Source organism: Rhodococcus sp. Leaf278 (assembly GCF_001426085.1).
Lineage (GTDB): Bacteria > Actinomycetota > Actinomycetes > Mycobacteriales > Mycobacteriaceae > Rhodococcoides.
The window spans coordinates 56,594-114,264 of sequence record NZ_LMRR01000005.1 but is presented as its reverse complement, the minus strand read 5'-3'; the positions used below and the strand labels follow the sequence as shown (position 1 = coordinate 114,264).

The following is a 57,671-nucleotide window of genomic DNA, read 5'->3' as shown; positions in this document are numbered from 1 at the left end:
CAGGTAGTGACGCTCGACGGGACCAGCACGGTCGGTGCGATCTGGGTCAACTGCTCATATGATTGCTGCGCCAGAACAGCTGCGAAGCCTTGCCCTCCACCGATGATGAGATCGGGCGCGGCCTGTGCGATGGCTTCGAGGTCGAGCTGATCTCCGGCCGGCAACTCCAGAGTGCCTTGTGCCTGCGCCTTCTCGGCCCACTGCGGCGGAAAACCGCCGTCGAGATTGGTCACTCCGAGCAGCCGAGTGTCGGCGATGGTGACGGGAGCATCGAGAGTGAACAGGTAGCCCGCCAGGCCCGCGGACAGCACGGCAATGCGCTGCGGGTCCGCCGGAACGATCACCTCGCCCTGGTCGGTCGAGATCACCCGGGTGTCACTCGCAGATGTTCCCACTCCCTCGTTCGATGCGGGCTCGGAGCTGCAGGCGGCCGAGCCGAGGGCGACGAGTGCCGCCGAGGCGAGAGCAACGACGCGATGGGCCCGTCGCTCGGTATGTGTACGGCGACGGCCTGCTTCGGGCTGCTTCCAACTCGGCACTGATGGATCCTTTCGAGATCTTCACTCGAACCCGAAGGTCCGTTTTGCCGAGTGTAAACCAAGGCTTACCTACTATGTGCCGGCGGTATCGCCGATCGTCGTCGTTCTCACCCGAGGAACCACCCGAGGAATCACCAGCGGCGTATGCGATTCCGGATCGTCGATGATGCGGCACGGCAGACCGAACACCGACTCGACCAACTCGGCGGTGACGATCTCGGCCGGCGGACCTTCGGTGACCACGGCACCGTCCTTCATCGCGATGATGTGATCGGCGTACCGGCAGGCGTGGTTGAGGTCGTGCAGCACCGCGACCAGAGTGTTGCCGTTCTCGCGGGGCAGTGTGGCCAACAAGTCGAGAAGCTCGATCTGGTGGGCGATGTCGAGAAACGTCGTCGGCTCGTCCAGAAGCAACAGCGGTGTCTGTTGCGCGAGAACCATTGCCACCCATACTCGTTGCTGCTGTCCACCGGACAGTTCGTCGACCTGCCGGGCCGACAGCGCCGTCACGCCGGTGGCGTCCATGGCCTGGACCACGGCAGCCTCGTCAGCCGTCGACCACTGCCGGATCAACTTCTGATGCGGATATCGTCCTCGCGCAACGAGATCGGCCACCGAGATACCGTCAGGGGCGATCGAGGTCTGGGGTAACAGGCCGAGGCGTCGAGCCACTTCCTTCGCCGGATACGACGCAATCTCGTTGCCGTCCAGCAGAACGGCCCCTCGCGAAGGTTTCAGCAGCCGCGACAGCGCCCGCAGCAGCGTCGATTTGCCGCAGGCGTTGGGCCCGACGATGACGGTGAACTTGCCGTCGGGAATCGCGACGGTCAAGTTCTCGATGATCACGCTCTTGTCGTATCCGACCGTGATGTCGTCGGTGTGCAATCGAGGCTTTGTCACTGCATCCTGCCTTCCCGCGCCAACAACCACACGAAGTATGCGCCGCCGACCGATACGGTCACGACGCCGACCGGCAGCTGAGTCGGGGCAAAGGCGCGCTGTGCAACAACGTCACTGACCACGAGCAGCAGCGCCCCCATGCAGGCTGCGGGTACCATCGCCACTCCCGAGGTGCCGGTGAGCCTACGCGCGAGTTGCGGCGCAGCGAGCGCGACGAACGAGATGGGTCCCGCGGCCGCGGTGACCAATGCGATCAATGCGACGCCCAGAAAAACCAGCATCAGACGCGTCGGTTCTGCCCGCACCCCGAGCGCTCGTGCCGCGTCGTCCCCCATCTCCAGCATCGGCAGCCGACGCGACAACACTGCCAGGCACGGGGCGATGACGGCCGACACAGCCAGAGCGGGCCACACCTGGGCCCACCCCAACCCGTTGAGACTTCCCGCGCCCCAGATGGCGGCCGCGATCGCGTCGTCCAGATCGGCCTCGACGACCAACCAGGTGTTGATCGAGGCCAACATCGCGCTGACGGCGATCCCGACGATGATCAGCCGAAAGCCCTGCACGCCGCGCTTGTAGGCAAGCAGATACACCGCGGCGGCCGTGGCCAGTCCGCCCACGAGCGCGCCCGCTCCGGTCTGGTAGTAACCACCGCCGAGGGTGAGGATCACGACGAGCGCGCCTGTGTACGCGCCAGTTGCGAATCCGATGATGTCCGGGCTGCCCAACGGGTTTCGCGTCAATGATTGAAAAACCGCACCGGAAACGCCGAGGGCACCGCCGAACAGGAACGCCAGGACCACCCGAGGAAACCGCCACTCCATCACGATGATCTCGGTGATGCGTGACGCATCACCGAACACTGCGGCGAGTACTTCGTTGGGAGGAACGTAATAATCACCGGTGCCGATCGCGACGACGGCGATCACGGCAGTCACGAGCAGCAGTGCGGCACAGACCGCTACCGTCCGGATGTCGATTCGGCCGTCCACCCGATCCTTGACTCCGAAGATCCACAGCCGCCGTCCGAAGTCCACGGTGCCGCGCCGCCCCGGGGTCACAGGCCGCTCGCCTTCTTCCGGCGGACCAGCACGATCAGTACCGGAGCGCCGACGAATGCGGTCACTATCCCCACCTGCAGCTCACCCGGCCGAATCACGATGCGCCCCAGCACGTCGGCAAGCAGAAGTAGTCCCGGTGCCGCGAACACCGTGTAGATCAGAATCCAGCGCTGATCCGGCCCGACGAACCACCGCACCATGTGCGGGATCATCAGTCCGACGAACCCGATGGGCCCGGCCGCCGCCGTCGCAGCACCGGCGAGCAGAGTCACCGCAACGACACCGATGATGCGCGTCCGAATTACTCGTGCCCCCAAAGACTGCGCCAGATCGTCACCGAGTGCGATCGCGTTGAGCGGACGTGCGACGAGGGCAGCCAGCAGTAGCCCGGTGACGATGAACGGGCCGGTCGCCGTCACGATGTCCAGGCCGCGCCCGGCCAAGGATCCCGCGCTCCAGAACCGCATGCGGTCGAAGGCATCCGGGTCGAGCAGCAGCATGCCGGAGGTGATTCCGCCGAGTACCGCACCGAGCGCAATTCCGGACAGCGTCAGGCGAACCGGCGTCGCGCCCGCTCGCCCCATCGACCCCAGTGCGTACACCGCGACCGCGGCGAGCGCGGCACCGGCGAACGCGAACCAGATGTAGGAGTCGATGCTGGTGAAGCCCAGCACGCCGACGGCGATTGCGACAAAGAACGCCGCCCCGGCGTTGACACCCAGGATGCCCGGGTCGGCCAGAGGATTTCGCGTCATCGCCTGAATCAGTGCACCGGCAACCCCGAGCGCCGCCCCGACGAGAAGGCCGAGAACTGTTCTCGGCAGCCGTAGTTCGCGGATGATCACGGATTCGGTCGACCCGTCGGAGAAGAACAGGCCGTGCCACACCGAACCGAGGGGGATGTATTCGGTACCCACCGCGATACTCACCAGGCACAGCGCGGCGAGGATTCCGATGACGACGAACAGCCCTGCGGCCCGCCGTGCATCGGTGCGCGCGAGACCGACGACTTCGGCCGGAACATCTCGCTGTTCCGGCTCGTCGCCCACGCTCGTACGCACCCGATTCACACCACCGTTCGCACCCTCGTGCTCACGGCGGACTTCACGATCTCACCGCTACGAACAGCGATGTTGGACAGCAGCGACGACGTCAGACCGTGCGTGTGCTCGGTCCCGCCCTGCAGATAGATCGACCCCGCGCTCGGTTCACGCAGGACGAGCCGATAGTCCCGCGTCACGCGCGGACCGCGAGTGTCGAACTCGACGGCGTCGAACAGCGGACCGAGGATCTCGGGGAGATCGAGGGACGTGAAGCCGGTGGCATAGACGACAGCGTCGCACAGTACGTCCTCGGTCAGCCCGGTAGGGCCGTGCTCGACGGCAGCCCGGACGCCGGACTGGTCCTCGACGGCGTCGACCAATCGCGATGCTCCGTGCACGAACAGCCGGCGCTCTCCGCTGACTCGTTCGGCGTACTCACGCGCGTACAACTCTTCGATCAGCGGCAGATCGACCGCGGAATAGTTCGTGCCGCGGTGATAGTGCAGCAACTGATCACGCAGCGTGTGCGACGACGAATAGAAGTCGTCGACGGCCGTCGGATCGAAGATGCGATTGGCGTAGGGGCTGTCGTCGGCCGGGCTGTACCCGTACTTGCGGAGCACCGCGTGCACCGAGGAATCGCGGTAGGTCGAGTGCAGGTAGTCCACCACCTCGGCAGCGCTCTGCCCCGCACCGACGACGACGAACGTACGATGCGTTTGCGACGGCAGTCGGTCCAGGTGCCCGAGCAGGTCGTGATTGTGAAACTGCCGCGCCGACGCGGTCACCCCGTCGGGCAGGGTGGCCGTCAAACCACCGGCCAGCACGATGTTTCGACCGCGCACGGTGCCGCTTCGTCGGCCCTCGGTGCGGACGCCGAAACCGTCACCGGTGTCGACGACATCGACCGCTCGGGTGCCGTAGTGCACCGTCGCGTCGACCTTGCCTGCGGCCCACGACAGGTAGTCGTGGAACTCGAGCCGGCTCGGGAAGAACGTCTGCAGATTGATGAAGTGGTTGAGTCGGCCCTGTTCGGACAGATAGGCCAGAAATGTGTACTCGCTGCCGGCGTTGCGCTGGGTGGCCAAGTCCTTGAGGAACGAGATCTGCATCGTCGTCCCCGGCAACAGCATTCCGGGATGCCAGGCGAATTCGTCCTTGGACTCGATGAAGCACGAGGTCAGCCGCTCGGCCGGCGCGCACGTTCGGTTGTGTTCCTCGATCGCGATGGCCAGACCGAGATTGGACGGCCCGAATCCGACTCCGACGATGTCGTAGTTCTCGTGCGATGTCATCGAACGCTCGCCCCGGACAGCTGGTCCAGCGCGCCCGGAACCGGCTCGGACGGATCGACTCCGAGGGCCACTATCTCGTTGGCAGAGTCGACGTGCACCACCGAAGGACTGTGCGCCGACAGCTCCGAATCTTCCACCTGCCGGAACGACATGATGATCACCAGATCGCCCGGTGAGACCAGATGCGCTGCGGCACCGTTGATTCCGATGACTCCGGAACCGGGATGTCCTTCGATCACGTACGTCACCAGTCGCGCTCCGTTGGTGATGTCGACGACGTGGACCTGCTCACCCTCGATCAGATCGGCGGCGTGCATCAGCGTGGAGTCGATGGTGATCGAGCCGACGTAGTGCAGATCGGCATGAGTGACTGTGGCGCGGTGGATCTTTCCACCCAACATGGTGCGATGCATCAGGCGTCTTCCTCCTTCGTGCGGACGAGATATGGGGCAACGCTGGCGAGCTTCTCGCAGGTTTCGTCGAATTCGCGATCGGGTGTCGACTGGCCGACGATGCCGGCACCGGCGCGCAGCCATGCCGATCCGCGCTGTTCGTAGACGGCTCGAAGCACAAGGGCTGCTTCGAGTTCCCCCGTGGACGACGCCTTCACGACGGCACCCGAGTACAGGCCGCGAGGGTCGTCGAGCCTCCCGATGGCCTCGATGGCCTCCCGTTTGGGAATTCCCGACGCCGTGACGGCCGGGAACAGCGCCCCGAAGGCGTCCCAGCAGGACAGGTCCTCACGCAGGCGTGCCCGCACGGTCGATGCGAGGTGTTGGACGCTTCCACGCTCGCGCACGCTCATGAAATCCGAGACCGCGGTCGACCCAGGGCACGCGATGGATTCGAGCTCCTCGAACGAGGTACGGACGGACACAGCGTGTTCGGTGATCTCCTTGGGATCCTGTTCGAGATCGGTCTTCGCTGCGGAGTCGGCCTCGGAGCCGAGACCGAAGGCCCGCGTGCCTGCCAGCGGTTCGGTGGTGACCACACCGTGTGCGTCCACGGACGCAACCAGTTCCGGGCTGAAGCCTGCTGCACGCAGGTCGCCCAGGTGAAGCAGGAACGAGCGAGCCGGGGTGTTCGCCGCGCGTCCGGCTCGGTAGGTGCCCGGCATGTCCAGATCGAACGGAATGCGCACCGTGCGAGAGAGAATCACTTTGGCGTAGTCACCGCGGTGAATTTCCGTGACGGCCTGCTGTACCCGAGCGCGATAGTCGTCGAGATCTCCGCCGACATCGATCGAATGCACTGTAGGCGGCTCCTCGGCGGAGGCGTCCGCGAGTACGGCCAGCACCGCGTCGCGGTCCTCCTCGCTCCCGGTCACCTCGACGTCGTGGTGGTCGGCACAGAATCGGACCTCGACGCGGGGTACGACCAGATGACCGAGCACCTCGTCGGAGTCGCACGAGCCCGTCACACCGTGCAGATGGGCCGCGAACCCGAATCCGACGAACCCGTACGCATTCCAGGATTCTCGGGTCAGACCGTCGCAGGCCTCCCGCAGCGCCGTCGACGGACTACCCGACCACCGACGCACCGTCGGCTCGCCGCTCCCCCACGTGGTCGTGACGACATCCGGTTGCAGGACGATGCGAGCGACCACGCCGCCCGCGAACACCCAGCGTCCTCTGTCCTCGTACACGACGTACTCGTCGAACAAGCCGGATTCGGCCAGTGTGACCACCGTCTGCAATCCGTACTGCAGGGTGGTGGTCTCGGCCGTGCCCGACGCCGTCTCTTCGACAACGGTCATAGTGTGTGCACTCCTGACGGTGATTCGGTCCTGGACCGCGCATCGCGCGCAACCGACATGCTCGAGGCATTGCTGCGCGCCTTCGATAGGCAACGCTAACCTAACTACCCTTGGCGCACAACGGCTTCGGTCGCACGCTGCAGATCGAGGACCGCGATACCCCAGCCGACGAGACGAGACGCGGTCACCACCAGGCCTGCTGCGATTGCGACCGACTCGAACTCGGCTCTGGTTCGCACTCCACTGCCGTGCATACAGAGCATCAACAAATCGAACTCGGCCTGATCCTCGTTGATCACACCATCGTCCGACAGTCGTTCCACCACAATCAGTTTCCCGCTCTCGGACAGGCCTGCTGCCGCGCTCGCCAGCAGCAACGCCAGATCGTCGTCGCGGTAGTGGCCGGTGACCTCGAGCAACAGGTATGCGTCGAACCCACCCGCAGGGTTGTTGCGCGGTTCGGACACGACACTCTGAGCGCATTCGATCACGCGCCCGTGCAGTTCCGGCCACTTCTGCAGATCTCGTCGGACGAGGTCGAGCTCGCTCGGTAGTCCGAGAACGGTTGCCGACATCGCGTCGTGGCCCGTCAGGATCGAGCCGAGCACCACCCCGGATGCGGCACCGGTCACCGCCACCGTGAACAGGCCGTCGAACGAATAGTCCTGGACCAGAGCAGGACCCAGAAATGCTGCCTCGTCCGCAATGTGGTTGTGATGCAGTTCCGTCAGCCGAGGCGAGCCGGCGAGGTCCTCGCTCAACGTCTTGCCGGTCAGCAGGCTCGCACTGGCAGCGCCGGTGCGCAGGCTCTCGACGAGTCCGGTGATCGACAATTCCACTCGCGCCTCGATACCGTCGAAATCCAGCCAGTGCGAAATCCAGTCGTCACCGAGCATGGCTTCACCGATATCGGCGAGAATCACACCGCCGTCCGAATCCTCGGTGAGAACGTCGACAGACCGCAGGTAGCGGACGAATTTCGCCAAGGCCCGCGCATCGGTGCCGGTGGCCGTGGCCAGTTCGTCGACGGTGCGGATGCCGCGAGAAACATGCAGCGGGATACGCAACGTGTTGGCGGCCCTGATCGCGAAGGGGGAGAACATTTCCGCTCGTTCGGCGAGCCTGTCGAACGGCTCGGATTCGCGGGCGTTCAGATCGGGAACTTCCGGATCGTCCGCGCGGGTGAGAACCTCTGCGCGACGCCAGTAGCCGGTGACCTCGACCATCTCCGGCGGCATCGCGCGATCCTCGCGCAGGTATCGCCTGATGCCTTTGAGTGTTGTGGATTCGCCTGCTACCCAGGCAAACGCGGTTCCCTCCCACCAGGGCGCACTACGTACGGCTGTTTCCAGCAGATCTCCGGTGCCGGCAACCGCGCCGTCGCGGTGGACCCAGGTGATCTCGGCGTCGGCGGCCGTCGGCAGTGGTAGTTCTCGCTCGGCGTCGGCCACCTCGACGAACACCCGGATTCGCTCACCTGCTCCGGCTTCGTCGAGGTAACGAGCAACAGCAGGCAACGCGGTCTCGTCGCCGACGAGCAACACCCAATCCACCTCGGCGGGTGCGTGACCCGAGCGCACCGGGCCCAGCAGTGGGATGGAATCACCCACGGCGCAGCGACGCCCCCACGTCGACGCGATTCCAGTGTCGTGAGTGACGAAATCGAGCGTCACTTCGGCAGTCTCGGCATCGACGGTGCGCACGGTGTAGTTGCGGGTCAGTGGCCGCGGGTCCCGCGGCCACTCCACTGTGCGCTCGTGTTGCACCGGTAGAGCCATCGTGCCGTTGTCGTCGAGCGGGAAGAACAGGCGGACGAAGTCGTCGAATCCCTCGCTACGCAGCGCCGGAAAGTCGAAGCCGTCTCGCGAGAATTCCCGCAGCTGCGGCCCACCCAACACGATCCTGCGCATTCCCGAACTGAGTTGCTGCGTGTCGATCACGGTGGCCGTTCGGATGACTTCGGGAAAGACGACCTGAAGTCGATGAGACCTTGCCACTGTGAAACACGCTCCTTAGCGGGAATGCAGATGTGTGGTGCGTCGGGTGGGCCTGGGCTCGGATCAGCCCTGGACGTTCTCGGCGGCGGTGTTCAGCGCCGATGCCACGTCGTCGAGGATGTACGGAATGGTGAGCACCGTCAGGCCGCCGAACGCGAAGTTCTTGTCGACGCTGAGGCTTTCGGTGGATGCGGTACGACCCTGCGCCAGCACGGGCTGAGAGGCCACAGCCGGTTCGGCCAGGAAGCCGCCGAGCGATTCTTTGTCGTAGGCGACGACGAACAGCACATCAGACTTCAGCAGAGAGGCCTGCTCGAGGCTGAGCTCGAAGTACACGGCATCGGGATCCTTGGCCGGGTCGACCTCTTGGATGGTGGGCTCGTTCACAAGACCGAGCTGTTCGAGGAACTCGACACGGACGTCGTCGTCCTTGCTGACGGCGAACGTGCCGGGGGCATTGGGGAGTGCGATGGTGACCGTCTTGCCCTGCAGCGCCGGATACTTCGCGGCCGCGTCGGAGATGGAACCTTCGACTCCGGAGACCAGATCTGCGGCCTCCTTCTCCTTACCGAGGGCCTTGCCCGCGATGGTGAGCTGGTCTTCCCACGAGGTCGTCCACTGCTCGTCCGGGTACGCGACGACCGGTGCGATGTCGGAGAGCTTGTCGAACTCTTCCTGGGTCAATCCCGAGTACGGGGCGAAGATCAGATCCGGGGCGGCGGCGGCGAACTGCTCGACCGGGACCGCTCCGGTTCCGTCGCCGGTCAGCAGCGTCGGGGTCTCTCCGCCCAGGTCGGCGAGCGCTTTCGCGTCCCACGGCAAGATGCCGCGGTCGTCAGCTCCGTACTGTGCGCCGTCGAAGGTCGGCATGGCGACGGGCACGACTCCGAGGGCGAGAACGGCGTCCTGGTTGGACCAACCCCAGGTGGCGATGCGCGTCGGAGCCTCGGGGATCGTCGCGGATCCGAGTGCGGAATCGATGGTGACCGGGAATGCCGATTCCGCCGCAGCGGTAGTGGACTCGGTTGCCGGCGCTTCCTCGGTACTGCTGCAGCCGGCGGCGAGAGCGATGGTGAGCCCTCCGGCGAGCGCAATCGACGCGGCGCTCCTCGTCCACTTCGTACGAACCTTCATCGTTGCTCGGTACCTCTCGACTCGACCACGCGCTTCGGCGTCCCACACCCGACCGGGTGAGGCGACTGACAAGGTAACACTAATGAGGTAATGCTTGCCTCACTAGCTTGCCGCGGTGTCAAGGATTCGACACGTTGCAGACAACGCCTCGTGCCACAACGTCGCGAGTTTCTCGACGCCGTCGAGCACCTCCCCGGGCCAGGTCATCGTCACCCCCAGTACCGACGAGCCGTGCTCGTCGTGGATGTAACTGTCCACGATCAGCGCATAGCTGCACGGTGTCGCCACACCGGGGGTCGAGTCGAGACTGCTACGCAACCGGCTGGCACCGAACGGCCCGCCGGTTCCCGCGTCGAAACGACCGAGGTAGTTGAATTCGATTGCTGCAGCAGGAGTTCGGCGCAGCACCTCTTGGGCATCGCCGCCCATCCACCGCAGCATTCCGTACGTGGATCCATCCCCCGGTACGGACTCCCTCGACTGCCTGGCCGATTCCGCCAATTCGTACAGAACAGATTCTGCAGCAGCACAATTCGCCTCGGACGCGATCAGTGTGCGGTAATCCTCGCTCCGCGCGGTGATGCGCAGCGGGAACACTGCCGTGAGCCAGCCGACCACCGACGAACCATCCACCCGATCCGACGCGACCCCCGTCCGTCCGTGACCTTCGACGTCCACCAGGAACGACTGCGTGGTCGTGATCTCACTGTCGATCCACTCCGCCGTTGCAGCTGCAAAAGTGGCCAACAACAGGTGTTCGACGGAGACGCCGAGGCGAACTGTGGCGGCCGACAACAGGTGCGCGCTCTCGTCCTGCCGCAGCGCGAAGTCGACGGTGCGCACGCGGGCACCCGTATCGACCGCCGGGTCGAGCGGACGCGTCAGAGGGATCGACGTCGCGCCGTCGCCGACGCTCGCCCAGTAGTCGAGATCGGCGAAGACCCGAGGTGCGGTTGCGAGCGCGAGCACCTCGTGCGCCCACTGCCGCATCGACGGACCGATCGGGCTTCGCACGGTGGGTGTCTGCTTCCCCAGCGCTGTCCACAGCGCGACCAGATCGGGCAACAGGATCCGCCAGCTCACGCCGTCGACCACGAGGTGATGCAGCGTGATCAGCAGCTCTCCGGACGATTGTGGGTCGGTTCGGTGTCGCAGCCACACGATGTCGACCATCCTCGCGTCGCCTGGACTCAATCGGTTTCGCGCAGTTCGCGACTCGTCACCGACACGGGCGGCCAAATCGGACTCGCTCAATCCGTCGACATCGACGATGCGTATCCACCGACGCACGTCGGCAGTACCGTCGGGCAACACCGTGAAGATCGACTCGGAGCCGGGATTGCGCTCGAAGCACGAGTGCAGAATCGGATGCCTGGCCACCAGCAGGGCGATGAGCTCCGTCAACGAATCCTCGGTGAGCGACGCCGGGACCTCGAGCAACACCGCCTGCGAGATCTCGTCGATGGGCCCGTCGAGCGCGTCCATCCACTGCACTATGGGTGTCAACGGCACGGTTCCGTACGGATCGATCGCGACGACATCGGGCTGCGACCGTGTCGAAACAAGCTCTTCTGCAATACTTTCCGGTGTCCGAAGGAACACGATGTGCCGCGGCGACACCGCGAGGCCCGCCGACCGAAGCCTCGCGGCCAGCTCCATCGCCATGATGCTGTCTCCGCCCAGGTCGAAGAAGTCGTCGTCGGCGCCGACCTCGGTCACGTGCAGCACCGCGGCTGCGGCCGTGCAGATCTGCCGCTCCGCATCGGTATTCGGGGGACGGCCGGAGCGCGTCGCGAGCTCGGGTTCGGGCAGTGCAGAAGCATCGAGCTTGCCGTTCGGCAGGACCGGAAACGCGTCGAGCACGGTCAGCGACGCCGGCACCATGTACGACGGCAGCAGACCGCGCAGCCGGGCACGGACGACGTCGGTATCGAGCGAATGTCCCTGTTCTGCCACCACATAGCCGGCGAGTGCGGCATTGCCGTTCTCGGAACCTCGCACCACCACCCGCGCGTCGGCCACGGCGTCGAACTCGCGCAGCCGGACCTCGACCTCGCCCACTTCGACGCGGTGACCGCGAATTTTCACCTGATCGTCCGAGCGTCCCCCGTACCGCAGTGTGCCGTTCTCGGTCCACGCGACGAGGTCCCCGGTCCGGTAGAGCCGCGTGCCGTCTGCCGTGAAGGGATCGGCAACGAATCGGTGTGCCGTGCGCCCCGGCGCATTCCGGTATCCCCGCACGACGCCGGGCCCGGCGAGGTAGAGCTCGCCGAACACACCGGGCGGCACCAGTCGAAGACTTCTGTCCAGCACATAGGCCCGCATGTTGGTCACCGGCCGGCCTATCACCGGATCACAGGACAGTTCGGTGGACGTGTACACCGCATCGACCGTCGCTTCGGTCGGCCCGTAGAAGTTGTACGCCACCAGATTCTGCATGCTGCGCAACCGATTCCACAGCTCGGCAGACACTGCTTCTCCCCCGACCCCGACCGTCGAGAGTGTGTCGATCGAACCCGATCTCATCATCTGCTCGAGCAACGACGGCACGACCTCGATGAAGTCTGCCGACAGCGCGGTCAACCGAGCCGTCAGTTCCACTGGGTCGAGGACTGTCTCGGGATCGATCAAATGCACTGTGTGGCCGCCGAACAGCCACAGTTGCGGCTGCCAGGACGCGTCGAACGCCATCGACCACGCGTGCGCCACGTTCAGAGTCGACTTGCCCGCGCGTCGGGCAGCCGGTTCGTGCACGTTCTCGCGATGCGAGCGGTACAGGTTCGTCAGGCCACGGTGTGGAACCAGAACGCCCTTGGGCACACCTGTCGTGCCCGAGGTGTAGATCGAATACACAGGGTGGTCGGGATGCAACGGTGCCCGCCGTTCGGCATCGGTGATGCCGACCGAATCGGCGGGTGAAGTAGCAAGCGACGCAACGGAATCCGTGGTCACCGTGACCACCGGCTGTGCGTCGTCGAGAATCTGGCCGGTGCGCTCGGCCGGCCAGTTCGGATCGATGGGCAGATACGCGGCCCCGGACTTCATCACGCCGAGGATGGCCGCCATCGTGATCGCGGTGCGCGGGGCCATGACGGCCACGAGGTCCTCGGCACCCACACCTGCACCGATGAGCCACCGTGCGGTTCTGTTGGACACGCAGTCCAACTCGGCGAACGTCAGTGCCGTGGCGGCGTCCTGAACGGCGATCGCATCGGGCTGCAGCGCCACCTGTTCGGCAAAGAGTTCGACCAACGTCTCGGACGGATAGGTGCGCGCGATGCCGGCCTGTTCGTCGGTGAGCCGGTACGCCGTTGCCTCGTCCACGAGGGGCACCGACGCAATGGGTGGATCCCCCGCGTCGGCAAATATCCGAAGCACTGCCGTCACGGCCGACGCAACCGCCCGGGCCAGCTCGACCGATACTGCGTCGCTTCGGTATTCCACCACCAACCGCAGTTCCTTGCCCGGAAACACCGTCAAGGTCAACGGGTAGTGCGTCACCGTGTGGAACCCAGCGACCGAGACCGAGAAGTCCTCGGTATCGACACCGGAGGTATCCGCGGCAGCGAAGTTCTCGAACACCACGAGGGTGTCGAACAGCGTTCCCCCGCCGAGTGCCTTCTGAATGTCAGCGAGACCGACGTGATGGTGTGCTGCCACAGCGACGGAGAAATTGCGGAGGCCCGCGAGAACCGACGACACGGTGGCGTCGGGCCCGATGTCGACGCGCACCGGGATGGTGTTGATGAACAGACCGACCATGTCGCCGACACGGTCCAGGTCGGTCGGGCGTCCCGACACCGTGGATCCGAACATCACCGATCCGGAATCGGTGAACGCCGAGAGCACCACGGCCCATGCCGCATTGATCAATTCGCTCGCGGTCACCGATCGACGACGAGCGGAGGCGGCCAGGCGTGCAGTGTCCTGCGCATCCCACCGCATTTCGATCTCTCGAGCCTCGGATCGCTCCTCGGACGGCGAGGCGGTCGGTGCCAGGATTGTCGGCACCACGTCGCCGCCGAGCGCTCGACGCCACACATCGATGGACGAGCCGTCCCGCCGCGACAGCCAACGAAGGTAGTCGTCGAACGACGCCGGAGCCGCTGGATCTCGACCACGGTAGAGCATGAACAACTCGGTGCCGACGGTCCCCATCGACCAACCGTCGACGAGAAGGTGATGCACGGTCAGTACCACCCGATGCAGCTGTTCCCCGCAGCCCAGCAAGAGAACTCGCACCAGGGGGCCGTGCTCGATGTCGAAGGGGGCTCGATCCCCGTCGACCAGAGCGCGCGCCGAGGGTGATTCCGGATCGTCGACCACGTGCCTGCGCACGTGCACTCGTTCCGTGTCGCGGACCGCGACGGTGACCCCCGTACTCAGGGTGAGAAAGCGTGAGCGCAGAGCCGGGTGGCGCTCGGACAGTGCGTCGAGCGCGTCCTCGAGTTCTCCGACGTGTAGCTCGCCTCGTACCTCGAACTCGGTGGCGATGACGTAGATTTCCTCGAGTCCGTCCCCTGCAGCGACCGACTGGAATGCCAGACCTTGCTGCAGCGGAGTTGCCGGACGTGCGAGCTCGGGATCGATACGGAGTGCGCGCAACTCGGTCAGGTCCTGTGCGTCCAGAAGCGGCGCTTTGTTGTCGGGTTCTGCTGCAGCGCCGACGGTTTCGTTGCGTCCGGCTCGCTCGACCAGTCCAGCGACAGTGCGGCACTCGAAGACGTCCGCGGTCGTGATCACCAATCCGGCACCCCGCGCGTGATGGACCATGGTGATGGCGGTGATGCTGTCGCCGCCCAATGCGAAGAAATCGTCGTCGACCCCGATCGACTCGACACTCGCACGAGTCGCGTCGGCGAACAGCTCGACGAGGCAACGCTCGTCGTCGCTGGCAGCTGCTCGTGACCGGCTCGGTCCGGTCTCTGGGATACCGCGCTGCGTCAGCGCCACCAAGTCCGTCTTGCCGTTGGGAGTACTCGGCAGGCGGTCGATCGCTACCCAGAACGCCGGCACCAGATATTCGGGCACCCGACGCCGCAGGACGTCCCGTAGCGCGGCGGCATCGACATCGCCGGGGGTCACGTAGGCAACGAGCACAGTTGCTCCCGCGTGGTCGGTCACCGCGACCACAGCGCACGCATCCACGGATTCGATATCGGCAGTGAGGTTTTCGATCTCCCCCGGCTCGACGCGATGGCCCCGGACCTTGACCTGCCGGTCGGCACGTCCGAGGAATTCGAGCGAACCGTCGTCGAGAATGCGGGCGCGGTCACCCGTGCGGTACATCCGGCCGCCGTCCCCGCCCGGGTCTGCAACGAACCGTGCGGCGGTCTCTACCGGTTTACCGAAATATCCACGGGCGACCTGCACGCCCGAGACGTAGAGTTCACCGCCGATCCCTGTTCTCAGCGTACTCAGTCGGTCGTCGAGCACGCCGAGGACCGTGTTGTCCACCGCCGTTCCGATGACGGCCGGGTCGCTTGCGACCCTGTGCACGGCAACGTCGCCCGCCACCTCGGAGGAACCGTAGGAGTTGTGCACCGACGCATCGGGCGTGGCGCGTCCGATCGCATCGATCGTGTTGCTGGTCAACGGCTCTCCGCTGAGGATCCAACTGGTCAGCGAACCGCATTCCTGCGGCGACGTCGTCGCCAATGCCGCGGCGAGTGACCCCACGGCGGTGATCTGCTGGGCCCCGGATCGAGCGAGAAGCTCGACCAACGCCCTCGCATCGGCATACTCGTGATCCTGCGCCAACACCAGGCGTTGGCCCGCAAGAATTCCGGTCAGCAGTTCGGTTGCTCCGTCGATGAACGACAGTGAGCTCTTGGCGATCCGGCTCGTCGGACCGCCCCAGTGCAGCGTTGCCCAGTGCAGACGATTGGCCAGCGCGCTTCTGGTTCCCAGCACTCCCTTGGGCGTTCCGGTCGAACCCGAGGTGTACACCAGATAGGCCCCGCACTTGCCCGGGATGCTTCGAGCGAACGGTTCTTCCACCACCTCGATAGCCGAGCTGGAATCGATTCTCGTCGCGGTCTCGAGAGCGGTCAGCGCGGTGGGGGTGGCATCGTCGACCAACAGAATGTCGTAGCGAGAGTCTGCGAGCACGTAGTCGATGCGCTCGCGCGGGTAGCGAATGTCGATGGGTACGAACACCGCACCCACGTCGATGGTCGCGAGCAGTGCCGCCACCATGTCGATGCCCCTGCCGAGAGAAATCGCGACGCGGCTCTCGGTCCCGATACCCCGGCTGCGTAGCCGGGCCGACACCTCGGCCACCCGGGATCGGAGTTCGGTGTAGGTGATCGCGTCACCACCGACCGTCAACGCGATGTCCTCGCTCGACTGCGCGAACCTGTCGGCGAGGGCCACCTCCAGTGTCGACACTGCCCGTTCCGGGCCGACGCTGTATCCCTGACCATCAGGGGCCGAGAGGAGCTGCAGCATATCGACGTCCGAACCGCTCGTCATCCGGTCGAGCATCTCGACGAAGGTCTCGGCGCACAACGTGGCCGAACGATGATCGACGGCTGCGTCGTCGTGCAGCACGAAAGCCCACAGAGCAGGGTCGGGACCGACGATCAGAGCCATCGGAAAACTCATGTGAGCGCCCAGCACCGTGACCTCGTCGACGGCAGCGCTCGCATCGGAAGGTAGTGCCGGGTAGTTCTGATACACGACGATCGTATCGAAAAGCGCACCGCCACCCACGGTTCCAGCGATCTCGGACAGTCCCAGAAATCGGTGCTCTTCCAGGTCGAGGTGATCTGCCTGCAGGCGATCGACCACATCCGCGACGGACCCGCACGTACCGAATCGAATCCGAACGGGCACGGTGTTGAGCAACAGACCGACCATCGCGTCCGCACCGTCGAGATCGAACGGCCGCAGAGAGGCAGCCATTCCGAACGTCACGTCGTCTGCTCCGGTGCGAGCCGCGAGCGTCGACGCCCAGGCAACCTGCACCACCACGTTCGTCGTCACACCGCGGCTGCGCGCATAGTTCGCCACACGTCGGGCCAGCGCCTCGTCGATGTCGAGATCGATCCGCGAGCACGAATTCGATTGCGGTGCATCACCGGCAATCAACGTGGGGCGCTCGACGCCGTCGAGGTGATCCGCCCAGTGCGCCCTGGCCGCGTCGCGGTCCTGACCTGCCGTCCACGCAAGGTAATTGCGGTAGTCCGGCGCCGGCGGCAACGCAGCCGACTCTCCACCCTCGTAGAGAGCTACGAGCTCCCGAACGAAGATGGCCTCGGACCATCCGTCCATCAGGGCGTGATGGTAGGTGATCAGTACCCGCGGCGGCCGGGGGCCGACCGAATACGAGAACCGAATCAACGGCCCGTCGAAGAACGCAAAGGCGGCGGCCCTGTCGCGGTCGAGATGATCGTTCCAGTCATCTTCGACAGCTGTCAGTTCCGGTGTCGACGCGCGCGGAACCACCCACACCAGATCACCGTTGCGGCGCTGGCGCAGTAACGCTTTGATGTTCGGATGACGCTCGAGTAGGTGCTCGAGAGCTCGAGTGAGGCGGTCGACTCGAACCGGGGCGGTCAGGTTCAACACCGTCTGCGAGAGGTACGGATCCTGTTTCGCTGCAGCAAGACTCGACTGCAGATACATTCCGACCTGCAGCGCGGTGAGCGGCAGAACTGCAGCGATCTTGGATTGCGGAGTTGCCGCGGTCTCGGCCGTCGTGTTCGTCACTCACATGCTGCTTTCGAATTCGTCGAGCTCGTCCTGGGACAGATCCACGGTGGCCGCCTCGGCAGATACCGCGGGTCGGGCGGTGTCCTCGGTGACGAGCTCCGCCCCGAACATCCGCACCGTTCGCTTGCGCATCACCTCCCGCGGTGCCAGCGGGATGGACGCCGTGCGCGCCCGCGACGCCACAGCGAGTGAGGTGATGCTGTCACCGCCGAGGGCGAAGAAATCGTCGTCGATACCCACCCGGCCGACCCCGAGAACCGCCTCGACGATCTCGCACAACATCGTCTCCACCGGTGTTCGCGGCGGCACGAACGTGCCCCCGCCCGCGGCATCGACAGCGGGGAGAGCCCGCACATCGAGCTTGCCGTTGATGGTCATCGGAATACGCTCCAGCGCAGCGAACAACGTGGGAACCATGTACTCCGGCAAGACTGACGCCAGCTCGTCCCGAATCGATCCGAACAGCGCGGAACGGTCCTCGGACGCTACGCCGTCGGTGGGGACCACGTACGCCGCGAGCGCACGAGTGCCCGCGCCGATCTCCACCGCCCGAACCACCGCGCCGGCAACCGCATGGCAGTTCGCCACTGCCCGCTCGACTTCCGCGGTTTCCACGCGATAGCCGCGGATCTTGACCTGGTCGTCGGCACGGCCGAGATAGTCGAAGAGGCCGTCGGGCCTGATCCGAACCAGATCGCCGGTGCGATACATCCGCTCACCCGGCGACCAGGGATCTGCGACGAATCTGGTTGCGGTCTGGCCGTATCGGTGCAGGTAGCCGCGGGCCAGACCGACACCCGACAGGTGCAGCTCACCGACGGATCCCACCGGAACGGGTCGCAGCCACTGGTCCAGAACATAGGCGCGCGTACCGAGGATCGGCCCACCGATCGACGGGCCGTTGCTCTGCCGCGTGCCGCCACCGAGCGCGTTGATCGTGTACTCGGTGGGGCCGTACAGGTTGTATCCGACGTCTCCCAGTTGCTGCCACAACGAATCGGGAACCGGCTCCCCGCCGAGGAGGACCAGCGGAATCCGATGCCCGTCGTGCTCGTTCAGCAGTCCCAGATCCAGCAGGTGCCCGGCATACGTGGGCGTCACATTCACCACGTCGATCAGGTTCTGCTCGCAGTATCGCGCCAATGCCTCACCGTCGCGGCGCAATTCCTCGTCACAGACATGCACCTCGTGGCCTTCGACGAGCCACAACAGCTCTTCCCACGACATGTCGAAGGAGAACGACACGGTGTGCGCGATCCGCAGCGTCCGATCGCCGGCCGTGGCAATGGTGGGGCCGAAGATCTCGTCTCGGTGGTTGATCTGCATGTTCGTCAGGCCCCGGTACGGGGTGACGACGCCTTTGGGTGTGCCGGTCGAACCCGAGGTGTAGATGACGTAGGCCGGGTGCTCGAGGCGACCGGGTGTGCCGAGCGCGAATTCGCTCGAAACGGCCTCCGACGGGTCAACACGAGCCACCAATTCCTCGGCCACAGCGGGATCGTCGATGATCATCGGATCGGCACCGCTGGACAGTCCACGCGCCTGCGTTTCGGTGGTCGTCACCAGGATCGCCGGTTTTGCATCGGCCAACATGACGTCGAGTCGATCGTTGGGGTAGTCCAGTTCGAGGGGGAGGTAGGCCGACCCGGTGCGTAGTACCGCGAACAGCGCCACCACCATCACTACGGACCGCGGCAGCGCGAGGGCAACGATGCGCTCCGGCCCGGCTCCACGGCACAGCAGAGCACGCGCGAACGCATCGACCCGAGAGTCCAGTTCTCCGAACGTCACTCGTTCGTCTCCGAACACCAGCGCCGTCGTCTCGGGGATGGACGCTGCGCGGTCGGCGAGCAACTCGGCGATCGTGGAATCGCGCAGCCGATCGAGCCTGTCGTCGAAACCGTTGTCTGCGATGCTCGCCGATTCGTCGGCCGGTGCAGGCCACCGTGAGATCGGCAGATCGGACTGCTCGGCAACGGTATTCAAGACGTGCTCGAAAGAATCGAGCAGGTAGCTCGCCCTCTCGTCGTCCACCGACGTCGGCAGGTAGGTCACCGACAGGTTCAGTTCCGTTCCGGGATCGACGGCAATCGACACTGGAAACTCCGAGCCGTCGACGGTCGAGATGTGCCGCACCTGCCGCTTCGGCGCGCCGGCCGCATCGGCTGCGGGACCGGCTGCGTTGCGCAGCACCAGCAGGGTGTCGAACAGCGCACCCGCACCGATCGCCTTCTGGATACCGCCCAGGCCGAGCGTGTCGTGCGGCATCAGATCCAGTCGCTGATCCTGCACCCGCGCAGCGATGTTCGCGGCTGTATCCGACCCCTGGGCCGTGACTCTGATCGGCACGGTGCTGATGAAGGCCCCGATCGCGCGCTCGGATCCCGGCACCTCCATCGGTCGGCCCGCGACGGCGGTGCCGAATACCACGTCGGATCGACCGGATACACGCATCAGCACGCTTGCCCAGGCGGCAGCGAGCACCGTGAACAGTGTCGAGCCTGACTCGCGGGCGATGCTGTCGAGTCGGCCCGATGCCGCCGCCGAGAGCCGGCGTTCGATTTGCCGAGGAGGCTCGTCCTCACCATCGGCCGCGCCGGCCACGAGTGTAGGGGTGTCCACATCGGCGAACCAGCATTTCCATGCCTGCTCGGATTCGGAGCGGTCGCGAGAGATCAACCAGCGCAGGTACTCCCGGTAGCCGTGATCGACGTGCGTGTCTGCACCGTCGTGCAGCTCGAGAACACGAGAGACCAGCAACGCGGAGGAACCGCCGTCGAAACAGCCGAACCAGTAGGTCGTCAACAGACGGTCGACGCCGCCGGGAAGGTGCACGAGTGTCAGCCTGAACAGTGGGGGTGCGTCGATGTCGAATGCCCGGTCATGGTCGCCTGCGAGTACCCGGTTCCACGCCGCGTCCACCTCGTTCGCCGAACAGCCACCCAGGTCGATCACCGTCAGTGGTGCCTCGACGGACGACAAGACGACCTGGACCGGTGCTTCGCCCTCGAGGGTGACGAACGCAGTGCGCAGCGCCGCGGTGGTGTCGACCACCGATTGCAGGGCGTGCCTTACCCTGGCGCCGTCCAGAATTCGATCGACCTCGACGACGGTCCGAACGGTGTAGAGCCCGGCGGCGTGTGCGTCGACGCCGACCTGATAGACCAATCCGAGTTGCAGCGCAGACAGAGGCCACACATCGTCGATGGATCCGAATCGTGCTTTCAGCGCGTCGTATTCGGGCGATTCGAGACTCGCGAGAGGACCGCGCTCGACCTCGACGGTGCCACCGCCCCTGGCGCGCCGCAGCCGATCCTGCAGCAGTCGACGCTTGACGTCGTCCAGATCCACCGGGCTCATCGAGTCGCCTCCCGCTCGGCGCACTGCCTGACGAGCAATGCCTTGTCCACTTTGCCGATTGCCGTAACGGGCAGCGACGTTCGTGCCACCACCCGGTCGGGTAGCTTGAACCCTGCGCAGCCTGCGTCGGTCAGGAACGCCCGCACCTCGGCAACGCTGGGGACACTGTCGTTCGGAGCACTGTCGTTCGGACCACCGCCGTTCGGCACGATCACCGCGCAGATGCTCTCGCCCACAGCAGGATCGGGTACGCCGATCACCGCTACTCGGCCCACTCCGCGGTGAGTGAGCAGCAGATCCTCCAGCTCGTCCGCCGCGACGTTCTCACCGTTTCGCGTGATGACGTCCTTGATCCGGCCGGTGACGATCAGGTGACCGGAGGCCAACTGTCGAACCTGGTCTCCGCTGCGATAGAAGCCGTCGGGGGTGATGGCCGTCGTATTGTGCTCTGTTGCAGCGTAGTAACCGTTGATGGTGTACGGACCACGGGTGAGCAGCTCGCCCACCTCGCCTACCGGGACGTCGTTCCCGTCGGCGTCGACGATTCTGATCTCGTCGTGCTCGGACAGGGGACGCCCCTGGGTGCCGATCACCACGTCTGGTTCGTCGCCTGCCCGCGTGTAGTTCAACAGGCCCTCGGCCATCCCGAACACCTGCTGCAACCGGCACCCGAGCGCTGGTTCGACGAGCTTGGCGATCTCGGGCGTCAATTTTGCGCCACCGACCTGCAACAACCGCAGACTGGACAGGTCCGCCTCCTCCCAATCGGTGGCCTCGACCCACAGCTGCGTCAACGTCGGCACGAGGGCGGTCACCGTGACCCGACGGCTCTCGATCAGCGCGAACACCTGGTCCGGACTGGGGGTACGGGAGAAGACCACCGTCGCTCCGACCCCGAGCGCACCGAGCACACCAGGACACGCCAGCGGAAAGTTGTGGGCAGCGGGGAGAACGGCGAGATAGACATCGTCGGCCGTCAACTCACAGACGTCGGCGCTCGCCCGTGCGTTGAACTCGTAGTCGTTGTGGGAACGCGGAATCAACTTCGGCAGACCCGTCGTTCCGCCGGATACCAACAGCACGGCGACATCCGCGGCGGACCCACGTGGAAACTCCCGTGGCGCACCGACGACGCCGGACAATGGACTGTGCGAGCCGCACGAACCATCGACTACAACGTTCCGAATGCTCGGCACCGATGCCACTACCTCGTCGGCGAGCTCTCGGTAGTCGAAGTGTCCCTCCCGCTCCGCGACCACGTACGCCACGGCTTTCGATGTGGCTGCCAAATGGACGATTTCGCGTCGACGATGCGCGGGGAGAGTGAGCACGGGAACCGCGCCGCACTCGAGCAACGCGAACAGCACAACCGCGAACGACACCGAATTGGGCAGTTGCACCACCACCCGATCACCGGGCTCGATCCCGCGGTCGGCAAACCCTGCTGCGGTCGCACGTACACGCGAATACAGCTCGTCGTACGTCAGCTCCTCGGCTTCGTCGACGACCGCGCGACGAGAGCCGAACCGGTGTACCCACGACGTGAACACGTCGGGAAGTGTTGTCTCGCGCCAGAGTCCGGCGTCGAGGTACGTCCGGGCTCGGCTCTCGTCGAACGGTACGAAGTCGGCTGGGTTCTCGATATCTGGGTGCTCGATGACTGGGTGCACTGTGGATTCCCGATCGTGGAAGGTGTGAGTGATGTCGAGTCAGGGCGTGTGCTGCTGATCGAGGGCCGCCAGCAGTTGGTCCTCGGACATGGATTCGATCGACACGTAGATCTCTGCCGTCGCCTCGAGCAGCTCGGTATCGCCTGCCGCGACGATCATCGACTCCGCCAAACCCGAAACCGTAGGGGCAGCGAACAGCATCCTCACCGTGACGTACGTGATGTCGAAGGCAGCACGAGTTCGGGCGACGATGGTGGTCGCGAGGACGGAGTCGCCGCCCAGCGAGAACAGGGTGTCGGTGACGCCTATCTCGTCGACGCCGAGCACCGTCTGCCAGATCGAGGCGAGTGCGCGCTCGAGGTGGGTTCTGGGAGCCACTCGCGCCTGCACTCGCTCGGTATTGCCTGCTGCGCGGCATAATTCGACGATGGCCGCGGAATCGATCTTGCCGTTCACGGTGAGCGGCAAGGCTCGCAGTGCCACCGTCCGTTCCGGCACCATGTGTGCAGGCAGACGCTCGGCAGCCCTGGCGATGATGCCCGCAACGGTCTCATCCGGGTCCGCGTCGCGATCGGTGAGCACCACTGCTGCCATCACCGTGGCAGAGCCCGAGCGATCGACAACTGCTGCGGCGGCAACGACCTCGGGATCGCTACCGAGGACGGAGTCGATCTCGCCGAGCTCGATGCGGAATCCATTGATCTTGATCTGATTGTCCACGCGGCCAACGAATTCGACCATCGAGCCCGTGCCGTAGCGAACCAGATCGCCGGTGCGGTACCAGCGGTATCCATCGGCGTCGACGAAGCGCTCGTTCGTACGCTCGGGATCGCCCAGGTAGCCGTCGGCGAGACCGACGCCCGCCACCCACAGCTCGCCGGGCACCCAGTCCGGCACCTGGTGCCCACGCGCATCGACGACCCGAAGCGCCATGGACCGCAGCGGCACACCGAACGGGACTGTGCGCCAGTTCGGATCGACGTCCACGACCTCACAGATGCTGTTGTGGATCGCGGTTTCCGTTGCGCCACCGAGCCCGGCGAACCGGCACCCAGGAACCGCAGCCGTCAAGCGGCGGTAGAGATCGATACCCACCTTGTCACCGCCGAGCATGACTACCTCGAGCGAATCGCCGAGATCTTCACCGGTGGACAGGATCATGTCCAGCAGCGGCGGTACGCAGCTGATCACCGTGACTCGATGGGCACGGATCAGAGCGGCCCAGCGTTGCGGATCCCTGCGCTCGTGTTCCTCGATGAGCACGGCCGTACCGCCCGCCGCGAACACCGAGAACAGGTCGAAGGTGCACAGGTCGAAGTCCAACTCGGACAGGCACAACGGACGGTAGAGCTCGTCCAGCTCGAATCGTCTTATCAGGTCGCTGATCGTGTTCATCGCGGCACGATGTGAGACCACGACACCCTTCGGTTCGCCCGTCGAACCGGACGTGAAGATCATGTACGCGGGAGCGGTGTCGGGTCCGAGATGGGGTGCGGTCACAGGATCAGCGAGGACCGCGTCGGAAATGGTCATTCCGCAGGCTCCACTCTCGGACACATCGAGGCCGTCGTCACCCGATCCCCCGATCGTCACCGTGAAGCCGGCTTTTTCAGCGATCAGCGCAGCCCGAGTCGCCGGTTGGTCGACGCCGATCGGCACGTACACCCCACCCGCGGCGAGCACACCGAGAACTGCGGTGACTTGGTCGGGCCCCTTCGGCAGCGTCACCCCTACGGTGTCGCCCACCGCAACCCCACGATCTGTCAGCGCCGCAGCCACTCTCAGAGCCCGGTCGCACAGTTCGCCGTAGGTCATCGACTCGTCGTCGCCCCACTCGAGAGCGATCGCGTCCGGTGTTCCGGCCGCCCGGTCGAAGAAGGCGCGGTGCAGAGTCTCGGTCCCGACCGTCGGCGACGCATCCGTGCGCGGTACATCGGCGGTCGGGGTCCGCGAGAGAAGTTGACGCGACGGAGCCAGCCGGCCTACCGGCTTCGTCCAGACGGCATCCTCGTCGACGAGGCCTCGAACGAGCGACTCGAAGGCGTCGAACATCGCCTCGGGAACCCCTGGGAGGAACTCGTTCTCGCGAATGTCCCAATTGACCAGCACGCCGCCGTCGAGCTCGGTGATCTGTGCGTCCAGAACCACCTGCGGTCCCTGCGACATGATCCAGACCGGGTCCCCGAACACCTCCCGCGCACGGCCGTCGAACAGCTCGCCCAATCCGAGCGCACTGGTGAAGACGACGGGCGCGAGTACCGGTTCCCCTCTGCGACGACCGAGCTCGCGAAGTACCTCCACTCCGGAATAGTCGACGTGCGAGGCGTCCTCGTGCAGGCGTGCCCGCAGATGCCGGGACCGCTCCGCGAACGACAGGTTCTCGCTCAGATCGACATCCAACATGACCGAGGACGAGAAGTCGCCGATCAGTTCGCCGACGGCCGGGTGCGTCGGGGCACGGTCGAACATCGGAACGTTGAGGATGAATCGTTGCTCACGCGACCACGCCCCGACCACCTCGGCGAAGGCCGCTGCCACCGCGGCCGCCGGAGTGACGCCGTGCGCACGAGCCTGCGATTGCAGTTGCGAATACGCATGCGAGTCGAGATGAAACGCCCGCCGCGTTGCCACGGGTGTGCCTGAATCACGTTCGAGCAGAGGCAGAGTGGGCGCTCCGGGCAGAGAATCGAGTCGGTCGGACCAGTACCGTTCGGCCTGCGCACGTGCGTTGCGGCGATCGTCCGGCCGGTCGGCAAGGTAACGCTCGTAGCTGTAGTCGATGGTGGGGAGTGCCCGACCGTCGTATGCCTGCGCCAGGTCTGCGACCAGAATGCGAAAGCTGACGGCGTCGCCTGCGATCATGTCCATATCGAGATGCAACCGAGTTCGACCGTCCGGCAGCATCGACAGATCTGCCGAGAACACCTCTCCCGCTTCGATATCGAGGATCTGATGGGTCAGACGTTGCCGAGTTCGCTCCAGTAAGGCTGCTGCATCGTCCGCCCTCCGCAGATCGTGCACGGTCAACCCGCGCCACCCCGGGGCCGACTCGATCACTTGTTGTCCGTTGTCGGTGATCCGAGCCCGCAGCATGTCGTGCCTACGAGCAACGGCGTCGAACGCGTTGCGCAGTCGATCGGGATCGACTCCTCGGCCGTCGAACTCGGTGTACAGATGCGGAGCGACACCGCCGAACCGCTGCTCCGCGCTGCGGCCGATCCAGTAGGCGTGCTGCAGCACCGCGAGGTCGAAGCTGCCGGTGTTCACCGCGTTCGACTTGGTGGCAGTGGACACTGGTGCCGGTTCGACCGCGACACCGACCAGTTCGGACCAGGCCGAGATCGTGGGCCGCGCTGCAAGATCTGCGAATGTCACCGCCGAACCTTGCTTGCGGAACCTGCCGACCAACCGCATCAGCACGATCGATTCCAGTCCCAACTCGAAAAGATTCGCATCGAGCGAGACGGAATCGGGTTCGACGCCGATCAGTTCTGCGACCTGCGCCCGCAGTTTTTCGGTCCCGATTCCGTGCGGATCCATCCGGCGTGTCCCCTTCGATCGGCTGCACTCTGCGTCGTACTGGGTGTGACCAGGAGTTTCGCCACTGACGTCCATAAGGAAAGGCTACCCTCGCTTAGTCGACCCTGAGGAGGCTAACATCTGTCGGCACCGAGAAGTGGACGGCACCTGCACCACCGCACCCGGCTTCTGGCCGACAAACCAAGACGAAAGCGACACATGATCTCTCATCGAATACGCAGCACCGGCCGGTTCGGGTCCCGTCCACGTGTCTTGACCGGGAGCATTGCGGTCCTCGTCTTCTTCACTGCGGCCGCATGCAGCAGCGAACAGGAAAGCCGCGGCGCACAGATCGTCGACCTGAACGCGAACCCCGCCGCGTGCGGCGAGAACGACCGCGTCGACGCAGTCGACCGAGCGTCGGGACCGTTCATGTTTACCGACGGCCGCGGACGGACCATTTCGCTCGATTCCCAACCGACCAGAATCATCGCCGACGAAGAATCGGCCGCGGCGCTGCTGTCGTACGGAATCAAGCCCATCGCTATCTGGTCGACGACTCCGCTGGGCACCAGCCCCATTCTGAGTTGCTCCGACCTCACCGGCATCGAATCGGTCGGCGAGAGCTGGCGCGCATTCGATTTCGAGAAAGCCGCCGCCCTCGAACCGGATCTTGTCATCGGCGAGTTCAACCCACGATTCGGCCAATTCGGCAAGCTGACCACCACGGCCCACGCGTCCAAGGCCGACACCATCGATCAGCTCGCTCCCACCCTGGGCGTCACCTTGGATACGACATCGACCGCACAGACCATCGAGAACTACGCCGGACTCGCGTCCTCACTCGGAGTCGATCTCGACACCCCGAAACTGGCAGACATCAAGGCCGAGTACGACGCTGCCGTCGACAACTTCGAGAAGGTTGCCTCCGAACGGCATGACCTCACGGGAGTCGGAGTCTGGCCCCTCGACGTCGCCTACGTACTCGACCCGTCCGCGGACCCGGACTTCAGCGACTACCGAAGTTGGGGCCTGAAGATGTACACCCCCGACGGCACCGATGACGGGTACTGGAAGAAGGTGTCCTGGGAGAACGTGTCGACCGTCGATGCCGATGTCGCATTCGTCTACCACGACGTCGCCAACGCAGCTGACGTGAAGCTTGCCGACATCCCCAGCCGCTACCCCGGATTCGACACCATCGCGGCCGTCGACACGCAACAGATGGTGCTCTGGGACTACGGTGCCAACAAGAGCTACAGCCGCTACACCAACACGATCAACGTCTACGCGGACGCACTGTCCAAGGCCCAGAAGGTCACTGACGAGTAATCGCGGCAGCAATCTCCGCAGCTCGTCGGTCCAGTTCGGATCGCTGCGGCGACGACGGTCGAGCACGGAGGCCGAAGCCGTCGCCGATCATCCGTGGGATCACATGCAGATGCACATGGAAGATCTCTTGGCCCGCGACCGTCCCGTCGGCGAGAAACAGGTTGACGCCGGCGACACGTGGATTACTTTCGCGCACAGCGGCAGCCACCTTCTGACCGACGACGAACAGGTGGGCGCCGACTTCCGGTGGCAACTCCGCCAGCGTTCGGAATTGCTCCCTGGGCACCACCAGCACGTGTCCGCTGGTGAGCGGTCGAATGTCCATGAACGCGACCATTGTCTCGTCCTCGTACACACGGGAGGACTCGGCCGTCCCGGCAATGATCTCGGCGAAGATTGTGTATGGATTCACAATCCCTGAGCGTAGGCGCTGGTCTGCTGACGCTGCGGTGACCGGACCCGGAGACTACTGTTTGCCGATGGGTATCGGCGGGGTTCTTTTCGACATCGACGGTGTCCTGGTGACGTCGTGGCAGGCGGTGCCCGGAGCCGCGGAAACGCTGAAGTTTCTGGACAGCAAGGACATTGCCCGCGCGTTTCTGACCAACACGACGTCCAAGACGCGTGAGCAGATCGCCGTTGCGTTGCGCGATGTCGGCCTCGACGTCCATTCCGACGAGATCGTCACCGCCGCGTCGCTCACCGCAGATCATCTACGCGAGAACTATCCGGACTCGCGGGTGGTGCTGATAAACAACGGCGAGATCGCAAGCGACATGCCGGGCATCGAGTTCGTCGACGAGACGTCCGAGGATCCCGACGTCGTGGTGGTCGGCGGTGCCGGTCCCGAGTTCACCCACGAACGTCTCAGTCGCGTCTACGACTGGTTGTGCCGCGGCATACCCGTCGTCGCGATGCACAGGTCGTTGATGTGGAGCACGGGAGCCGGTCTGCGCATCGACACCGGCATGTATCTGGCCGGAATGGAACAGGCGTCGGGCCATACCGCGAAGGCCATCGGGAAGCCGGCTCCGCTGGGCTTCAGGACGGCATCCGAGCGGATGGGCGTCGACCCGGACGATGTCGTGATGGTCGGCGACGACCTGGACAACGACGTTCTCGCCGCCCAGGTCGTCGGCATGACGGGGGTGCTGGTGCGCACCGGGAAGTTCCAGCAGGACGCGTTGGATCGACGCATCACGGACGAATTCGCGATGGAGCCCAACCACGTGATCGACTCCGTCGCGGACCTCCCCGAGGTCCTGAACCGACTGGTCCTGGCCTGACTACAGAATCGGCGACGGGCTGTAGGACGCTCCGCCGGGGAACTTCGCGATCAATCGCTCCACGGCCGAGACGACAGCACTGACCTGGGCGTCGGCTGCACCGATGAAGGCCGTCTTGTCGGCCAGTGCCGCATCGAGGGCAGCGCGGTCGAGTGGGAGTCGATCGTCTGCGGCGAGGCGGTCGAGCAGGTCGGGTTCTTGTCCCTGCTCACGCATCGCCAGTGCAACGGCGACGGCGTGCTCCTTGATCGCCTCGTGCGCGGTCTCGCGGCCGACGCCCGCGCGCACGGCGGCCATGAGCACCTTCGTCGTCGCGAGGAACGGCAGGTAGCGATCGAGTTCCTTCGCGATGACGGCCGGGTAGGCACCGAATTCGTCGAGCACGGTCAGGAAGGTCTCGATGAGACCGTCGATGGCGAAGAAGGCGTCGGGCAGCGCGACGCGGCGCACGACGGAACAGAAGACGTCGCCCTCGTTCCACTGGGCTCCGGCGAGCTCGGCGGCCATCGATCCGTAGCCGCGCAGCACCACCTGCAGGCCGTTCACACGCTCGCACGAACGGGTGTTCATCTTGTGCGGCATCGCAGAGGAGCCGACCTGGCCTGCCTGGAAGCCTTCGGTGACGAGCTCGTGCCCGGCCATCAGGCGGACGGTATGCGCGAACGAGGACGGTCCGGCACCGATCTGAACCAGCGCGGAGACGACCTCGTGATCGAGCGAACGCGGATACACCTGGCCGACGCTGGTGAGCGTGTGCCGGAAACCGAGGTGATCGGCGACGATGCGCTCGAGCGCGACGAGCTTGGCGGAGTCACCGCCGAAAAGATCGAGCATGTCCTGCGAGGTACCCATCGGACCCTTGATTCCGCGCAGCGGGTAACGGGCGATCAGTTCCTGGACCCGGGCCAGTGCCAGCAGCAGCTCGTCGGCGGCGGACGCGAAGCGCTTGCCCAGCGTCGTCGCCTGAGCTGCAACGTTGTGGCTGCGGCCGGCCATGACGAGCGAGGAGTACTCGGCGGCGCGTTCGGCCAGCCGCTTCGCAACGGCGACGCCATGCGCGTGCACGTGTTCGAGCGAGCGCAGGATCTGCAGCTGCTCGACATTCTCGGTGAGGTCGCGGCTGGTGAGTCCCTTGTGGATGTGCTCGTGGCCGGCGAGGGCGTTGAACTCCTCGATTCGAGCCTTGACGTCGTGTCGGGTGACCCGTTCGCGCTCGGCGATCGACGCAAGATCGACCTGGTCGACAACGGCCTCGTAGTCGTCGATCGCGGCGTTGGGGACGTCCACTCCGAGTGAGGATTGTGCACGCAGCACGGCGATCCACAACTGGCGTTCCAGGGCGATCTTGTGCTCCGGCGACCACAGCGCCACCAGTTCGGGACTCGCGTAACGGGTGGCCAGGACATTCGGGATGCTCACGAGCGTCCAGCTTACGTGGCGCAGTTGTCGGTCTCGGCAGACGACTGCACTGTTTCCTCTCGCCTGCCGCTGGAATACCCGCAGCTCATTCCGATGTTGCATGCGTGGTGAGCCGAACAGTGAAGGTCGATATCTGGTCCGACATAGCGTGCCCGTGGTGCTTCGTCGGCAAACGGCGTTTCGAGGCAGCCGCCGCGGAGTTCACCGCCGGTGGCGGAACGCTCGAGGTGGAGTTCCACTCGTTCGAGCTGGCACCCGACACACCGGTCGACTTCGACGGCAGCGAGGTCGACTTCCTCGTCTCTCACAAAGGCATGCCGGCCGCCCAGGTCACGCAGATGTTGGGCCAGATGACCGAGCTGGCTGCGGGCGAGGGGCTCACGTACGACTTCGACGCCCTGCAGCACACCAACACCGTCAAGGCGCACGAGCTCCTGCACTTCGCCAAATCCAAGGGCAAGCAGGTCGAGATGAAGGAACGGCTCCTGGCGGCCTACTTCGAGGAGGGCCGCCATGTCGGCCGCATCGATGACCTCGCCGACCTGGCCGTAGAGATCGGCCTGGACCGTGACGAGGTGCTCGAGGCGCTGAAGTCCGAGGAGTTCCTGCCGGCAGTGCGCGCGGACAAGGAGCAGGCCATCGCCTACGGGATCAGTGGAGTGCCGTTCTTCGTGGTCGACGGACGGCTCGGTGTCTCCGGTGCGCAGGACCCGTCGGTGTTCGCAGATGTCCTGCAGAAAGCCGCGGGCGACTCATGACCGGTCCTCTGGAGATGGTCGGCGACGAACACGGCCTCGTCTGCGCGGACGGCGTGTGCGAGGTGCCACCCACCCGCGACACGGACTCCGGCGAGACCGAATAGTCACTCGGCCGGTACCTGTTCCGCTGGAGCGACCACGTCGATGACGGCCAAGAGCATGCTTCGGGCCATGTCACGAGGGTCTGGGTCCACTTCGCTGAGCGCACCCACCACTGCTCCGTCGACCACCGCGACGAGTCGTCGTAGCTGCTCTTCCTGCACGGTTCGGCCCGATCGACGCAGCACGTCGGTGAGGAGGTCGTCGATCTGGGCGCGTAGCCGCAGTTGCACTTCTCGCAGTTCGGGATGCCGGGCCGACGCGATGAAGCGTTCGTATCGCGCGATCAGTTGCTCGTGTCCGACCTGTGGCCCGATGAGCAGGTCGACGATGAGGTCGACCGTCGATTCCATCTTGTTCGAGCACGTGCCCTCGTCCTCGATACGACCGCGCATGACGTCGATCTCACGGGTTCCGACGACGTCGACGGCCGCCGCCACCAGGTCTCCGAGGGACTCGAAGTAGTACGTGGTCGACGCCAGCGGCAACCCGGCTCGCGAGGCCACGGATCGGTGCCGAACCGCGTCGAAGCCACCCTCGACGAGGAGGTCCGCAGCGGCCGACGCCAATGCCTGCCGGCGGCGCACCCCCTTCGGAGTCGCACCCGACACCTTGTGATGCGACTCGGTCGGACCTGCGGACATTCAAGTCATCGTGCCAGCTCGAGGGCGTTCGTCGGACTGCTTTCGAGCTATGGAATTGTCGTTACCCGTGGCACACAGAACGATCGACCTCCGCTCCGACACCATCACCCGACCGGATTCGGTCATGCGAAAAGCCATGGCCGACGCCGAAGTGGGCGACGACGTCCTCGATCACGACCCCACGATGGCGGCACTGGAAGAGGCAGTCGCAGGCATGCTCGGATTCGAGTCGGCACTGTGGGTCCCGTCGGGATCGATGGGCAACATCATCGCGCTGATGCTGCATCTGCAGCGCGGCGATCGGTTCCTGGCCCCCGAGCACGCGCACGTGCTGGGATCCGAGCTCGGCACCGCGGCGTGGTTGGCAGGCGGGATGCCCGACGCACTGCCCCACGACGCAGGCCCTGGCCGTCCCCTCGCGTCGACCGTGCGCGCCAAGGCCGGCGGCGCAGGGCCGTACTTCGCGCTGCGGACCACGCTGCTCTCGCTCGAGAACACCCACAACTTCGCCGGCGGTACTGTCTTCGGACCGGACGAGTGGGCGGGACTCGTTGCTGCCGGGCGTGACTCGGGTCTGAAGATTCACCTCGATGGTGCGCGACTGTGGAATGCCGCTGTGGCCCAGAATGTTCCGATCGCGTCGTTGACTGCGGGCGCCGATACGGTGCAGGTGTGCCTGAGCAAGGGCCTCGGAGCGCCCGTCGGCTCGATGTTGGTCTCCGACGCCGCGAGAATCCACGAGGCCCGACGCGTCCGAAAGATGTTGGGCGGCGGGGTTCGTCAGGGTGGCATTCTGGCTGCGGCGGGGCTCGTCGCGCTGGATCGAATCGGTGATCTGGCCGAGGACCATGCCAACGCGGCAACCCTCGCTTCCGGGCTGCGGGAGCGGGGCTGGGACGTGCCGAACCCCGAAACCAACATAGTGCTGGCCACTGTGGAAGACCCAGCGCACACGGTGAGGGAGCTGGCCGAGTTGGGCATCGCCGCGGTCACCGTTGCGGGCAAGGTGCGCTTCGTGACGCATCGCGACGTCTCCGGCGTCGACATTTCCGAGGTGCTGGAGCGGCTGCGCCGCATGTGAACGCAGCGCCTTCCTGTCGTTCCGCAGGCTCCACTCCTGCCTCGTAGCCTGCTGCGAGGAAACACTCACATGCGACGAAGTCGCTCCAACGCTTCTTCGACGTCGGCTGTGGTGCCTGCGAACGAGAATCGCACTGTGTGGTTGCCTCGCACGGTGTCGAAATCCACGCCCGGTGCCAGTGCAACCCCGGTCTCGGAAAGCACTCGGGCACACCAGCTCCGCGAGTCGTCTGTGAGGTGCGCGATGTCGGCGTACACGTAGAACGCACCGTCGGCCGGTGCGACATCGGTGATGCCCATTGCCGGCAGACCGTCGAGCAGAATTCGGCGATTGACGGCGTAGCGCTCGACATGCGAATCCAGCTCTCGGCGGGACTCCTCGGTGAACGCGGCGATGGCCGCAACCTGTGAGATCGCCGGGGGGCACACCGTCATGTTCGACGCCAATCGTTCGACGGCTCTGCGCAATCGGGCCGGCAGCAGCATCCAGCCCAACCGCCAACCGGTCATCGAGAAGTACTTCGACACCGATCCGATCGCGACGGATTCTTTCGATGTCTCCCACGCGCTGGACGTGTGCGCATTGCCGTAGGAGATGCCGTGGTAGATCTCGTCCGAGATCAACAGCGTTTCGTGCTCGTCGCACCAGCGCGCGATGGCGGCCAGCTCATCGGCGTCGATGATCGTGCCGGTGGGATTGGCCGGGCTCGCGATGATCAGCCCGGCCGGCGGCTCAGGCAGTTCCTCGAGCATCGCGACGGTGGGCTGGAATCGAGTCTCTTCCACGCAGTCCAGTTCGACGACCCGACAGCCCAACGCCGCCAACGTGTTTCGATAGGCCGGATAACCGGGCCTGGCCATGACGACGGTATCTCCCGCGTCGAATGCCGCGAGGAACAGCAGGGTGAATGCGCCCGACGACCCGGTGGTGATCACCACGTCGTCGGCGTCGACGGTGATGCCGTACCGCGCGCTGTGATATTCGGCGACTGCCTGACGCAGCGGCAGAATCCCGAGCGTCTCGGTGTACCCGAGCAGGTTCGCGTCCAGGGCCTCACGGGTGGCACGCAACACGGGCCCGGGTGCCCGAGTGGACGGCTGACCTGCGGCCAGCGAAAGTACATCGCCGTGAGTGCGTGATCGCTCGGCCGCTGCCGCGAACACATCCATCACATGAAACGGCTCGACCTTCGATCGCTGCGATTCACTGTGCATATTTCGACACTACTGACGTCGCTTCGCCCGGCGCAGGCGCACTGAGTGTCCACTATTTCGAGGCAGCCACGGGATCCCGTCTGACAGCATAAATTGTGGACACTCACGTCAGTGCCTTCCGGCGACGTCGTACGGTGTCGACGATCTGCCGCACCACATAATCCAGGTCGGTCAGCACCATCGCCGCCGAATAACGCAACACCAGCCAGCCGTCGAGTTGCAGAGCATTCTGGCGCACGCGGTCGTTGGTGAACACACCCGGTGCGCTGTGGAATTCACGTCCATCGATTTCGACGATCACCCGAGCGCGACGGTCCATCAGATCCGCGTAGTAGGGCCCCACCTCCGCGTTGATCTCGAGGAAGTAGCCCGCCGCCGTGAGTGCCCGAGCCACCAAGCGTTCGGGTTCGGACAGAGTCCGCGGGCAACACAGTCGCAGCTGCCTTCTCACCTCGGTGATGCCGGCCATCCCGGCCGACTTCTCGCATTGCCTCGCGACCCCGCGCCAGCTCACCGCGCGGCTCAGCGCAGAGTCGAAGAACTGCTCCAATTCGGGCCGGGTCAGCGACACAGCGACGTCGACGATGGACTGCTCGATGGTCACCACCGGCAGACCGTCCGCGAAGCTCGACTCGGTGAGACTGCGTCGGTACGCCCGCAGCCACTTCGGACCGCGAGTTCTCGACGTGCGAGGAACTGTGATGTCCACGTGATCGGGTTCGTGCTCGAGCAAATTCCACCACCACGCCGCAGCGAGATGGCTCAGCACTGCGTGAGGTTGCCAGATCGTAGCGGCGACGCACCGGTCCCGGTACGTCGGTTCGCCGGTGCAGTAGATGCTCGGAAGCAGCCTGGTCAGTGTGCCGGCTCTCGTCCGATACGCAATTGCGCCCTCGCTGACGCCGGTGTCCAACAGCTGCTGCCTCGTGTATACCCCCATGGACTACAGCCTGGCGTCGGAAATCCACTCGTGGGCGAGCGATTCGAGAAATGTGGATAACGCTGCTACCTGTGGACAACTGACGTGAGTGTCCACTTTTTCGGCCGACACACGGGATCCCGTGTGGTAGGCGAAATTGTGGACACTCAGCGCACCGCCGACGCAGCACGCCTAAAGCGAGATACGACCTTCCACTGCAGCCAGTCCGATGTCCGTACGGAAATGACTGCCCGGCAAGCGGATTCCAGCAATTCGGGAGTAGGCATCGTCTCGGGCGGCGGTGAGATCGAATCCGGTGCCGACCACGCTCAACACGCGTCCGCCCGCAGACACCACCACTCCGTCCTTGACCGCAGTACCTGCATGCAGGACGCCTGCGCCGTCGGAGCCGAGGATCTCGTCACCGATACGCGGCCGACCGGGGTAGTTCTCGGCAGCGATGACGACGGTGACAGCCGCGCCGTCTTTCCAGCGCAGCGGCGGCAGCGACGCAAGGGTCCCGGTTGCCGTCGCGTTCAGCGCCTCACCGAGGGGTGAATCGAGCAGCGCGAGCACCGCTTGGGTCTCGGGATCACCGAAGCGACAATTGAATTCGACGACGGCCGGCCCGTCGGCTCCCATCGCCAGGCCTGCATACAGCAGTCCGGAGAACGGCACGCCGCGCTTCACCATCTCGGCGGCAACGGGTTTCACCACATCGCGCACGATGTCCTCGACCGCGTCCGCCGGCAACCACGGCAACGGGGTGTACGCACCCATGCCGCCGGTGTTGGGCCCGGTATCTCCATCGCCGACGCGTTTGTGGTCCTGCGCGGGCAGCAGCGGCACCACTGTCTCGCCGTCGACAAGGCAGAACAGGGAAACCTCGGGGCCGTCGAGGAACGACTCGAGGAGTACCGGGTGACCGTTCTCGAGAAGCTCGGCAGCATGATCGCGAGCGATGAGGCGATCGGTGGTGACGACGACGCCTTTGCCCGCGGCCAGACCGTCGTCCTTGACCACCCAGTGCGGACCGAAGCGGTCGAGGGCGGCGTCCAGCAATGCGGGCGAGTCGACTATTTCGCTGTGCGCGGTGCGGACACCGGCGGCAGCCATCACGTCCTTGGCGAACGCCTTGGATCCCTCGATGCGCGCGGCGTCGGCGGAGGGGCCGAACGCGGCAATGCCCGCCTCGCGGAGTGCGTCGGCGACCCCGAGAACCAAGGGCACCTCGGGTCCGATGACCACGAGATCGGCCTCGATCTTCTTCGCCAGCGCGGTCACCGCTTCCCCGGAGGCGACGTCGACCGCGTGCTGCTCGGCGAGCTTCGCGGTACCTGCGTTGCCGGGAGCCACGAAGAGCTTCTCGACCGACGAGTCGGCTTTCAACGCAAGTAGAAGGGCGTGCTCACGAGCACCGGAACCAATGACTAGTACGCGCACAGTGCAACAGACTATCTGCTCGACGCGAAAGCGCCCCGCACCTGTCGCGGTGCGGGGCTCTCTCGTGGTGGTTCGGTAGTTACTGCGTGAGGTCGTACAACGTCACGTTGTCGATCGTGGTCGCGGTGAAGTTGTCGGTGACCCAGGCCGAGATCGCGGCCGAGCTACCCGATTCCATCCCCCGCATCCCGCCGCCGCCGACGAAAAAGTGGATCCGTCCGTCCGCGACGTAGTGCTGGAACTCCTCGAGGGTCGGCGAAGGGTCGGTGCCGTTGAACCCACCGACGGGCATGACGGGGTCTTCGGTGGCCAGTTGATAGCCGGCCGCCGTATTGGCTCCGATTGCCGCTGCCACCCAGGTGTAGGAGCTCGCGTCCTGCTCGAGCATCTCGGTGATCGCGGTGGTCGGCTCACTGCCTTCGAGAAGACCACCCATTCCACCGCCCATGCCGCCCATCTCGACACCGCCCGGCATCTGGCCGGGAGACCCTGCCTGACCCGGGAATCCCGCCGGCGGCTGCATACCCGCCGGCAGCTGGACACCGGCAGGCAGCTGCATCCCACCTGGCAACCCACCCTGCCCTCGGCGACCCTCTCCCATACCGCCGAATCCGCGCATTCCGGTATTCGGACCGGCCGAGACGATGGACCCCGTGTGTGGTGTGCCGATCGTGTCGACTGCGTAGGCCGTCGGCCCGGCGAGCCCGGCGAACATCACCGCCAGAATCGACACTGCCGCAAGCCTGCCGCGGGTCAGCGCCGGAATCAGCAGCGCCACAACAGCGAGAACTCCGACGACGAGAATCGCCCACTTCAGCCACGGCACGAAACTCTCGCTGCGGCCCAGCAACACCCACGCCATCGCCACGGTCGACGCCACCGCGACGGCCATCGCGATACGGACCCAGTACGCATCGCGTCGTCGCCACAACACCACACTGCCGATTCCGACAACAGCGGCGACCGCGGGCGACAGCGCAACGGTGTAGTACGAGTGGAAGATTCCGGCCATGAAGCTGAACGTCAGCCCGGTGACGAGCAACCAGGAACCCCACACGATCAGCGATGCTCGCTGCCCGTCGGTGCGAGGTGCTCTGCCGCACAACACGAGTCCGGCAACCAGCAGAATCAGGGCAGCCGGGATGAACCACGCGATCTGGCCGCCCTGGGAGGCGTCGAACATGCGGAAGATGCCGGTCTCCCCCCACATCGAACCGCCTCCGCCTGCTCCCCCGCCGCCCGGTGTGACACTTCCGGTCTCGTCACCGCTGAGACGGCCGAATCCGTTGTAGCCGAGCGTGAGTTCGAGGATCGAATTGTTCTGCGATCCGCCGACCCACGGCCGGGACGATGCCGGCCAGAACTCCACGATCAGAATCCACCATCCGGCCGAGACGATCAGTGCGCCCAGTGCACCGAAGAGCTGCAGCACTCGGGTCGGGAATTTCGGCGGCCCGGCGATCAGGTAGGTCAGTGCCAGAGGCTGCACGACCAGCATCACCTGGAGTTGCTTGGTGAGGAATCCGAATCCGACGAACATGCCGGTGATCAACAGCCACTTGGTCTTTCCGGTCTCGACGCCTCGCAGCAGCGCCCACACCGAGGCGATCATGAGCAACACGAGCAACGCATCGGGGTTGTTGAACCGAAACATCAGTGCAGCAACGGGGGTGAGGGCCAACACCATGCCTGCGAGCAGACCGGCCGCTCCGCCGAATCGTCTCTTGACGGTGGCACGAAGCAGAGCCACCGAGGCGACTCCGAGGAGCGCTTGCGGCACCAGCATTGCCCAAGAGTTCAACCCGAAGATGCGCACCGACAACGACATCAACCACAGCGACATCGGGGGCTTGTCGACCGTGATCGAGTTGGCGGCGTCGGAGGATCCGAAGAAGAAGGCTTTCCACGACACCGAACCCGCCTGTATCGCAGCGGAATAGAACGAGTTGGCCCAACCGGAGGCTCCGAGGCCCCAGATGTAGGCGACTGCGGTCCCGACGAGCAACACGACCAGCCCGGCCCATTCCCACCGCGGGGACGTCACGGGTGCCGACGGTGCCGCCGCGGAGGGCCGCTCGATCGTTGCCGTCACAGGTCCTTCTCCGAACCGGCCGACCGCACGACCACAGCGTCGGAGCTACCGAAGACCCACCGCAACGCGACGAATCGGCATACCGTGGCCACGAGATTGGCGACAACAAGGACGGCGAGCTCGGTGTGCCGGGACACATCGGGAACCCAGGCGTGCAGCACCGCCAGCGACCCACTGGTCACCAGCAGCGCGAAGCCGAAGATCACCAATCCCTGGAGCTGATGCTTCCCGGCCCCCTCGGACCCGCGGACGCCGAAGGTGAAGGCGCGGTTGGCCGCAGTGTTGAGTACCGCGGTGATCAACAGCCCGAAGAAGTTCGCTGCTTGTGCGCCGATCAGCGAGTGCAGCACGAGATACAGCAGTGCATAGGCGATGGTGCTCGCGATACCGATGATGCCGAATCGCACCATTTGGCTGATCATTCCGTGCGGCACACCGGGCACGAGCGGCTCCCGTCCCAGGCTTCGACGTAGTTCAGCGACCGGCAGTACACCGGTTGCGAGGGCACGGCCGACGCGCCAGCATCCCTGCAGGTCCTTGACGGCGGTGTCGACGATGTTGACGCTGCTGTTCGGGTCGTCGACCCAGTCGACGGGCACCTCGTGAATACGCAGGCCCACTTTTTCTGCGATGACCAGCAGTTCGGTGTCGAAGAACCATCCGGTGTCTTCGACCAGCGGGAGCAGCTTCCGTGCAACATCGGTACGCATGGCCTTGAAGCCGCACTGTGCGTCCGAGAATCGCGCACGCAGCGAGGTGCGCAGAATGAGATTGTAACTGCGCGAGATGAATTCACGCTTGGCTCCGCGAACCACCCGAGACGATCGGTTCAGTCGAGACCCGATGGCAAGGTCCGAGTGGCCCGACATCAGGGGTGCGATGAGCGGCATCAACGCATTCAGATCGGTGGAGAGATCGACGTCCATGTAGGCCACCACGTCGGCGTCCGACGTGGACCACACTGCCTTGAGCGCGCGGCCGCGACCCTTCTCGTCCAGATGACGAACTCCGACTCCGTCGATCTCGTCGGCGAGCCGATGAGCAACAGCGAGCGTTCCATCGGTACTGGCGTTGTCGGCAATCGTGATGCGGGACCGGAACGGGATTCGGTCGTCGAGATGCTCGTGGAGACGACGAATGCACTGTTCGAGGTCTGCCTCTTCGTTGTAGACCGGGATGACCACCTCGAGCGTGGCCGTGGCGTTCGAGCCGGGCCGCTGGCCTGCTGCTCGAGCGAGGGAGTTCGTTGTCATGGGCACCAGACTCGGGCCCGGAGCTGGACCCACCCTGCGATAAACCTGGCAATCGGCTGGGAGATAAGCCAGTAAGGCATCCTGTTCCCATGGCTTCCATTTTCAGCAAGATCATCGCCGGCGAGATTCCGGGACGGTTCGTCTGGCAGGACGACGACGTCGTGGCGTTTCTGACGATCGCGCCGGTCACGCAGGGCCACACGTTGGTGGTTCCGCGCGAGGAGATCGACCAGTGGCAGGACGTCGACGGTGCCGTGTTCGCCAAGATCACCGCCGTTGCACAGATCATCGGTCAGGCCGTCCGGACTGCGTTCGACGCACCTCGCGCGGGTCTGCTGATCGCCGGGCTGGAGGTGCCGCACCTGCATCTGCACGTGTTCCCGGCCTACGACATGGGTAACTTCGACATCTCCGGGGCCGATCCGAACCCTTCCGCAGAATCACAGGACGAGGCCGCGGCCAAGCTCCGAGCAGCGCTACGCCACCTCGGGCACGAAGCTCAGGTCCCGAACTGACGCACCTCGCTCAGCGCAGAGGCTCGAGCAAGCGTCGACGCGTCCGTAGCTGCATCGACACCTCGTCGGATCGGGTGTCCGGGTCGTAGCCGGGGCCGACGTCGGTGTCGATGTCGTGTGGCCCGGGCGCAACTCCGCATTCGGGACACATTCCCAGAGGTCCGAGGTCGGTTCCGCAGGGCGCATGAAGAAATTTTCGACGCTTCCCGGCCGGTTTCGCGGCCTGTTCCTCGCCCCAGTAGTTCAGGGCGAAGACAGCCGGCCACAGTCCTTCAAGGGCGGGCGTCGGGACGTAGTCGTCGTGTCCGCCGTCGAGGGCTCGGGCTTGCCGCTCGAGTAGTCCCGCGTCGACCAGCGCACCGAGGCGTTGGGCCAGAACTGCCTTGGAAATGTCGAGGTGAACCTGGAAATCGCCGAAGCGTCGGACTCCGAAGAAGCAGTCGCGCACGATGAGCATGGTCCACCGCTCGCCGACCAGTTCCAGAGCCCGGGCCAGGGAACAGTCCTGGCGGGCGTAGTCGATTCCGAGAGCCATGTGGCAATCGTACAGTCTGTTGACCGAACCAAGTTGGGCGTTTACAGTTCGATCACCAGACCAAAAGGACAACGATGACCGACAGCGCACTCACGCCGATCAGCACCACGAACAGCACCCGAGCACTCGCCATCGCGGCCCTCGGCACCCTGCTCACTCTCATGGCGTTCACCGCTCCGCTCGCCACGATCAACAGCACCGCGGCCGATCTGATGTCCGACGCAGCGGGGCGCACCTGGATTCTCAGCTCCATGAGCATCGGTCTGGCCGCCGCACTGCTCACCACCGGGACCATCGCCGACGACTTCGGCCGTCGCCGCACCTTCGCACTCGGGGCCGCGGTATTGGCCGTGGGCACGCTGATCAGTGCCGTGTCTCCGAACACGCTGATTTTCGTACTGGCCCGCATCCTTCAAGGCCTCGGCGGTGCCGCGGTCATCGCATCGAGTCTGGGCATCATCGCCCACACTCACCCCGCCGGTCCCGTGCGCGCCAAGGCAAGCGGAGTCTGGGGCGCGAGCGTCGGTGCCGGCATTGCTCTCGGCCCATTGCTGGCCGCCGTACTCGATCGGTGGGCAAGCTGGCGCGAGGCCTATGTGATTCTTGCCGTCGCCACGCTCGCACTGGCCGTCGCCGCGCACGTACTCGTCGAGGAATCCAAGTCCGACGCCCCGCGCGGGCTCGACCCGGTGGGCGCGCTGCTGTTGGCCACGGGCATTGCCGCGTTGCTGGCCGCGTTGGTCGAGGGCAGGCAGGGCTGGACTGCGGTCACTCCCATCGTTCTCTTCGTCCTCGCCGCACTGTTGCTGGCCGCCTTCACGATCATCGAATTGCGCAGTGCAACAGCCATGCTGGATCTGACGCTTTTCCGGCACCCGCCCTTCCTCGCCGCGACCGTCGCGGCACTGGCCACCGGCGGCGGGATCATCGCGTTGATGTCGTACATGCCCGGATTCGTCGGCACCGCACTGGGAATCGATGCTCTCGGGGCCGCCGTGCTGCTCTTCGGATGGTCCGGCACGTCGGTCGTCACCGCTCTGTTGGCCCGCAGGATCCCGGCATCGGTGAGTGGTCGGACGCAACTCGCCGTCGGCCTGGTGGGGGTCGCACTAGGAATGGTGATGGTCTCGGGGTTGTCCGAGGACGCATCGTGGCCGCGGTTGCTTCCCGGATTGCTCGTAGCGGGAATTTCCAGCGGAGTACTCAACGCCGCTCTCGGTCGCGAAGCGGTAGCAAGTGTTCCCGCCGGCCGCGGCGGAATGGGCAGCGGAGCCAACAACACCGCGCGCTACGTCGGATCCGCAATCGGAGTCACCGTCGTTGCGGTGGTGGCCGTGCCGTCGAGCAATCACAGCGCATCGGCATTGACGACGGGCTGGAACACAGCAGCCTTGGTGACTGCCGCGATATCGGTTCTCGGGGCCGCGGTGGTGGCGTTCTCACGCACCCGGCGCTGACGAGTACTCCTGCTCCGGCCTCCCGGTCGACCCGTAGCGCAGCTGCATGCGCAACCGTCCCTTGGAGACCAGGGTGGCCAGGTAGCGTTGCGCGGTCGCCCGCGAAATCCCGATTGCAGCAGCGACTTCGCCGGCCGACATCGGCTCGGACGTACCGCGCACCGCGTCGAGCACCAGATCGCGGGTGACGGACTGCGAGATCGGCAATGGTGCCGCAGCTCGCGGGCGCAGGGCGTCGAGGCCTCCGTCGATGTCCGCCTGAGTCAGCTCTTCCGAACGATTCAGCGCACCCCGATAATTCAGATATCCGGTGAGCCTGTCGACCAGCGCCGAACGTGGGAACGGCTTGATCAGATACGTCCAGGCACCCGCGGTCATCGCCGAGCGGACCGTCTGCTGATCCGCCGCGGCCGACAGCACCACCGCGTCGCACGGGAGCTCACGGACCAGATCGATACCGGACCCGTCGGGTAGGTAGACATCGACCAGAGCGAGGTCGAATGTCTGCGTCGCCAGCACTTCTCGCGCCTGGGCAATACTGGTCGCCACCGCGGCCACCTCGTAGTTGTCGAGTGAATTCACCAGTGCCGCATGCAGATCCGCGACCCTGAAATCGTCGTCGACGACGAGAACTCTCATTGCGTCACTTCCTGAATCAGTAGTGCGTCGGCAATCGTGGCGATGAACACCGCGCCCCCGCGGTCGTTGTCTGCCGTGATCTGCCCACCGACATCGGCCAACGTCACATCGCCGCCGCGGGTACGCGCGATCTGTCGACTCAGCGCCAGTCCTACACCTCGACCACCGGGCGTGTCCGCGGTCGACTTGGTCGAGACACCCTCGACGAACACCTGCTCGGGTGTCAGCGAGACGCCGTCACCCGAATCGACGACCACGATGTGCAGAGTCGAATCTTCCTGCACCAGTTCCACTTCCACCTCGGCAGGTCGACGTGCCCCGAGCCGGGCCGCGTCGATCGCATTGTCGATCAGGTTGCCCAGCACGGTGGTGACATCCACCGGTCCGACCAGTTCTCCGCCGACCCAGGTGTTCTCCCCCAGCACCAGGCGCACCCCACTCTCGCGGGCGTGCGCAGCCTTGGCGGTGAGGAAGGAACGCAGATAGTCGTCGGACACGGCATCGATTCCCTCGACTGCTTCCGATCTCGGTCCCACACCCAGAATCTCGTCGATGTACTCCGACGCGCGGTTCGGGTGGCCTTCGTGCAGCAGTCCACTGACCAGATGCATGCGGTTCGCGAACTCGTGCCGTTGCGCGCGCAGCACGGCAGACATCGATTGCACGGCATCGAGCTGACGCGTCAGCGCCTCCACATCGGTTCGGTCGCGCACCGTCAGCACCGTGCCGAGATCTCGATTGTCGCGCAGCACTTTTCGAGCGGCCGCGATCACCACGACCTCGTTCACGGCCGCCAGTACCGGTTCTGCCGTCGGTGACGCGATGACCTCGAGCAATCTGGGTGTCAGGCCGATGTCCTCGACACGCATCCCGGGCTTGCCGTCGATCGACAGCAACGTGCGCGCCTCGTCGTTGACAACCGTGACCACGCCGTCGGGGTCGATGGCCACCACGCCTTCACCGATGCCGTGCAGCACCGCCTCCTGCTCGCGGACGAGTTCGGCCAGTTCTTCGGGTTCGAGCCCGAGGGTCAGCCGCTTCCATCTACGCGCCAACAGGATCGAGCCGAGGACACCCAACAGCAGCACTGCTCCCGTCACCAGTGCGCCGTTGATCAGATCTTTCACCAGTTCGGTCCGCACGGCCGTCGTGGAGATGCCGACACTCACCTCACCGATCACGACGTCGTCCGAACCGAGTGCCAGCACGGGAACTTTGGCGCGAACGGAGTCACCCAGTGTGCCGCGCTCCTGCTCGACCACCTCGTTGCCCGCCAAGGCACCGGACGGATCGGTACTCACTCGTTGCCCCAGGACGGTCGGATCGGGGTGGGCCAGGCGCAGGCCCCGATCGTCGGTGATCACGACGAACAAGGCATCGGTGCGTTCCCGCGCACTCTCGCCCGCCCGTTGCAGCGCGCCGGCGGCCAACACTCCGGCCGGCGCAGCATCGGTGCCTGCCGTATCCGCGGCCGAGAACTGCCCTACGAGCGAACGGACTTCCGGATCCGAGGCCACCGTCCGAGCAACGGCCAACGCACGTTCGCCGTATTCCTCGCTCGCCTGTTCACCGCTACTGATCGCGAACACACCGAAGGCCACAGCCAGCGCCACCGCAACCAACGCGGCCTGCAGCAGCAGCACTTGAGTCCTCAATCGCACCAGCCAAGGCTAGGCCGGGAGCTGCTCGAGCACAATGCGCAAAAGGCTCTTTACGTTGCTTGCGCGGGTAGTGCGCACAACGGCGAACATGTGATGCCGGTTACGTAACTTCAGTCACAACACGTAGTCCAACCGGACCCACCTCACACATTTCGAGAAGGAGTGCACGATGTTGGTGATACTCGGCTTCCTCATGGTAGCCGCCTTCATGTTCTTGATCTTGACCAAGAGAGCCACGCCCGTCGTTGCGCTCACCCTCGTTCCCGTCATCTTCGGTCTGCTGGCCGGAGCGGGACTCGGCATCGGTGACATGATCACCGACGGCATCAAGTCCCTGGCCCCCACCGCGGCCCTGCTGTTCTTCGCGATCATCTTCTTCGGAATCATGATCGACGTCGGACTGTTCGACCCACTGGTGCGCGGCATTCTGCGCCTGGTACGCAACGACCCGATGAAACTGGTTGTCGGAACTGCCATCCTGGCCATGGTCGTCTCGCTCGACGGTGACGGCTCGACGACCTTCATCATCGTCACGTCCGCGCTCCTACCGCTGTACCTCAAACTCGGTGTCAGCCCGGTGATTCTGACTGTCGTCGCCGGCCTCGCCAACGGCACGATGAACATCATCCCGTGGGGTGGCCCGACGGTTCGCGCCGCATCCGCTCTCGGCATCTCACCGTCCGACGTCTTCGTTCCGATGGTTCCGTCGATGATCGTCGGCCTGATCATCGTGCTGCTCTTCGCCGTTCACCTCGGCATCATGGAACGTCGACGCATCGGCAAGCTCGTCTACGAGCCAGAACTGGTCGCCTCGGGCGGCGGCGGAAGCATCCGCAAGGGCGGTAAGGGCGGAAACGGAGCCGGCACCGGCGGATCGAGCGACGGCGAGTCGGGTCAGTTCTTCGACGGCCTCGATCCCAATCGCGACACCCTGCGTCCGAAGTTGCTGTGGTTCAACGCTGCTCTGACGGTCGTCCTCCTCGTCATCCTCGTCATGGACATCCTGCCGATTCCGGTGCTGTTCATGATCGCTGCCTCCATCGCTCTGACGGTCAACTTCCCGAAGGTCAAGGAGCAGGGCGACGCGATCGCACGGCACTCGTCCTCCATCGTCTCCGTGGTCGCCATGGTGCTCGCCGCAGCAATCCTCACCGGCGTCTTCCAGGGCACCGGCATGGTCGAGGCCATGGCCGAGTGGCTGCTCAACGTCATTCCGTCCGGCATGGGCCCGTACCTGGCCGTCATCACCGGCATCCTGAGCATTCCGCTGACGTTCTTCATGACCAACGACGCCTTCTACTTCGGCATCCTCCCGGTGTTGACCGAGACCGCGAGCAAGTACGGCATCGACCCGGTCGAGATGGCCCGCGCCTCGATCACCGGCCAGCCCGTCCACCTGCAGAGCCCGCTGGTTCCGGCCATCCTGCTGCTGGTCACCCTCGCCGGAGTGTCGCTGGCCGATCACCACAAGAAGGTGTTGTGGCGAGCGGTGGTCGTCTCCCTCGCCATGCTGGCCGTCGGCATCGTTCTCGGCCAGATCCCCTTCGGCTGATCCCCCACCTCACCTTCCTGAAGGAGACACCGTCATGACTGTTGGCGTACTGCACAACAATTCACCCGAGGGCCGCGCAGCACTTGCGGCCGCAGTTCGAGAAGCACGCATTCGCGAGACGGACCTCGTAGTCCTGCACGCACTGTCGGGATCGGCCGAGCCGTCCGCCGAGGCAGCCGAAACTGCTGCGGTCTCCACCGCAGTGGACACGGCCCTCACCGACATCGATCACGCCGACTCCGTCTCCTGGACCGTGGCAGTGGGCAGGCCCGATCCCGACGCCGTCAACACCCTGCTGACACTGGTGGAAGAGCAGAAGTCCGAGATCCTGGTGGTCGGCTCACGCCACCGCTCGGCAGTCGGAAAGTTCCTGATGGGGCAGACCATTCAGCGTCTGCTGCTCGAGATCCCCGTCCCGGTTCTGCTCGTCAAGTCCGGAGCGTGAGCGCTCGACACCGCGTGACCCGAGTACTGGGGCGCAGCCTCCGATGGATCGGCCTCGCGGCCGTATCCGTCGGGGGCTGGGCCCTTTTCGAAGCCCTGGGTCTGACGGCACCGTCGCTGTTCGCTGCGCTCGTCGTCGCGGTGGTTTTCGCTCTGACCGGCCTCGGCCCTGCGGCGGTGCCCCGGCCCGCGTCCATGGCAGCTCAGGGCACGCTGGCGGTGACCATCGGTCTGATGCTCGACACCGACACGCTCGGGGCGTTGGGCGAGAACTGGATTCCCGCCGTTCTCGTCGGCGCGGGGACGCTCGTCGTCAGCGCCGGTTGCGGCGCACTGCTGGCCCTGCATCGCGACGTCGACCCGGTGACCGGGGCACTGTCGCTGATTGCCGGTGGCGCAACGGGTCTGGTGTCCATTGCCCGCGAACTCGGCGGGGACGAGCGCATCGTCGCGGTGGTCCAGTACCTCCGCGTCGCCCTGGTGGTCGTCACGATGCCCCTGATCGTCACCTTCGCTTTCCACACCGACACCGGCGGCGGGGCGGGCACCGAGGAGCAGTCGACCACTCCGTGGTACATCGGCACGATGTTTCTGATCGGTGCCGTCGTCACCGGAATACTGCTCGCACGGCTGATCCGACTACCCGCACCCGCCACCCTCGGCCCGCTGATCGTCGCCGGCGCATGCGAATTGCTCGGATGGCCCGTCGGCATCTCGGTGCCCGGCGTGCTGCTGCCGGTGGCCTTCATCGTCATCGGATGGCAAGCAGGCCTTGCCTTCACCGTCGCGAGCTTGCGCGCCATCGGACGGATCTTTCCGTGGGCTGCGCTACTGGTCCTCTCGATCGGGGTGGTGTGCGCACTGTTCGGCTGGGTGCTGTCGGCGGTCACGGGAGTCAGCATGCTGACCGGCTACCTCGCAACCACACCCGGAGGTCTGGCGGCGGTGCTGGCCGTGTCAGCGACGACAGGGTCGGACGTCACGTTCGTTGCGTGCGTGCAGGTGATCCGTCTGGTGTCGATGCTCGTCGCGGCGCCGCTCGCTGCCGCCGCGTACACCAAGCTCGCCGAACGCAAGAGAGCTCGAGCGAACGACGCTACCTCCCGCGAGGAAGAAGAATCAGCCTGTCGGCCTGGGTAATTCGACGCGAAACGTTGCACCCGTTCCGGGACTGCTCCGCACCTCGACGGTACCGTTGTGCGCTGCCACCAACGCTGCGACGATCGACAGTCCGAGTCCGCTGCCGCCGCTCTCTCGTGTCCTCGACGAGTCGGCTCGATAGAACCGTTCGAAGACGTGCGCGGCCTCGGCCTCGGCCAGACCGGGCCCGGTGTCCTGAACTTCGAGCACCACCGAAGACTGAGTAGTCCCGACACACACGGTGATGGACGCAGAGTCGGGAGTGTGCCGAACCGCATTCCCGACGAGGTTCGCGAGCACCTGACGCAGCCGAGCATCGTCACCGATCACCTCGGGAATTCCTGGGCCCGACAGCACTTTCAGGGAGATGTCGCGCGTCGGCGAGACCGCTTGGGCGTCGTGCACAGCATCGGCGGCGATGGTCAATACGTCGACGCGTCGCATGTCGAGGGGCCGCTGAGCGTCGAGACGCGCGAGCATGAGCAGATCTTCGACGAGCAGGCCCATTCGCGCCGACTCGCCCTCGATTCGCGTCATCAGCAACGAGATGTCGCTCATCGCACCCTGCCGGTACAGCTCGGCGAAGCCGCGAATCGTGGTCAGTGGAGTGCGCAACTCGTGGCTGGCATCGGCGACGAATCGGCGCATCCGGTCCTCGGACGCACGGGCCGCCTCCTCCGAGGCCGCAGTTGCCGCGAATGCGCGTTGAATCTGCGAGAGCATTCCGTTCAGGGCAGCCGACAGTCGGCCCACCTCGGTTTTCTCGCTCCATTCGGGGACCCGACGGTGCAGGTCTCCAGCCGCGATCGCCGCAGCCGTCGTCTCCACCTCACGCAGCGGGCGAAGACTGCGACGCACCACGAAGTAGGCGATCACGCCCAGGGCCAGCAACACGGCCGCGCCGATCCAGAGCTGAAGTGCCACCAGTCTGCTGACGGTTTGTTGATTGGGGCCCAAGGACATTCCCACGGTCGTGGAGCCCTCACTGTTGGTCACCGTGATCACCCGCCACTCCTTCGACGGATCGCCCTCGGAACCGACCGTCGTGGGAAGGGCCGAGGTGACGCCGGCGAGATCCGGAACATCCGATGCCACATCGTTGATGGGACCCCGAACGGTGCCGTCGTTCGCGACCGAACGCACGTAGAAGTTCGACGGCGGTCGACTCGGGCTGGGCTCGTCGACGGGCGGAAACGGCCGGTCGTCGCGCGGCCTTGCCCACCCGTCGGACGCCTCGACCAATTGCTGATCCAGGCGACGCATCAACGACGTCTCCAGCGACGACGTCACCGCGACACCCGACGCCAGCAAACCCAGCCCGACCAGCAGCAGTAGCGCTGCGACCAATGTGAATCGCAGCGGTAGGTTCCGAAGTCGAGCTCGAACGCCCGTCACCGTGGCTGGCGCATGACGTAGCCGACTCCCCGCAGCGTGTGGATCAACCGGGTGTCTCCGGTATCGACCTTGCGACGCAGATACGACACGTAGGACTCCACCACTCCCACCTCACCACCGAAGTCGTAGTGCCACACGTGATCGAGGATCCGCGGCTTGCTCAACACCGTTCCCGCGTTGACCATGAAGTACCGCAACAGTGTGAACTCGGTCGGAGAGAGCGCGACCGGCTCGCCTGCTTTCCACACCTCGTGGGTGTCGTCGTCGAGTTCGATGTCTGCGAACGCAACTCGTGACGACTGCGCGTCCTCGCTCTTACCCGACCGGCGCAGGATCACCCTGAGCCGCGCCACTACTTCCTCGAGCGAGAACGGCTTGGTGACGTAGTCGTCCGCACCGAGGGTCAGCCCGGTCACCTTGTCCTCCACCGAATCCCGTGCCGTCAAGAACAGCGCAGGCGCGTCGATGCCGTCGGCCCGCAGCCGGCGCAACAGACCGAACCCATCCATGCCGGGCATCATCACGTCGAGAACAAGAGCCTCGGGCCGAAAGTTACGTGCCTTGTCTAGAGCCTCGGGACCGGACGACGCCGTCGCCACCTCGAATCCCTGAAACTTCAGACTGACCGACAGGAGCTCGACGATGGTCGGTTCGTCGTCGACGATCAGTACTCGCGCTTCGGGTGTTTCGCTCACGGTGTCCATCTTCGCGCGTGTTGCTGCTCGTTCGCTGGACTCTCGCTGTGAGGTTGCTGTGAGCCCCTGCAGAGGGGGCATGATGGACCGCGATGCTCCCTGCGAACACCGATCGCCGTACGAGGAGCAGGCCGACGGTGTCATCCATGCACATATTCGCAACTCTGCTCGTGTTGGGGATCGTGTTCGGTTCCGACCTGTCCGCCTGGGTCGCCACATCCCCCGCCCTACGAACCGGGGCGACCGTCTTCACCGGGATCTTCGTGCAGGCGACGCCGTTCCTGTTGCTCGGCGTGCTCGTCAGTGGAGGCATCGCAGCGTTCGTCTCACCCGCGGTGCTTCGGAAAGTGGTGCCGAAGAACGAAACCGCTGCTGTCGGCGTGAGCGGGCTCGCGGGAATGGCGTTGCCCGGTTGCGAGTGCGGTGCCGTTCCCGTCTCGCGCCGGCTGATGGATCAGGGTGTCCCCACGTCCGCGGCCCTGGCGTTCCTGCTGTCGGCACCGGCGATCAATCCCGTCGTCCTGGTCTCGACCGCCGTCGCCTTTCCCGGCGAACCGGGGATGGTGCTGGCCCGGTTCCTCGGCTCTCTCGCCACCGCCTTGGTGATGGGCTGGCTGTGGACGAGGTTCGGCAAGGCGGAGTGGATCACCGCGCGACTGGCCGACCGTGGACACGATCACGGAACCTCGACATGGGCGACGTTCCGCGAATCCGCGCGTGCGGATCTGCTGCAGGCCGGGGCGTTCCTCGTGTTCGGAGCGGCTGCCGCCGCCCTGCTGCACCTGGTGATTCCGGACTGGGTGTTCGCGCATCTCGCGGGGCAAGTGTTGCTGTCGATCCTGGTGATGGCGGTCCTGGCGGTGATACTCGCGCTGTGCTCGGAGGCCGACGCGTTCGTCGCCGCGAGCATGTCGATGCTGCCGCTGCTACCGCGTCTGGTCTTCCTCGTCGTCGGACCTGCTGTCGACGTGAAGCTGATGGCGATGCAGGCAGGCAGTTTCGGGCGGGGTTTCGTTGCGCGCTTCGCGCCACTGACCTTCGTCGTCGCTATCGTGTGCGCCTCGGTGTGCGGCTACCTCGTCGTGGGCGCGCGATGAAGCGGGAAGTGCAGAACCTTCTGCTTCTGCTCCTCGGCGGAGCCATGGTGAAGATCTCGGTGGACGGCAGCTTTGTGCGATACGTCAAACCCTCACTGCATCCGTTCCTGCTGACCGCCGGGGTGTTGATCGTGGTCCTCGCCGTCGCCTCGATCGTCGCCGACATCCGGCGCGGCGGGCCGGACGACGGTGACGGTCACGATCACGACGCGCGCCCGTACTGGCTGTTGCTGGTGCCGGTCGCGGTCATCCTGTTCATCGCACCTCCCGCGTTGGGAGTCTCGGCGGTCGGCGATCGTTCGGTCACCTCCGCAGCCGATCAGCAGAAGACTGCATTTCCGCCCCTGCCGAGCGAGCCTGCACCCGAAGTGCCGCTGCTCGATGTCGTGCAACGCGCGGTCAGGGACTCCGAACGCAGTCTCGACGGCCGGGAGATTCGCGTCACCGGATTCACTGTCGCCACCGCGAACGGCGGCTCGCCGCGCACCGACGGTACGACGAGAGGCCTCGACCTCGCCCGCATTCTGATCATCTGCTGCGCGGCGGACGCGAGGTCGATTCGAATCCATCTCGACGCAGGTAGTGACGCTCTCGACGACATTCCGGACGGCACCTGGGTACAGATTCAGGGGGTCGTCGACGCGGCCACGGCGACCGAGGACACCGCATTCACGCCCACGATGACGGTGTCGACGGTAGAGCGAATCGAGGCACCGGCGAACACGTACGCGTACTGACAATCCGAAACCCGTGGCCACCGCCGGCCGAAATTGGTACGATCGTACAAGTCACTTCCGACAATCGGACGAGGGGCACCGTACCCGCTGGACAAGACGGTGTCAGAGGAGTGATTTCTGATGGCTTGGCTGATTCTTGTCGTCTCCGGCGTTCTCGAAGCGATCTGGGCAACCGCGCTCGGTAAGTCCGAGGGCTTCACCAAACTCGGACCGTCCGTCGTTTTCGGAATCGCGGTGGTACTCAGCATGGTCGGTCTCGCGATCGCGATGCGGTCGTTGCCCACCGGTACCGCCTACGCCGTCTGGGTCGGAATCGGTGCCACCCTCACCGTCGCATACGCCATGATCACCGGGGCCGAGGCGGCGTCGCTGCTCAAGGTCGCGCTTCTGGTCGGCATCGTCGGATGTGTGGTGGGACTGAAAGTTCTTCACTGATTTTCCGAGCTACAAGCAGTTACAGTAAAACCATGAACTGGGTGTCAGCGATCACACTTCCCGCGCGCGCCGGAATTGCCATTGCCGAACAGGCGATCGGCGTCGCCGAGGTAGCGCTGGCAACCACCCGAATGGCACTGGCCACCGGCGCGTCCGGCACCGCGGGAGTGGCCTCGCTGGCCAATCCACGCGGCGGCACGATGCAACTGCTCACCCAACTCGGTCAGCTCACCTCCGACGACCGCGCCCTGGGCAACGCCCTCAAGGAGGGCGGGCCACTGGATCGCCTGCTCGCCCAGGGCGGCGTCGTCGATCGCCTCACGTCCGAGGACGGAACCCTCGAGCGCCTGCTGTCTCCGGGCGGTCCGGTCGAACGGATCCTCGCTCCCGGCGGGCCGCTCGATCGGCTACTGGCCGAGGACGGTCCACTCGAACGATTGCTGGCCGAAGGCGGTCTGCTCGATCGCATCACGGCCACCAACGGACCACTCGAACGACTGACGGCCACAGACGGTCCGCTCGAGGTGCTGACTCGTCAGGACGGATTGATCGAGAGGGCCATCGCCGAGAACGGGATCCTCGAGACGATGTTGGCCGAGGACGGTGCCGTCGAGCGGCTGACGGCCAAGGGCGGGCCACTGGACCAGTTGGTGAAGCTCTCCGAGACGCTGACGTCCGTGGCTCCCAACATCGAGCGCATGAGCATCTCGATCGACATCCTGCAGGATTCCGTGGAAATCCTGTCGGCAGCGGTGCACCCGCTCGGCGAGCTCGTCGGCCGGTTGCCGGGTCGTTGGCTCAAGAGCGGCAAGCAGTCGGTGCACGAACTGCACTGACCTGTCCGACTCGCCCTTCCGGACCCGTGAAGCGTCTCTGATGTTAGCGCTCACACTGCTCACGCAGGTGCGAAAAGAAATCTTTGACAATGCCGTTGTTATCGCTCACACTTTCGTTTTGATGTGATGCGAACCACACGGGACACCCCAACGGCCCCGCTTCACGGTCTACTCCACAACGCAGGGAGAAACGATGAAGTTTCGACACCTATCCATGGCCGCGGCCGCGGTGGCACTCACCCTCACGCTCGGCGCGTGCGGCTCGAGCACCAAGACCGCAGACGAGGCTCCGGCCGAAGGCGGCAGCACCGCCGGCGCCCTGATCGGCGTCACGATGCCGACGAAGTCCTCGGCTCGATGGATTGCCGACGGCGACAACCTCAAGAGTGCACTCGAGGGTCAGGGCTACAAGGTCGATCTGCAGTACGCCGAGAACGACATTCCCACCCAGGTGAACCAGATCGAGAACCAGATCACCCAGGGCGCAAAGCTTCTCATCGTGGCCTCGGTGGACGGCACTGCCATCACCACCCAGCTGCAGGAAGCCAAGGACAACGGCATCGGCGTCATCGCCTACGACCGCCTCATTCGTAACTCGCCCAACGTCGACTACTACGCGACGTTCGACAACTACAAGGTCGGCGTCGATCAGGCCACGTCGCTTCTCGTCGGTCTCGGTCTGAAGAACGAGGACGGCACCGACAAGGCCGACGCGCCCGCAGGCCCGCTGAACATCGAGGTCTTCGCCGGTTCGCCCGACGACAACAACGCCACCTTCTTCTTCGACGGTGCCATGGAAACCCTGAAGCCTTACCTGGACAAGGGAACTCTGAAGATCGGTAGCGGCGAGTCCGATTTCGAGACGGCGGCAACACTGCGCTGGGATCCGGCCACCGCCCAGAAGCGCATGGAGGATCTACTCACCAAGACGTATTCCTCGGGCCAGAAGGTGCAGGGCGTGCTCTCGCCGTACGACGGCCTGTCCATCGGCATCCTCTCCGCACTCAAGAGCAACGGATACGGCACGGCGGGTCAGCCCTACCCGATCGTCACCGGGCAGGACGCCGAGGTTCCCTCGGTCAAGTCCATCATCGCCGGTGAGCAGTACGCCACGATCTACAAGGACACCCGTCAGCTGGCCGAGGTCACCATCCAGATGGCTCAGGCGATGCTCAACGGTCAGACCCCCGAGACCAACAACACCACCGATTACGACAACGGCGACAAGGTCGTTCCCGCGTACCTGCTGCAGCCCGAAATCGTCTACAAGGACAACTACGAGAAGCTGCTCGTCGAGGGTGGCTACTACACCGAGGATCAGTTGAAGTGAGTTCGGCGATGACGAGCCCGATTCTGGAGATGCGCGGCATCACCAAAACATTTCCCGGCGTCAAGGCGCTGCAGGATGTCACTCTCTCGGTGAATCGCGGCGAGATCCACGCGATCTGCGGCGAGAACGGAGCAGGAAAGTCGACGCTCATGAAGGTGTTGTCGGGTGTGTACGCCCACGACACATTCGACGGCGACATCGTGTTCGACGGTCGAGAGTGCCAGTTCTCCGACATCCGGAGCAGCGAGGCCGAGGGCATCGTCATCATCCATCAGGAACTCGCACTGAGTCCGCATCTCTCGATCGCCGAGAACATCTTTCTCGGCAACGAGCGGTCGAAGCGCGGTTTCATCGACTGGAACCGAACCAATTCCGAGGCCGCAGCCCTGCTGAAAAGAGTAGGGCTGCGGGAAAACCCCGTCAGCGTCGTCAGCGACCTCGGTGTCGGTAAGCAGCAGCTCGTCGAGATCGCCAAGGCATTGTCCAAGGACGTGACCTTGCTGATTCTCGACGAGCCCACTGCGGCCCTGAACGATTCCGATTCTGCGCACCTTCTCGATCTACTGCGCGGCCTCCGGGACGAGGGCATCACGTGCGTGATCATCTCGCACAAGCTCAACGAGATCGCGGCCGTGGCCGACCGAACCACGATCATCCGTGACGGCCGGACCATCAAGACGCTGGATATGCGAGACCCCGACGTCACCGAGGATCGCATCATCTCGCTGATGGTCGGCCGCGATCTCGAGCACCGCTTCCCTCCCCACGAATCGACTGTGGGAGAGGAGGTTCTGCGCATCGAGGACTGGACCGTACACAGTCCAACGCAGCAGGGCCGAACCGTCGTCGACAAGGCCAACCTCACGTTGCGGCGCGGTGAGATCGTCGGCCTTGCCGGGTTGATGGGTGCCGGACGCACCGAGCTGGCCATGAGCGTCTTCGGCCGAAGCTACGGTATCGACATCTCGGGGCGGCTGTACAAGTACGGCAAGGAAATACACGTCAAATCCGTCAACGATGCCATCCATCATGGGATCGCCTACGCCACCGAGGACCGGAAACGGTACGGCCTCAATCTGATCGACGACATCAAACGCAACATCTCCACCGCGGCACTGGACAAACTGGTGACGGGAGGCTTCGTCGACGACAACCAGGAGTTCAAGGTCGCCGAGGGCTTCCGCAAGAGCATGAACATCAAGGCACCGAACGTCTCCGCCGTGGTCGGCAAACTCTCCGGTGGCAATCAGCAGAAAGTCGTGCTGAGCAAATGGATCTTCAGTGATCCAGACGTGCTCATTCTCGACGAGCCGACGCGAGGAATCGACGTCGGCGCAAAATTCGAAATCTATTCGATCATCAACGATCTCGCCGATGCCGGCAAGGCGGTGCTGGTGATCTCCTCCGAGCTCCCCGAACTGCTCGGACTGTGCGATCGGATCTACGCACTGTCCGCAGGCCACATCACCGGTGAGGTCACTCGCGAGGACGCGACCCAGGAATCGCTCATGCATCTCATGACCCGTGGAACAGGAGTACTTCGATGAATCAGTTGTCGACCGTGCGGGGGTTGCTCACACGCAACCTTCGCCAGAGCGGAATCTTCATCGCCTTCGCGCTGATCATCGTGCTGTTCACCGTGCTGACGGGCGGTCAGCTTCTGGTGCCGCAGAACATCAGCAACATGGTGGTGCAGAACTCGTACATTCTCATCCTGGCCATCGGCATGGTCGTCATCATCATCGCCGGCCATATCGACCTGTCCGTCGGATCGGTCGTGGCGGCCACCGGTGCCATTGCCGGTGTCCTCATGGTTCAACAGAACGTGCCGTGGCCACTGGCGGTGCTGATCACGTTGATCGTCGGTGGCTTGATCGGTGCCTGGCAGGGCTATTGGGTCGCATACTTCGGTATTCCTGCGTTCATCGTCACCCTCGCAGGCATGCTCGTGTTCCGCGCAGTCACTCTCATCGTTCTCGGCAACCAGGGCATCGGGCCGTTCCCCGGACCGGTGCGCACCTTGTCGAACGGCTTTCTGCCCGGCTTCATGGGCAATGTGGGACTCGGACCACTGGGTGGGGCGGACATCTTCACGTTGCTCGTCGCGATCCTCGCAGTCGTTGGAATCGTGTTCAGCCAGTGGCGTTCTCGAACAGGCCGCCAGAAGTACGGCCAGACCGTGGACGCGATGCCGCTGTTCCTGATCAAGATGACATTCGCCGCCGCTCTCGTACTCGCCATCGCGGTGCAATTGGCTCGCTTCAAGAACCTCCCGTACGTACTCATCCTCCTGGCCGTGCTGGTCATGGGTTACTCCACCCTCGCAGGCAAGACGGTCTTCGGTCGGCACGTCTACGCCATCGGCGGAAACATCCATGCCGCATCACTGTCCGGCATCAAGGTCAAGCCGGTGACCTTCTGGATCTTCGTCAACATGGGCGTGCTGTCGGCCCTGGCCGGAATCATCTTCGCCGGTCGACTCAATCAGGCAGGCCCCACCGCAGGCAACGGCTTCGAGCTCGACGCCATCGCGGCGGCATTCATCGGCGGCGCAGCAGTGCAGGGCGGCGTGGGCCGCATCGTCGGCGCACTCACCGGCGGACTGATCATCGCCGTGATCAACAGTGGAATGTCGCTCATCGGCTCACCCAGCGAGAGAGTGCAATTGGTCAAGGGCCTGGTTCTGCTGGCCGCTGTGGCGTTCGACATCTGGACCAAGCGTCGCGCAGCGAGCGGTAAGGGCAGTAAGGGCGACTTGGCCAAGTCACCCACCAGCTACCTCGGCGTCCCCGTGCCGGCCGAGATGTTCTCCCCCGGCCAACCGGGGGAGACAGCACCGCCGACGTCGGCGTCGATGACGAAGACGACGTGATCGGCACGGTCTCGAGCGGTGCGGGACCGGACATGCTGTGATTGTCCTCCACGACGTCAGAGGAGCTGCGACAAGATGACACCGACCCGCGGACCGGCCATGACCGACGTCGCCCGGCTCGCGGGTGTGTCCCATCAGACCGTCTCTCGCGTCATCAACGGTCACCCCAACGTGACCGAGACGACGAAAACGCGAGTGCAGCAAGCAATCTCGGAGCTCGGCTATCGCCCCAACACCGCCGCTCGCGCGTTGGTCACCGGCCGCAGCAGCACCATCGGAATCGTCGGAACCGGCAACGCCCTCTACGGTCCGGTGTCGACGCTCTACAGCGTCGAATCTGCAGCGAGGCAGGCGGGCTACTCCGTTGTGGTCGGCGTTCCGACGTCGTTCGACGAGTCGGCGATCATCACGTGCGTCCGTAGGTTGCAGAAACAGGGAGTGGACGGCGTCGTCGTCATCGCACCACTGCGAACCGACGGCGGCGACATCGCGGAGCTGGCCCGCGAACTTCCGCTGGTGGCCGTCGAGGGTTCTCCCGCAGGCGAACTGGCAGTGGTCTCGGTCGATCAGATCGCCGGAGCGCGGGCCGCCACCGCACATCTGCTCGACCTCGGGCACGGTGCGGTGTGGCACGTCGCCGGACCGCTCGGGTGGTACGAGGCCGCCGATCGCGTGACCGGATGGCGGCTGGCCCACGAGGATGCGGGCATCGAACCGCCGCCCACGCTCAGCGGCGATTGGACCGCGAAATCGGGATTCGCGGCCGGAACCGAGCTGGCCCGAACCCCGGGCGTCACAGCA

At 65.0% G+C, this 57,671-nt stretch carries 43 protein-coding genes and 1 riboswitch (2 of these 44 running past the window's edge); of the genes, 17 read left to right on the top strand and 26 right to left on the bottom strand.

What is annotated here, in order from left to right; genetic code table 11:
* The 13 genes from ASG84_RS07320 to ASG84_RS07260 form a co-directional block, all read right to left on the bottom strand.
* On the bottom strand, positions 1 to 539 hold the 5' portion of the coding sequence (locus ASG84_RS07320) for an ABC transporter substrate-binding protein (protein WP_057476348.1). Its footprint begins 502 nt before the window's first position; only the first 539 of its 1,041 coding nucleotides appear in the window; its start codon is at positions 537 to 539; the stop codon falls past the left edge of the window.
* Positions 540 to 611: 72 nt separating this feature from the next.
* Positions 612 to 1,439 carry an ABC transporter ATP-binding protein gene (locus tag ASG84_RS07315; protein ID WP_156399414.1) on the bottom strand — a complete coding sequence of 276 codons (828 nt, stop codon included), beginning with the start codon at positions 1,437 to 1,439 and terminating at the stop codon, positions 612 to 614.
* Positions 1,436 to 2,500: a FecCD family ABC transporter permease gene (locus tag ASG84_RS07310; RefSeq protein ID WP_057476346.1), complete on the bottom strand. Its 1,065-nt coding sequence runs from the start codon at positions 2,498 to 2,500 to the stop codon at positions 1,436 to 1,438. Before ASG84_RS07310 ends, ASG84_RS07315 begins: the two co-directional genes overlap by 4 nt.
* Positions 2,497 to 3,561, bottom strand: coding sequence for an iron chelate uptake ABC transporter family permease subunit (locus ASG84_RS07305; protein WP_057476402.1), 1,065 nt, complete (start codon positions 3,559 to 3,561; stop codon positions 2,497 to 2,499). Before ASG84_RS07305 ends, ASG84_RS07310 begins: the two co-directional genes overlap by 4 nt.
* A gap of 5 nt (positions 3,562 to 3,566) precedes the next feature.
* The gene (locus ASG84_RS07300) at positions 3,567 to 4,838 is read right to left on the bottom strand and encodes a lysine N(6)-hydroxylase/L-ornithine N(5)-oxygenase family protein (RefSeq protein ID WP_057476345.1); all 1,272 of its coding nucleotides are present in this window, start codon (positions 4,836 to 4,838) and stop codon (positions 3,567 to 3,569) included.
* On the bottom strand, positions 4,835 to 5,251 hold the full coding sequence (gene panD, locus ASG84_RS07295) for an aspartate 1-decarboxylase (RefSeq protein WP_057476344.1): 417 nt from the start codon (positions 5,249 to 5,251) through the stop codon (positions 4,835 to 4,837). Before panD ends, ASG84_RS07300 begins: the two co-directional genes overlap by 4 nt.
* Positions 5,251 to 6,594, bottom strand: coding sequence for a salicylate synthase (locus tag ASG84_RS07290; protein ID WP_057476343.1), 1,344 nt, complete (start codon positions 6,592 to 6,594; stop codon positions 5,251 to 5,253). Before ASG84_RS07290 ends, panD begins: the two co-directional genes overlap by 1 nt.
* 104 nt (positions 6,595 to 6,698) lie before the next feature.
* On the bottom strand, positions 6,699 to 8,591 hold the full coding sequence (locus ASG84_RS07285) for a siderophore-interacting protein (protein ID WP_156399413.1): 1,893 nt from the start codon (positions 8,589 to 8,591) through the stop codon (positions 6,699 to 6,701).
* Between the two features lie 63 nt (positions 8,592 to 8,654).
* Positions 8,655 to 9,725 (bottom strand): ABC transporter substrate-binding protein, encoded by a 1,071-nt coding sequence (locus ASG84_RS07280; RefSeq protein ID WP_057476341.1) that lies wholly within the window; start codon positions 9,723 to 9,725, stop codon positions 8,655 to 8,657.
* 102 nt (positions 9,726 to 9,827) lie between these two features.
* Entirely contained in the window at positions 9,828 to 17,438 is a 7,611-nt protein-coding gene (locus tag ASG84_RS07275) for a non-ribosomal peptide synthetase (RefSeq protein WP_057476340.1), read from the bottom strand.
* On the bottom strand, positions 17,439 to 20,801 hold the full coding sequence (locus ASG84_RS07270) for a non-ribosomal peptide synthetase (RefSeq protein WP_156399412.1): 3,363 nt from the start codon (positions 20,799 to 20,801) through the stop codon (positions 17,439 to 17,441).
* Positions 20,798 to 22,471 (bottom strand): (2,3-dihydroxybenzoyl)adenylate synthase, encoded by a 1,674-nt coding sequence (locus ASG84_RS07265; RefSeq protein ID WP_200936521.1) that lies wholly within the window; start codon positions 22,469 to 22,471, stop codon positions 20,798 to 20,800. The genes ASG84_RS07270 and ASG84_RS07265 overlap by 4 nt, the downstream gene beginning before the upstream one ends.
* A 39-nt stretch (positions 22,472 to 22,510) precedes the next feature.
* Positions 22,511 to 26,011, bottom strand: a complete 3,501-nt coding sequence (locus ASG84_RS07260) for a non-ribosomal peptide synthetase (protein ID WP_057476338.1) — start codon at positions 26,009 to 26,011, stop codon at positions 22,511 to 22,513.
* A 252-nt stretch (positions 26,012 to 26,263) separates the two neighbouring features.
* Here ASG84_RS07260 and ASG84_RS07255 point away from each other — a divergent pair, with 252 nt between their 5' ends.
* The gene (locus tag ASG84_RS07255) at positions 26,264 to 27,322 is read left to right on the top strand and encodes an ABC transporter substrate-binding protein (protein ID WP_162248320.1); all 1,059 of its coding nucleotides are present in this window, start codon (positions 26,264 to 26,266) and stop codon (positions 27,320 to 27,322) included.
* Here the strand turns inward: ASG84_RS07255 and ASG84_RS07250 are convergent.
* Positions 27,309 to 27,734, bottom strand: coding sequence for an HIT family protein (locus ASG84_RS07250; protein ID WP_057476336.1), 426 nt, complete (start codon positions 27,732 to 27,734; stop codon positions 27,309 to 27,311). The two genes, ASG84_RS07255 and ASG84_RS07250, sit on opposite strands and share 14 nt — an antisense overlap.
* A gap of 67 nt (positions 27,735 to 27,801) precedes the next feature.
* Between ASG84_RS07250 and ASG84_RS07245 the strand changes: the two genes are divergently transcribed.
* Positions 27,802 to 28,608, top strand: coding sequence for an HAD-IIA family hydrolase (locus ASG84_RS07245; RefSeq protein WP_057476335.1), 807 nt, complete (start codon positions 27,802 to 27,804; stop codon positions 28,606 to 28,608).
* Here ASG84_RS07245 and purB read toward each other — a convergent pair whose 3' ends face one another.
* Positions 28,609 to 30,027 carry an adenylosuccinate lyase gene (gene purB, locus ASG84_RS07240; protein WP_057476334.1) on the bottom strand — a complete coding sequence of 473 codons (1,419 nt, stop codon included), beginning with the start codon at positions 30,025 to 30,027 and terminating at the stop codon, positions 28,609 to 28,611. It lies immediately after the preceding gene.
* A gap of 107 nt (positions 30,028 to 30,134) precedes the next feature.
* Here purB and ASG84_RS07235 point away from each other — a divergent pair, with 107 nt between their 5' ends.
* The gene (locus ASG84_RS07235) at positions 30,135 to 30,785 is read left to right on the top strand and encodes a DsbA family oxidoreductase (protein WP_057476400.1); all 651 of its coding nucleotides are present in this window, start codon (positions 30,135 to 30,137) and stop codon (positions 30,783 to 30,785) included.
* Positions 30,786 to 30,889: 104 nt separating this feature from the next.
* Here the strand turns inward: ASG84_RS07235 and ASG84_RS07230 are convergent, their stop codons facing one another.
* On the bottom strand, positions 30,890 to 31,528 hold the full coding sequence (locus ASG84_RS07230) for a TetR/AcrR family transcriptional regulator (RefSeq protein WP_057476333.1): 639 nt from the start codon (positions 31,526 to 31,528) through the stop codon (positions 30,890 to 30,892).
* A gap of 67 nt (positions 31,529 to 31,595) precedes the next feature.
* Here ASG84_RS07230 and ASG84_RS07225 point away from each other — a divergent pair, with 67 nt between their 5' ends.
* Complete coding sequence (locus ASG84_RS07225) at positions 31,596 to 32,609, top strand: GntG family PLP-dependent aldolase (RefSeq protein WP_235581572.1); 1,014 nt, start codon at positions 31,596 to 31,598, stop codon at positions 32,607 to 32,609.
* Between the two features lie 65 nt (positions 32,610 to 32,674).
* Here ASG84_RS07225 and ASG84_RS07220 read toward each other — a convergent pair whose 3' ends face one another.
* The 5 genes from ASG84_RS07220 to ASG84_RS07200 form a co-directional block, all read right to left on the bottom strand.
* Positions 32,675 to 33,823, bottom strand: coding sequence for a pyridoxal phosphate-dependent aminotransferase (locus ASG84_RS07220; protein WP_057476331.1), 1,149 nt, complete (start codon positions 33,821 to 33,823; stop codon positions 32,675 to 32,677).
* A gap of 103 nt (positions 33,824 to 33,926) precedes the next feature.
* Positions 33,927 to 34,763: a DUF559 domain-containing protein gene (locus ASG84_RS07215; protein ID WP_057476330.1), complete on the bottom strand. Its 837-nt coding sequence runs from the start codon at positions 34,761 to 34,763 to the stop codon at positions 33,927 to 33,929.
* 171 nt (positions 34,764 to 34,934) lie between these two features.
* Positions 34,935 to 36,185, bottom strand: a complete 1,251-nt coding sequence (gene purD, locus ASG84_RS07210) for a phosphoribosylamine--glycine ligase (RefSeq protein ID WP_057476329.1) — start codon at positions 36,183 to 36,185, stop codon at positions 34,935 to 34,937.
* 79 nt (positions 36,186 to 36,264) lie between these two features.
* The gene (locus ASG84_RS07205) at positions 36,265 to 38,277 is read right to left on the bottom strand and encodes a glycosyltransferase family 39 protein (RefSeq protein WP_057476328.1); all 2,013 of its coding nucleotides are present in this window, start codon (positions 38,275 to 38,277) and stop codon (positions 36,265 to 36,267) included.
* Positions 38,274 to 39,530 (bottom strand): bifunctional glycosyltransferase family 2/GtrA family protein, encoded by a 1,257-nt coding sequence (locus ASG84_RS07200; RefSeq protein ID WP_057476327.1) that lies wholly within the window; start codon positions 39,528 to 39,530, stop codon positions 38,274 to 38,276. Before ASG84_RS07200 ends, ASG84_RS07205 begins: the two co-directional genes overlap by 4 nt.
* Positions 39,531 to 39,619: 89 nt before the next feature.
* Here ASG84_RS07200 and ASG84_RS07195 point away from each other — a divergent pair, with 89 nt between their 5' ends.
* Entirely contained in the window at positions 39,620 to 40,045 is a 426-nt protein-coding gene (locus tag ASG84_RS07195; RefSeq protein WP_057476326.1) for an HIT family protein, read from the top strand.
* 10 nt (positions 40,046 to 40,055) lie between these two features.
* Here ASG84_RS07195 and ASG84_RS07190 read toward each other — a convergent pair whose 3' ends face one another.
* Positions 40,056 to 40,580, bottom strand: coding sequence for a winged helix-turn-helix transcriptional regulator (locus ASG84_RS07190; protein ID WP_057476325.1), 525 nt, complete (start codon positions 40,578 to 40,580; stop codon positions 40,056 to 40,058).
* Between the two features lie 74 nt (positions 40,581 to 40,654).
* On the opposite strand from ASG84_RS07190, the gene ASG84_RS07185 reads away from it, so the two are divergent.
* Positions 40,655 to 42,037, top strand: coding sequence for an MFS transporter (locus ASG84_RS07185; RefSeq protein ID WP_057476324.1), 1,383 nt, complete (start codon positions 40,655 to 40,657; stop codon positions 42,035 to 42,037).
* Here ASG84_RS07185 and ASG84_RS07180 read toward each other — a convergent pair.
* Both ASG84_RS07180 and ASG84_RS07175 read right to left on the bottom strand, forming a co-directional pair.
* Entirely contained in the window at positions 42,020 to 42,676 is a 657-nt protein-coding gene (locus ASG84_RS07180) for a response regulator (RefSeq protein WP_057476323.1), read from the bottom strand. The genes ASG84_RS07185 and ASG84_RS07180 overlap by 18 nt on opposite strands.
* A complete protein-coding gene (locus tag ASG84_RS07175) occupies positions 42,673 to 44,337 on the bottom strand; it encodes a sensor histidine kinase (protein ID WP_057476322.1) in 1,665 nt (554 codons plus the stop codon). The genes ASG84_RS07180 and ASG84_RS07175 overlap by 4 nt, the downstream gene beginning before the upstream one ends.
* Positions 44,338 to 44,506: 169 nt before the next feature.
* On the opposite strand from ASG84_RS07175, the gene ASG84_RS07170 reads away from it, so the two are divergent.
* From ASG84_RS07170 to ASG84_RS07160, 3 genes are read left to right on the top strand one after another with little or no spacing between them, the layout of a single operon-like run.
* Positions 44,507 to 45,889 carry a CitMHS family transporter gene (locus ASG84_RS07170; RefSeq protein WP_057476321.1) on the top strand — a complete coding sequence of 461 codons (1,383 nt, stop codon included), beginning with the start codon at positions 44,507 to 44,509 and terminating at the stop codon, positions 45,887 to 45,889.
* Positions 45,890 to 45,923: 34 nt separating this feature from the next.
* The gene (locus tag ASG84_RS07165) at positions 45,924 to 46,334 is read left to right on the top strand and encodes a universal stress protein (protein WP_057476320.1); all 411 of its coding nucleotides are present in this window, start codon (positions 45,924 to 45,926) and stop codon (positions 46,332 to 46,334) included.
* Positions 46,331 to 47,473, top strand: a complete 1,143-nt coding sequence (locus ASG84_RS07160; RefSeq protein ID WP_057476319.1) for an AbrB family transcriptional regulator — start codon at positions 46,331 to 46,333, stop codon at positions 47,471 to 47,473. The genes ASG84_RS07165 and ASG84_RS07160 overlap by 4 nt, the downstream gene beginning before the upstream one ends.
* Here the strand turns inward: ASG84_RS07160 and ASG84_RS07155 are convergent.
* Both ASG84_RS07155 and ASG84_RS07150 read right to left on the bottom strand, forming a co-directional pair.
* Positions 47,453 to 48,868, bottom strand: a complete 1,416-nt coding sequence (locus tag ASG84_RS07155) for a HAMP domain-containing sensor histidine kinase (protein WP_057476318.1) — start codon at positions 48,866 to 48,868, stop codon at positions 47,453 to 47,455. The genes ASG84_RS07160 and ASG84_RS07155 overlap by 21 nt on opposite strands.
* Positions 48,865 to 49,572, bottom strand: coding sequence for a response regulator transcription factor (locus tag ASG84_RS07150; RefSeq protein ID WP_057476317.1), 708 nt, complete (start codon positions 49,570 to 49,572; stop codon positions 48,865 to 48,867). The genes ASG84_RS07155 and ASG84_RS07150 overlap by 4 nt, the downstream gene beginning before the upstream one ends.
* A gap of 83 nt (positions 49,573 to 49,655) precedes the next feature.
* Between ASG84_RS07150 and ASG84_RS07145 the strand changes: the two genes are divergently transcribed.
* From ASG84_RS07145 to ASG84_RS07110, 8 genes are all read left to right on the top strand, one after another.
* Entirely contained in the window at positions 49,656 to 50,660 is a 1,005-nt protein-coding gene (locus ASG84_RS07145) for a permease (protein ID WP_057476316.1), read from the top strand.
* Positions 50,657 to 51,397: a TIGR03943 family putative permease subunit gene (locus tag ASG84_RS07140; protein WP_057476315.1), complete on the top strand. Its 741-nt coding sequence runs from the start codon at positions 50,657 to 50,659 to the stop codon at positions 51,395 to 51,397. The genes ASG84_RS07145 and ASG84_RS07140 overlap by 4 nt, the downstream gene beginning before the upstream one ends.
* A gap of 45 nt (positions 51,398 to 51,442) precedes the next feature.
* A riboswitch (guanidine-III (ykkC-III) riboswitch) is annotated at positions 51,443 to 51,503 on the top strand.
* 14 nt (positions 51,504 to 51,517) lie between these two features.
* The gene (locus ASG84_RS07135) at positions 51,518 to 51,832 is read left to right on the top strand and encodes a DMT family transporter (protein ID WP_057476314.1); all 315 of its coding nucleotides are present in this window, start codon (positions 51,518 to 51,520) and stop codon (positions 51,830 to 51,832) included.
* A gap of 32 nt (positions 51,833 to 51,864) precedes the next feature.
* Positions 51,865 to 52,668, top strand: coding sequence for a hypothetical protein (locus tag ASG84_RS07130; protein ID WP_057476313.1), 804 nt, complete (start codon positions 51,865 to 51,867; stop codon positions 52,666 to 52,668).
* A gap of 193 nt (positions 52,669 to 52,861) precedes the next feature.
* Positions 52,862 to 53,998 carry a multiple monosaccharide ABC transporter substrate-binding protein gene (gene chvE, locus ASG84_RS07125; protein WP_057476312.1) on the top strand — a complete coding sequence of 379 codons (1,137 nt, stop codon included), beginning with the start codon at positions 52,862 to 52,864 and terminating at the stop codon, positions 53,996 to 53,998.
* Between the two features lie 8 nt (positions 53,999 to 54,006).
* Positions 54,007 to 55,545: a multiple monosaccharide ABC transporter ATP-binding protein gene (gene mmsA, locus ASG84_RS07120; RefSeq protein WP_057476399.1), complete on the top strand. Its 1,539-nt coding sequence runs from the start codon at positions 54,007 to 54,009 to the stop codon at positions 55,543 to 55,545.
* A complete protein-coding gene (gene mmsB, locus ASG84_RS07115) occupies positions 55,542 to 56,870 on the top strand; it encodes a multiple monosaccharide ABC transporter permease (RefSeq protein ID WP_057476311.1) in 1,329 nt (442 codons plus the stop codon). Before mmsA ends, mmsB begins: the two co-directional genes overlap by 4 nt.
* Positions 56,871 to 56,945: 75 nt before the next feature.
* Positions 56,946 to 57,671: the 5' portion of a LacI family DNA-binding transcriptional regulator gene (locus tag ASG84_RS07110; protein ID WP_057476310.1), read on the top strand. The gene runs 285 nt beyond the window's last position; only the first 726 of its 1,011 coding nucleotides appear in the window; it begins with the start codon at positions 56,946 to 56,948; the stop codon falls past the right edge of the window.

What these genes read in the sequence shown, in the direction of transcription:
- ASG84_RS07290 (WP_057476343.1), bottom strand. Translation starts at nt 6,594, where the DNA reads ATGACCGTTGTCGAAGAGACGGCGTCGGGCACGGCCGAGACCACCACC.
- ASG84_RS07245 (WP_057476335.1), top strand. Translation starts at nt 27,802, where the DNA reads ATGGGTATCGGCGGGGTTCTTTTCGACATCGACGGTGTCCTGGTGACG.
- ASG84_RS07260 (WP_057476338.1), bottom strand. Translation starts at nt 26,011, where the DNA reads ATGGATCCGCACGGAATCGGGACCGAAAAACTGCGGGCGCAGGTCGCA.
- ASG84_RS07170 (WP_057476321.1), top strand. Translation starts at nt 44,507, where the DNA reads ATGTTGGTGATACTCGGCTTCCTCATGGTAGCCGCCTTCATGTTCTTG.
- panD (WP_057476344.1), bottom strand. Translation starts at nt 5,251, where the DNA reads ATGCATCGCACCATGTTGGGTGGAAAGATCCACCGCGCCACAGTCACT.
- ASG84_RS07180 (WP_057476323.1), bottom strand. Translation starts at nt 42,676, where the DNA reads ATGAGAGTTCTCGTCGTCGACGACGATTTCAGGGTCGCGGATCTGCAT.
- ASG84_RS07140 (WP_057476315.1), top strand. Translation starts at nt 50,657, where the DNA reads ATGAAGCGGGAAGTGCAGAACCTTCTGCTTCTGCTCCTCGGCGGAGCC.
- mmsA (WP_057476399.1), top strand. Translation starts at nt 54,007, where the DNA reads ATGACGAGCCCGATTCTGGAGATGCGCGGCATCACCAAAACATTTCCC.
- ASG84_RS07165 (WP_057476320.1), top strand. Translation starts at nt 45,924, where the DNA reads ATGACTGTTGGCGTACTGCACAACAATTCACCCGAGGGCCGCGCAGCA.
- ASG84_RS07200 (WP_057476327.1), bottom strand. Translation starts at nt 39,530, where the DNA reads ATGACAACGAACTCCCTCGCTCGAGCAGCAGGCCAGCGGCCCGGCTCG.
- ASG84_RS07300 (WP_057476345.1), bottom strand. Translation starts at nt 4,838, where the DNA reads ATGACATCGCACGAGAACTACGACATCGTCGGAGTCGGATTCGGGCCG.
- mmsB (WP_057476311.1), top strand. Translation starts at nt 55,542, where the DNA reads ATGAATCAGTTGTCGACCGTGCGGGGGTTGCTCACACGCAACCTTCGC.
- ASG84_RS07150 (WP_057476317.1), bottom strand. Translation starts at nt 49,572, where the DNA reads ATGGACACCGTGAGCGAAACACCCGAAGCGCGAGTACTGATCGTCGAC.
- ASG84_RS07145 (WP_057476316.1), top strand. Translation starts at nt 49,656, where the DNA reads ATGCTCCCTGCGAACACCGATCGCCGTACGAGGAGCAGGCCGACGGTG.
- ASG84_RS07270 (WP_156399412.1), bottom strand. Translation starts at nt 20,801, where the DNA reads ATGAGCCCGGTGGATCTGGACGACGTCAAGCGTCGACTGCTGCAGGAT.
- ASG84_RS07280 (WP_057476341.1), bottom strand. Translation starts at nt 9,725, where the DNA reads ATGAAGGTTCGTACGAAGTGGACGAGGAGCGCCGCGTCGATTGCGCTC.
- ASG84_RS07220 (WP_057476331.1), bottom strand. Translation starts at nt 33,823, where the DNA reads ATGCACAGTGAATCGCAGCGATCGAAGGTCGAGCCGTTTCATGTGATG.
- ASG84_RS07130 (WP_057476313.1), top strand. Translation starts at nt 51,865, where the DNA reads ATGAACTGGGTGTCAGCGATCACACTTCCCGCGCGCGCCGGAATTGCC.
- ASG84_RS07195 (WP_057476326.1), top strand. Translation starts at nt 39,620, where the DNA reads ATGGCTTCCATTTTCAGCAAGATCATCGCCGGCGAGATTCCGGGACGG.
- ASG84_RS07135 (WP_057476314.1), top strand. Translation starts at nt 51,518, where the DNA reads ATGGCTTGGCTGATTCTTGTCGTCTCCGGCGTTCTCGAAGCGATCTGG.
- ASG84_RS07230 (WP_057476333.1), bottom strand. Translation starts at nt 31,528, where the DNA reads ATGTCCGCAGGTCCGACCGAGTCGCATCACAAGGTGTCGGGTGCGACT.
- ASG84_RS07185 (WP_057476324.1), top strand. Translation starts at nt 40,655, where the DNA reads ATGACCGACAGCGCACTCACGCCGATCAGCACCACGAACAGCACCCGA.
- ASG84_RS07215 (WP_057476330.1), bottom strand. Translation starts at nt 34,763, where the DNA reads ATGGGGGTATACACGAGGCAGCAGCTGTTGGACACCGGCGTCAGCGAG.
- chvE (WP_057476312.1), top strand. Translation starts at nt 52,862, where the DNA reads ATGAAGTTTCGACACCTATCCATGGCCGCGGCCGCGGTGGCACTCACC.
- ASG84_RS07190 (WP_057476325.1), bottom strand. Translation starts at nt 40,580, where the DNA reads ATGGCTCTCGGAATCGACTACGCCCGCCAGGACTGTTCCCTGGCCCGG.